Genomic DNA, 54,454 nt, shown 5'->3' with positions numbered 1-54,454 from the left:
TAGAACCTCTGCCAGCGCGTCCGAGGTTATGGGCTCGGCGCGGCTGCGTGCGTCGCCAGGAATGCTCGCGTCTTCCCGGGCAACAGCCTGATGGATTTTCACGAATTCGTTGTCTGCCAATTCAAGGAGGCCAGAAGCCAGCGTAAACGCGCGGTCGATTGCGGGCGGTATGGCACCAACAGCCTTGTAGCGGATATCGTGCTCGAATTCTGCCCAAGCGTGCTGCAGAACAGTCTTCACCTGGACCTCGAAGCGCTGGCCTATGCAGCCGGCACATCCAGTGGGCGTGCTGTCCGCCCCTACTTCAAGAACCAGATGGTGGGCCGCGTACCCAAGAACGCCCTTGTTGACCTGCTGTGCCTTTTTGTCTGTATTCTCCAAGACCCGGAACTGGCCTGTCAGGGCGGAAACAACATTGGCTACGTCGGGCTCAATGTAAGTGATCACGCGAACGGCCAAAATATCGTCCAGGTCGTCCAACCCGTTGGGGTATTTCAGTGTGCCTTCGGACCCGATCTTACTGAGCTTTCCTTTGACCGATTCGGAGCTCTTCACACGACCTTTAACGAGGTGATAGTTGAGGCCGTCGTCCCGTAAGCGGGCTTCGATAGCCGCTTGAATTGCCGTGAGCGAAGCGGATAAGTGAGCATGCTGTTCCGTCAGCCTCGCAACTTGGGCGTCGATGGCGACACCAATTCGGGAAATACGTTCCTCGTCACTCATGCCCGCCCCCATGTTCCCCCAAACCCGTTAGGCGACAGCCTATCCAACGGGCTTCGCGCGCACTATCGGGTATACGGAAAAATTCCCGAATAGGCCTTTCGTTGCCACTGGCCCATGCAAAAGCTCAGCATCGGTGCCAAGCTGGTTGCATCCGCCTGAATCGGCAGTTGATAAGGAGCGCTGGTGTCATGCCCAAGACCGGCAAAAACGATCACGCGCGCAAGGACGAGCTTCCGTCGACCCTGCAGCGGTCTGAGCAGAAAGCCCAGGACACCTTCGCCAAGACCTACGTTTCAGCCCTTGAGTCCTACGACAACGACGAGAGCCGGGCCGCCCGGACAGCCTTCGCATCCCTCAAGCACAGCTATGAGAAGGTAGGCGACCACTGGGAACCCAAGGAGAAGCGCGGCCCGTCTGACCAGCACGCGGAGGAGGGACTGGATTCAGCGGTCCCCACCGCCGGAGGCGTGGACGCAAACGCTTCCAAGAATCACCTTTACAAGCGAGCCCGGGAGCTGAACATCGGGGGACGTTCGAAGATGGGCAAGGACGAACTTGTCGAGGCGATCCAGAAAGCCAACGATGCCGCCACCCGGAAGGCCCGCGGGGACTGAACCTACCCTTCCCTGGGGCGGCAGTAGGAGGATCCCGACGGCGTGCGCTCCAGCACGCCGTAATCGATCATGTAGCGGCGCAGCAGCACCACATCGTCGGTGTAGCCCAGGAGCCGTTCATTGACTTTTCGTTCGGAGAGTTCCTCGCCCGGTTCGAAGGTCTCGCCGGCGATCCAGGCCAGGAGCTCCCGCCGTTCCTCCTGATTGGCCGGATACCTGTCGATGCGGCCAAGACGCATGAAGCGCGCCACTCCCGTCTGCGCCTGGCGTTTAGGCTGCTGTGTGAGGAGGGCGTGAAAGATGGACTCGGAGGCCTCCAGCTCATCGCCGGCGCTCCGTTCGACCAGTCCAGCGTCGAGCAAGGCGGCGATGGCCCGGTCCCGCCGTTGTCCAGCAGGGCCGGAAGACACATCATTGCGAGTGGCCCCAAGGACAATTTGGGCGTAAACGGTCCGCGCGTCGCGGTTGCCGAGGGCTGCCATGACCCGCCGCCAGTGTGGCCCGCTCTGCCTGGTCTCTCTGTTCACGGAACTTCCCCCCTTTGCTCTGGTGCTTGCAGATTTTGCTGTGGCGCTGCCGGAACGGCGCCCGTCAGCGCTGGCGGTTTAACAGCAAAAATCGTAGTCCCGGGCCGGGCAGGCCGAAAGGGCCACACCTGGTCATGCTGGCTGCTCTGGCGCCGGGCCGTCGTCGTGATGTGAAATGGTGCTGGGAGAGCACCGTGAGGATAAATCTCTGTGAGCGGGCCTGAAACGGCAGAGAACAACCTGGGCTATTGCGCTGGCCGTGTTGGGCGCATGGCTTTATTGAAAGTCATACCAATGGTCCAGGTGGCCCACTCACCCTGAGGGGGTGCTCCGCCGCCCGGTGCGAGGCATACTTGGGAGGGCCTGCCACGCCAACGGAAGATTCTGATGACGACACACTTAGCCATACCGAACGTCACCCTGAAGAACGGGGTCCAGGTCCCGCAGCTCGGCTTCGGCGTCTTCCAGGTTCCGCCTGAACAGACCCAGCGCATTGTCGAGGACGCACTCGAAGCCGGCTACCGCCACATCGACACGGCCGCGGCGTACCGGAACGAGGCCGCCGTCGGCGCCGCCATCGCTGCCTCGGGGATTCCGCGTGCGGACATTTTCCTCACCACCAAGCTGCGCAACGGCGAGCAGGGCGTGGCCCAGGAAGCCTTCCAGAACAGCCGCCAGGCCTTGGGCGTCGACTACGTCGACCTGTACCTGATCCACTGGCCGGTGCCGTCCCGGAACCTCTTTAGCGAGGCATGGAAGGCGATGGAGAAGCTGCATGCCAGCGGCCAGATCCGCGCGATCGGCGTGTCCAACTTCCTGGCGGACCACCTGGAAGCACTCCTTCGAAGCGCGGACGTGATTCCGGCGGTCAACCAGATTGAGCTGCACCCGACGTTCCAGCAGTCCGAACTGGCCGCGAAGAGCCGCTCCCTGGGCATAGCCGTGGAGGCGTACAGCCCGCTGGGCCAGGGGGCTGATCTGGACGCGGGGGCTGTGACATCCGTTGCCGGCAAGTACGGCGTCACCCCCGCCCAGGTGGTGCTGGCGTGGCACCTCGCCCAGGGCACCATCGTCATTCCCAAGTCAGCCAACAGCGGCCGCATGCGGGACAACCTTGCCGCCGTCGGCGTGGCACTGACACCTGAAGAGATGGCCCACATCACCGCCCTCGAAGCCGGTGCACGCATCGGTTCTGATCCCGCCGTCGCCGCCCACAGCCAGATGTAAGGGGACACTATGAAATCCAATGAACTGCTGCTGGACGCCTTTGGCCGTGTTCGGGAAATCGTGGACGCCACACTCGACGGGCTCGACGACGAAACCCTGGCCCGCCGGCCCGCCGGCAACGGCAACTCCATCGCGTGGCTGATCTGGCACCTCAGCCGGGTAGAGGATACGCAGGTTGCTTCCGCGGCCCGTCTGCCGCAGGTTTGGACCTCGCAGGGCTTTGCCGGCCGTTTTGGCCTGCCGCTTCCTGAACATGACACCGGCTACGGCCATTCGTCAGACAACGTGGACGCCGTTCGGGCCCCGGCGGAGCTGCTCGCCGATTACTACGAGGCGGTCCACCGGCAGACCGTCGAGGTACTTAACAGCCTGGGCGACGACGACCTTGACCGGGTCGTCGACACCCGCTGGGACCCGCCGGTCACCTTCGGCGTCCGGCTGGTCAGCACCGTGGCCGACTGCCTGCAGCACGTGGGGCAGGCCGCGTACGCCAGGGGCCTCAAAGGCGACGCACGGGCCTAGCAGTCCGGGCGTCCACGCGGTCCCCTTGCCTGGCCATGGGGTATGGGGGAGGATAAGCGGCAAAAACTCCAGGAGGCCGTGATGACCCAGCTTGGCAAGTTTGAGAAGTACCTGATCGAGGAATTCTTCGACGACTACCGTGCCGGGGCCATGAGCCAGCACACCTTCACCCGCCGGGTGGCGTTCATCACCGGCAGCATGGCTGCCGCTTCCGCCGCGATGCTCCTGGTCGGCTGCACACCGCAGGAAGTTCCGCGCAGCACCGACCCCATGCCCACTCCCAACCCGTCCGGCTCCGCCACAGGCGCTGCCTCCGGAGGCGCCGTTCCCGGGGCGAAGAGCCCGCTGTCCGTTCCCGAGGGAACAGCCGGAATTACGACGTCGACAGTCAAGTTCCCGTCGGGCGGCACCGAGATCAGTGGTTACCTCGCCCGGCCCGAATCCGGAAAACCCGGCCCCGCCGTCCTGGTCTGCCACGAGAACCGCGGGCTGACCCCCCACATCCAGGACGTGGCCCGGCGCTTTGCCAAGGAGGGGTATGCGGCCCTGGCGATTGACCTGCTGAGCAGGGAAGGCGGCACGGTGAGCCTGGACCGGGATGCCGTCCCGGGAGCATTGACGCAGGCCGGCGCGCAGCGGCACGTGGCGGACTTTTCGGCGGGATTCGACTACCTGCAGAAGCAGCCCTTCGTGGAGCAGGGCCGGATCGCCATGACCGGCTACTGCTTCGGCGGGGGCATCACCTGGCAGTCCGCGGTCGAGATTACGGGACTCAAGGCGACGTCGGCCTTCTACGGTCCGGCGCCCGACCTGGACAAGGTGCCGTCCATCAAGCCCGCGGTGTTCGGCGTCTACGCTGAGCAGGACGACCGGATCACCGGACCCATGCCGCAACTTCGGGATGCCCTGGCGGCCACGACCGTGCGCAACCAGCTCAAGGTCTATCCCGGCGTCGACCACGCTTTCCACAACGACACAGGCGACCGCTACAACGAGCAGCAGGCGACGGCCGCCTGGAACGACACGCTGGCGTGGTTCAAGAAATACGTCTAACTGGTCATCAGCTGGTGGCGCCCGGGATCTCTGCGGCAATCTCTCCGGCATCGGGGCCGGACGCGTCGTGGGCCAGGGCCTTCTGGCGGCGGTAGACCTGGATCGCGATGGCCGTCGGAATGACGGCGAGGGCGACGGCCCGCATCCAGGGGCGGTCCAGGACGTGGCCGGTGACGGAGTCGAGGGAGATGCTGCCAGGCCCGCCAATCGTGAAGGATGCTGCCGCAAGTCCCAGGACCGCCGGGTATTCCAGGCCGCCCTCGGTGGCGAAGAAGCCGTTGGGGGCGTGCACGCTGGCGGCAACGCCCATGGTAGTGGCAGCAGCCGCCCCGGCGGCCGGAGTGCCGAAGCCCAGCGCGAGTGCCAGGCCGGCACCCGCTTCGCCGAGGCCTGCCAGCACCGCGCTTAGCTTCGCCGGCCGGAACCCCATGGCGTGCATCCCCTTGCTGGTGCCCTCGATCCCTCCGCCGCCGAACCAGCCGAAGAGCTTCTGGGTGCCGTGGGCAACAAGGACGCCGCCCAGGCCCACGCGGAAAATGGTCTGTGCGGCAGTGGCGGCGGCGGGGGCGACTGGACTGATGCTCGTGCGGCTCATGTGAATCCTCCTGTAAACGGTTCAGCCATTCGGCTGCTTTTCAGGCGATCTTGTCCGACGATTCTACGTCCGGGGAAGGTGCCCCTGGCGTGCGGCTTCACGCACCAGCAGCCGGATGTTTGCGTACAGCACTGCCCTCACCGCGTCGGGCTCCAGCCGCTGCCCGCGCCGGATGCGTGACTCGAGTTCCTTGCAGCAGCGTTCCAGCCGCAGGGCTCCCGCCATGGCGGACGTCGCCCTCAGGCTGACGACGGCGTCAGCCGCCAACCGCGCGTCGCCGCTGGCCAGGGCGCGGAGGATCTTCGAGGCCCGGTCCGGCAACATCTGCAGGTAGTCATCAATAAAGGCCTCGGCGAATGCCGGACCCACCTCGGCGGCAAGGACCTGCAGCGGACCGGCGTCCAGGACGGGGACGTCTTCTGTGCCGGTCACTTCGCACCGCCTGCTGTCCGTCGCATGTTGTGCCCATCGGTTCATGCCGCGACCTTGCTGCGCGGCTTACCGGATACTTTTCCGCGGTGACCTCAAGACAGGAGAAACTTTTGCCGATGTTCGGATCAAGAATATGGGCCGGTTAGGCACGCTCGAGCAGCACCATCACTTCGTAGTGCGTGGTTTGCGGAAACATGTCGAGCACCCTGGCCCGTCGTGCGGTGAACGAGGGGAGCGCCGCCAGGTCGCGGGCCAGTGACTGGGCATTGCAGCTGGAGTAGACCACGTGCTGCACGGAGGACGATTCCAGCCAGCCGCACAGTTCCTTGCCGATGCCGCGCCGTGGCGGATTGACAATAACCAGGTCGGGCGCCTGGGCAGCGGCGACGGCAAAGGCCGTGGCATCGCCCGCCTGGAAGTTCATGCGCTCCAGCCCTGCCTCGTCGCTGCTGAGATTGGCCGAAACTATGGCTTCGCGGCTGGTTTCAATGCCGGTCACCTCGCGGGAGGGATCAGCGCAGTGCAGGGCAAAGCCGCCCACGCCGCAGTACAGGTCCCAGACCGACGACGGTGCCAGTTCGTTGACCCATTCGCGGCCCTGCCGGTACAGGGCTGCCGCCATGTCGCTGTTTGTTTGAAAGAAGCTCTGCGGCCGGAGGTGGAGGTCGAGGTCATTGACGCGCATCCGCAGTGTGGACTGCTGGGTGAGCAGGATCTCGCGGTCGCCTTCCAGGACCGCCTTGTGCTCCGGGTGCAGGTTGACGGAGACAACCTTTACCTGCGGCAGGGAGGTCAGGAGGGTGGGGAGGTGCTCCCGGATGCGCGGCACCAGCTTTTCCGAACGCAGGACCAGGCGCAGCATGATCTCGCCGTCGGGGGACTCGGTGATGATCAGGTGCTTGAGCTCGCCGCTGCGCCGGGGGACATCGTAGGGCGTCAGGTGGGCCCGGCTGATAAAGGCCGCCAGGACCGGAAAGCAGGCCAGCAGTCCGGGCGAGCAGACGCCGCACTCGCGCAGGTCCACACCGCGGCCCTCGGCGTCAAGGATACCAATGGTGGGGTTCTTGGCCGTTCCGGCCACCACCATCTTGGCCTTGTTGCGGAAGCCGGACTCGCGGCTCCCGACAGGCGGCAACCACTCCACGGACGTGTGGTCGGAGAGAAGTGTCTGGCAGTGCAGCTGCTTGCCGGCCAGCTGCTCGTCATAGGGCCGGCCCATGTGGGTGCAGGAAAGGCATCGGGCGGCATCGAAGTAGGAACATTGCATGTCTCGTTAATTCTACTTTTTCTGCAGGCTACTTCTGGCCGCCAGTGAGGATGGCGGCCGCTGCCGCTTGGGAAGGCTGATCCGGTCCAGATCATTCGCAGGGACGACGGCGGTCCTCCCGGACCGTGCCCGGGCCTGCTCGGCCAGGACACCCACGTCGCCGTACCGGGAGGAAAAGTGCGTGAGAACGAGAGTTCCGGCGCCGCCGTTGGCGGCCAAATCCCCGGCCTGCCCGGCTGTAAGGTGCGCGTACTGCGCCGCCAACGCGGCGTCGTCGTCGCTGAACGTTGATTCCGCGACAAGGAGGTCGACGCCGTCGGCCAAGCCCTCGGCTCCCTCGCACGGGGCAGTGTCCATAATGAAGGCAAATCCCTGGCCGGCGCGCGGAATGCTGACATCCTCAAGGCGCACACCCCGGAGGACTCCTTCCCGCTGCAGACGGCCCGCGTCCGGGCCTGTAATGCCTGCCGCCGCCAGCCGCTCCGGCAGCAAGGTCCTGCCATCCGGCTCGGTCAGCCGGTAGCCATAGGTTTCAATGCGGTGACGCAAGGGCCGCACTTCGAGCCCGGGGGCGATTTCCCCGGCATCGGAGTGGGGTCGCAGGCGGAGGTCGATGCCGGGCGAGGCCACGGAGACGAGTGCCCGGACAACGTCTTCTCCGGAAGCGGGATAGTGCAGATGCACCGGGTGCTTCACGCCGTCCAGGGCCATACGGGACAGCACGCCGGGAAGCCCGTAGCAATGGTCACCATGCACATGGGTCAGGCAGATGCGGGTGATCTGGTTGGCAGAAACACCGGCATGAATCATCTGCCGCTGCGTGCCCTCGCCGGGATCGAAGAGGAGGCCCTCGCCGTCCCACCGCAGCAGGTACCCGTTGTGGTTGCGCGTCCGCGTCGGGACCTGCGATGCGGTGCCAAGGACGACGAGTTCGCGCATGTCACCGAGTGTCTCACAAGCACAGAGAATGACAGACGATCAGCCTGTGAAGCGGTAGCGCTCGCAGGCCGCCGTGCCCGCAGGAGTAAGCCCTTGCCGGCGGCCGCGCTCGCGGAATTATTCCGGTCCCAGCACCTCCCGGGTCCCCATGGAGGTGCCCGGTAATGGGGGTGCCATCGAACTGTATGTGTGGCCCGTGGGTGTTGTCAGTTCGACGGTGTGCCTAGGGCCCGGCCTGGGTTGGGCCTTCCAGCCGGGGAGCTCCTTGGTGTGGTTGCAGGCTTCGCACAGTCCCGCGCCGTTGGCAAGGAATGTTGGACCGTCGTTGTGCCAAGGGATGATGTGGTCGTGGTGGTGGATCGGGGCGTCGCAGTAGGGTGTGCGGCAGGTGTCGTCGCGGATTTGGATGAAGCGGCGCAGCGGTGCCGGAAATAGACGCCGCCGCGAGTCCATGGCGACGAGGTCGCCGGTTCCGGGGACGGTGTAGAGCCGCCGGACCCAGATCTTCAGCTCCTCAACTCCCTTGGCCTGTTGGGGGCTCACCAGGTTCCGGGCCCAGTCTCCGGGAACGATGCCGTAGCCGGGTATCCGGGCGGGTTCGCTGTCGCCTTGGAGGAGGGTTCGGTCGGTGATGACGAGGTTGAGCTCGATGCCGGTGATCCCCCCGGGAGCGCCGGTGGTCCATTCGACCAGGGTGTCGGCCTTGATCTGGTCGCGGGAGCGCGGGTCTCCGGCGGCGTGGAGGGAGTCGGCGTTCCGGGTCAATGCCGCGTACACGGCGACGCCCTGTTGAACGGGCAGCAATGCCGTGAAATACGTCATGCAGTCCGTTGCCGGGCGCAGGCTCACCCTTCGCTCCGAGGCGGCATGGCTTGCGCGCTGGGCCACGGAGCGGGGGTCCCGCCGGGTCGCGGCGGCGCGTACCGCGGCGATGACGGTCCTGGTCCCGGCGCCGTTGAAGGTTCCGGTGTCGGCGGCGAGTTCCTCGTCGACGGCAGTCCGGTCTTCGACACTCAAACATGCGGTTTCATTCGCGACGTGCATGACGCGCTCTTCGTTGAGCTGTCCGGTGTCCAGGGCTGCCAGGGTATGGGGCATCTGCACCAGCGCCTTGGCCATCGCGAGCAGCCGGTGCCCGCGGTGTGGGGACTCGCCCCGGGCCAGCGCGATCTGTTCGGCTGCGTCCAGGCCGTGTTCCTTGGTGCGGTCTTTGCCCAGGTCCTCGGCGGTCAGTGGCGCCGGGTCGGTGGATTCCTGGCGGAGCCGCGCCTCCAGGGTCACAGCAAGCCTCGCCTGTTGCCCGGCCAACATGCCCTTCGCGTCCTCGGAGGCGCGGAGCTGGTCGATCAGCCCGGCATTGTCGGCCGTAAGGTCAGCCCGCAACAGGACACTTGCCGCCGCGATCCTGTCCTCCCAACTGGGCCGCGGCGTCCCAGCGCCGGAGGCACCGGCCTCGGCGAAAAGTACGTCGGCAAAGAGGGCCTCGGGAAACGGGTCCTCCGGAAAGGAGCTGTCGGCGATAAAGCCCGCGGCGAAAGGGTCCTCCGGAGAGACATCGTCCGAGTCTACGAAGTTGCGGTCATCGTCATAGGGTGACCGGTGGTCCGCGACGGCATTGAAGGGGAATCCGGCATCGTATGGTTCGGCATCTTGGAACGCGGCAACGTGCAGGGCGTCGCCGTGCGGCGCCGCTGCCAGTGCTGAATTCCCGATGGCTTCCATGAACACAGTCTGCCAAGGGGGTCTGACAATTAAAGGCCGTTCCGGCACCCGAATGACGGAATGCAAAAGATTCTTTCGATCCACCGAGATCGGAAAGTAGGCAGCAGCACAGGGCTCGATTTTAGAAGTCGGCTGCACAGAACGTCAGAGCTGGTCCGCACAAATGACGACTGGCCCGAACGAAAGCCGTACGGTGCCCGTAGTCACCCTTGGGGGAGCTGCGGATTGAATGGCAGCATTCGTGTCTAAACTGCCGGAAGCAGACGTCGGGAATGACTGGGTCATGCCATGCGAACAGTCGTATGGTGGTCGCATGTCCGTCCTCATCGAAGTCATCGCGGCCGTAGTTCAGGGCGTTCTCGAAGCCGTAGGCGAGCTTCTCTTTCACCGAAACTCGGACCGTCCCCAGGACGAAGACTGATTTGAACCAGCCCTGCGGTCAGCCCGTGTAGGCCAATCGTGCCGCGCCTCTGCCCACGACGACGTGGAACTGCAAAAGATAGGATCTTCAGGTAGGTTCAGGTCACAACGTGCTAGACCTCGTTCTCTTGGCAGGCGGTCAATTTGGCAACAGGCACAGAGTCTTCCAAAAGCGGCCTCCTTGGATCAACATTCCGCATTTTTTGTGGCTGCTCAACTTTGGCGCTCAGCCTCATCTGCGTTGTTTCGAGCTTCAGGCACGCGAGCACAATGACCGGCCAGGACGCAGTGACAATATGGGGCTTTTTCCTGTGGGGCTTGGGGCTTGCATGGGGTGGCATCTGGCTAATCAGGGGACGCTCCAAAGGCAAGAGAATTGTCTTCGCCAGGGACTGGAAAAGACTTTTAGTCGCAGCTCTCCTCGCCCTGCTGGTCGTTGGAATGCTGCTCTTTCTCTTGAGCCTGCCGTCCGTCAAGGACGATGCAGTGTGGTGGCCCCTCATACTGCAGACGATGTTCGCGAACCTGTTCGGGTCACTGCCTCTCATGCTTTTTGATCGGGAGGACTACAAAGAGCAGGGTGAGCCAGACCGCTTGGATGCTCCGAGGAGGAGGAAGGTAAGACAACGGATTATCTTGGTGGCCGTAGTTGGCGGATTGATGTTGGCCGCAGGGCTTACCGTGGGTAAGCAGATAGATCAGTGGTGGCAAGACCTTCTCATCCGCTTGGGCGTGGGTTTGTTGGCAGGCGCAGCAGTGCTCGGGTACCGACTGGGGAAGGCCCCTCGGCCCGTTTCGGGGACCGACTCCGAGTGAAGCAGACACGCAGGAACATTCAGTTAGGTTCGTGGAGGAACTGGGCGATTATCAGAGGCGGTAAGGCTGGCACCGTAGGCGGCGCCGACCTTACCTTCGTCCCTCGGCAAAAAGGCATTCCCATGCGAGCTGGTTGGCGTGGATGTTCAGAACGATGAGGCCGGCGCCATTTGGCGTCGGCCTCATCTGGTTGTTCCTCAGCAATGGAACGTCTTCAGGCTACTCGGCCGGCACCAGTCGGTAGCACCGAATTACTAGTGCTCGACGGCTTCCGTTCGAGGCGCTAATGGCTTCGACGGGAGGCCCGCACTACGCAGCGATGTAGAACCTGGTTGTCAAACGTCGGGGACTCAGCGCCTGGTCTGGTACCTGGTGAGGACCACTCCGTCGGGAAACGTCTGGGTCTCCACCAGGCTCAGCTTCACCCAGTTGTCCAGGGCCGTGAAGAAGGGCGTGCCGCCGCCCACCAGCACCGGATGGGTGACAAGCGCGTACTCGTCGATCAGCCCGGCCCGCATGGCCGCCGCGGCGAGTGTGGCACCGCCGATGTCCATGGGGCCCCCGTCGTCGGCCTTGAGCCGGGTGATCTCGGCGACGGCGTCGCCGGTGACGAGGCGGGTGTTCCAGTCGACCGTGCTGGTCGTCGAGGAGAACACCACCTTCGGCATGTCCCGCCAACGGCGGGCGAACTCGACCTGCGCCGGGGTGACGCCAGGCTGCTGGTCGGCGGTCGGCCAGTGGGAGCTCATGGTCGCCCACAGTTTGCGCCCGTACAGCGCCAGCCCCGTCGCCCCTACCCGGTCGGACCACCATTGGAACAGCTCGTCGCTCGGCACGCTCCAGCCCAGGTCGTCGCCGGGCGCGGCAATGTAGCCGTCCAGGCTCACGTTCATGGCGAAGGCCAGTTTGCGCATGGCGTCAGTCTCCCGTGAGTCAGTATCCGTTGTACAGACCAGCACGGCGCGGAAATATCCCCTGAGTCGGATTAGGAGAATCCGCCGGCCCCGGCCGTGAGCGTCCGCGGGCACCACGTTATGCAGAGATCGATGACGGCCGGAGCAAAGGGGGGCGGAGTTGGACTGCCCGCCACCCGGCGGAAAGAATAAGCGGATGAGTGCTGCCGGCGAGTTCGTGGATGACACCCTGCAGCGCGAGGCTTCGTGGTACCGGGCCGAAGACATGCGCCACCGGTTCGGCGGCGGGATGCAGTACTACGGCGCGTCGGTGGGCGCGGTGCGCGGAACGGTCCGTGATGCCCTTCGCCGCTATGCAGGACTGACCCACGACGAGATCACCGCCCTCAGTTCAGAACTGTGGGCGGTTCCGGTTTACGAGCGGCGCCTGGCCGCCGTCGTGATCCTCCAGTCCAAGCTGGAGTTGCTGACCAACTCCGACCTGACGCGCATGGAGGGCTTTGTGCGGAACGCGCACATGCCAACGCTCGTGGACCCGCTCGCCGTCGACGTCGTTGGTCCGCTGGTGGAAAGGCTCGGGGGCCAGGCGCGTGTGCGTGCTGACGCGGTGCTGGACCGATGGGCGGGGGACCCGGATGTCTGGCTCCGCCGCGCGTCGCTGATGGCGCCCCTGCGGGCACTTCGCTCGGGTGGGGGCGACTGGGACGGATTCGTCCGTCGCGCCAGGATTGCCGCTGATGTACTACCGGGGCCGACGGCGGACAGCAGCACCGACCGGGAAGCCGTTGCCGCCGTGCTGGACGCGGTGGCGGAGCGAAGGCCGGAGCTCCGGCTCTCCTTCCGCCGCTAGGACAGCGGTCCTGCGACAGCCAAAGTAATAGCCGGACTACTACACGGAAGCCGCTGCGGGCTGCAGGTCCTCTGCCGGCTCCGAGGAGGAGGCGTCGTCCGCGGCCGGGATACCCGGCTTGCCTGCCGGGCGAACGGCCGGAGCCGCGGGGATGTGCTGGCGGAGCGGGTGGAACTGGCTGTGCCCCATGCTGCCGAACTCGTAGGCGCTCTCGGCATGCTCGGACCGGTCGACGCCGGCAACCTCGGCCTCATGGCTGACGCGGAAGCCGATGGTCTTGTGGATCGCGATACCGATGATCGCGGTCATCAGGCCGGAGAGCGCGAGCGTGATGAGTACGGCAACGGTCTGGGCGATGAGCTGCTGGACGCCGCCACCGTAGAAGAGCCCGCCGCCTTCGCCGTTGACGGGGAGGGCGATGAAACCGAGGGCGAGGGTGCCGACCAGGCCGGAGCCCAGGTGCACGCCGACGACGTCCAGCGAGTCGTCGAAGCCGTACTTGAACTTCAGTTCGACGAAGAGAGCGGACGCCACGCCCGACACGAGGCCCAGGCCGATGGCGGCCACTGGGCTGATGTTGGCGCACGACGGCGTGATGGCGACGAGGCCGGCGACGGCACCGGACGCTGCGCCCAGGGAGGTGGGGTGGCCGTGACGGACCTTCTCCGTGAGGAGCCAGCTCAGCATGGCGGCGCACGGTGCAACCAGGGTGTTGACCCAAATCAGTCCGGCCTGTTCTGCCGTGGTGGCGGCGCCGGCATTGAAGCCGAACCAGCCGAACCAGAGGAGCCCCGCGCCGAGCATGATGAACGGAACGTTGTGCGGGCGGTGCCCCGGGTCCTTTCCGAAACCGTGGCGCTTCCCGACGATCAGGGCCAGTACGAGGGCGGCCACGCCGGAACTGATCTCGACGACGGCGCCGCCGGCAAAGTCGATGACCTGGCCAAAGATGGCGGTCACTGCTCCGCCCTGGCTCATGAGGCCGCCACCCCAGATCATGAAGGCGAGCGGGCAGTAGACGGCCGTGATCCAGAGCGGCACGAAGAGGACCCAGGCGGTGAACTTGGCGCGGTCGGCAATCGCGCCACTGATAAGGGCCACGGTAAGGATCGCGAAGGTTCCTGCGAAGCCGGCCTTGATGAGGTCGGGAGTGCCCATGAGGCCGCTCAGGCCGAAGCTGGCGAACGGGTTGCCGAACAGGCCCAGGACGCCTTCGCCGGTGCTCATGGAGTAACCCCACAGCACCCAGACGACGCCCACGATGCCGGCGGACACAAAGCTCATCATGATCATGTTCAGGGAGGCCTTGGCGCGGGTCATGCCGCCATAGAAGAGGCCCAGTGCCGGGGTCATGAGCAGCACCAGTGCCGCCGCCACCATCATCCAAACGTTCGCCGCAGTGATCTCCACGCGTTTTCCCTTCCCAGGAAACTCATCCTTTCCGCGGACCGCTGATGCCGGCGCCACGCCCCTCATTGATATTCGTGGACTTATGTTTCGGGTCGGGGCGCGGGAAGTTACACGGGGGTTTCAAAAATCTCGTCTACGTAAAGCCCGCGTGACTGCCGTGTTTCGAATTTGTTAACGGCGCCTGATGGCCGGAGTGCTTTTTGCTGGCCCTGCGCCCGTTTGCCCGGAAACGCGGGGTGCTACCCTGTGCGCCGCGGTGAGGGTTGCCGCCGGAATGCCGCGTTACGAGCACATGAATGAAACATATCCACGGCCGGGCCCCTTGCAGGGCGCTGGATGGTTTCCCTGCCGGACCGGTTGACGCTGCCGGACCTGTTGACCGGGTCTGACCTGTTGACCCGGTCGGAGCGGTGCCGCCACCATGGGATATGACTGAATCTGCAGCTACCGGCGATAACTACTTCACTGAGAATCCGCACGCGGATGTTACGACGGAAGCGGGTGATGCCGCGGCAGGGGCGGACGGCTCCGCAACTGTCGAACACATCGCCGACGAGGTGCGGGACGAGATCCGGCTGGGCCATGTGGAGGACGAGGTGAGCCACGTGCTTGAGGAACGGCTGGACGAAGCCGGCATCAGCATGCGGCCCGAGGACGTGGACGACCTCGCCGAAGATATTGAGCGGGATGTTTCCAGCTAGGACCCCATGAACGACCCCCATAACCTGGAACGGTTTCTCGTAGCGCAGGATGACCGTGCCACCTACGCGCAGGCTTTGGAGGAGCTCCGCGCAGGCAGCAAACGCAGCCACTGGATGTGGTTCGTCTTTCCGCAGATAGCCGGTCTGGGGCAAAGCGCCACCTCCAGGCGGTACGCCATCGCATCCCTTGAGGAAGCCCGGGCCTACCTGCAGCATCCCGTGCTCGGACCGCGGCTGATCGAGTGCGCCACCGCCGTCGATAACGTGGGCAACCGGGGCGCGGCAGAGATTTTCGGCGGCATGGATGCCCGGAAGCTGCAGTCCTCCATGACGCTGTTCCTGCGTGCGGCACCGGACCAACGGGTGTTTCGGCGCGTTTTGGACCACTTCTTCGGCGGGGAAGCCGATGCCGCCACCGACAGGCTGCTGGCAACTCTGCCTATGTAAGTGGTAGCGGCCCTTCACCGGGCTAGTCAGCAGACCTAGACTGGGGGGACGAGCCAGCCTGCAGCCAGCGGGCTGGGCAGACGGAAGGACAGTGGCATGGGTCTGGACGACAAAATCGACAACGCAGCAGAGAAGCTGGGCGGTAAGGCCAAGGAAGGCGCGGGCAAGGCCAACGACGATCCGGGCCTGGAGGCTGAGGGTAAGACTGACCAGGCCAAGGCCGATCTGAAACAGGCCGGTGAAAAGGTCAAGGACGCCTTCAAGAAGGACTGACCAACAGGATCACTACGCCTGGCTCTCCGCCTCCAGCGGAGATTCGAAGGGAGTCCCGCGCGGGAAACCGCGGCAGGGCTCCCTTTCCTGTGCAGCCGGTCAGGGGTTGGTGCCCACCTCCACCAGCTGAACGTCACTCAAACTGCCGTTCACGACGACGGCGGTCATGTACGTGCACACCGGTTGCCGGCGGCGGTCCGTGGGGGAGCCGGGGTTGAGCAGGCGCAGGCCGCCGGGCGCCACCGTGTCCCAGGGAATGTGCGAGTGGCCGAAAACCAGCACGTCGGCATCCGGAAAGAGGGCCTCGCAGCGCTGCTCCCGGCCCTTCGCCTGACCGGTCTCATGGATCATGCTGAACCGGACGCCGTCGAGCGTCACACTAACCGTCTCAGGCAAACGCCGCCGAAGCCCGTCGCCGTCGTTGTTGCCGTAAACGCCGACCAGGCGCCTGCTGCGCTGTTCGAACTCATCGAGCATGCCCTCGCTGACCCAGTCGCCCGCGTGGAACACCACGTCAGCAGCCTCGACGGCGGCCCAGACCTGTTCAGGCAGTGCCCGGGCGCGCTTCGGGACGTGGGTGTCGGCAACAAGGACCAGGCGCAGGCTCATCGAAGCATCTTCCCATGGGGCAGACTGGGACGATGGAGAAAATCGTTCCGCCCTCACCCGGTGATCCCCGCCGTCCCCTTGGCCCCCGCGACCCGGGTGATGCCTGGGTGGAGGGCGACCGCGGACGGTTCTGGGGGCGCTTCGGATCGGCCGGCCTCCTGGTCCACGATGCGCAGAAGGGCGTCCTGCTGCAGCACCGTGCCACCTGGAGCGACCACGGCGGAACCTGGGGGCTCCCAGGAGGCGCGCTGCACCAGGGCGAGGACGCCGTGACCGGCGCACTGCGTGAGGCCCACGAGGAGGCGGCAGTACCCGAACAGAGCGTCAAAGTGCTCTTCACGTCCGTGTTCGACGTCGGCTACTGGTCCTACACCACCGTGGCAGTGCGGGTGCTGGAGCCCTTCGAGCCGGCCATCAACGACCCCGAAAGCATCGAACTGCTGTGGATTCCCGTTGAAGAGGTGGCCGGCATCAACCTGCATCCTGCCTTCGCCGCTTCATGGCCGGATTTGCGCGGCAGGCTGCTGGACGGCTCCAGTAATGGACACTGACAAGTTGGACACTGACAAGTTGGACACTGACAAGTTCCGGCGGCTGCTGGAAGAGGAACGCGCAAGGAAGCTCGCCCTCCTGCCGGCGCTCAGCGCAGACATCGCCTCCGCGAATGAAGCCCGGCAGAACTCCAATGTGGACGACGAGCATGACCCCGAAGGCGCAACCATCGCCTTCGAACTATCGCAGGCGTCGGCACTCCTGGACCAAAGCCGGTCCGGACTGGCGGAAGTGGATGCTGCCCTTGAGCGGATCGAAGCGGGCACTTACGGAATATGCACGGTGTGCGGAGGGCAGATCTCCGAAGGGCGGCTGGAGGCCCGCCCCTGGACGCCTTTCTGCATCCGCCACACGGGCGGCCGGGCCTGATCCCGGCCCGGCAAAGGAGGATGCCCGGGGGCTGTTCCACCGGAGGGAAGAGCATCGTACTCTAGGGCTGGGAGGTGATTGCCATGCAGGCAACCCAGGGAGACCGCATCATCATCCGGGGCAGGACAGTGGAGTCCTCGGACCGGCACGGTGAGATTCTGGAGGTCCGGGGCGCCAACGGAGCGCCGCCGTACCACGTCCGTTTTGACGATGGCCACGAAACCATCCTCTACCCCGGCGGCGACTTCACCGTCGAGCACCACACCACTTAGCTGCCCGGATGACCGTACCGCCACGGCCCGACCGGACCCTGATTACAGTTCTCGCCATCATTGCCGGTCTCGTCGCTGTGGCGCTCGCTGTCGTCCTTTTCCGCGGCCGGCCGGAGCCGCTGGCTGAGAATACCCCGGCGGGTGTGGTCCAGCGGTATGCGGCCGCCGTCCTCGACGGCGACGCGGCCAAAGCCGCACGCTACATGACTGATGGACGCTCCGGGTCCGGACAGCCGGAACGGCCGTGCGTGCCGGCGGACCGCCCTGTGGCGGGCACGCTCCGGATTACGCTGTCCTCCACGGTGGAGCATGCCGACACCGCGGACGTTCACGTCGTTCTGGCCACGTCCAACGGCAGCGGCCCGTTCGGGAACCCCGAATACGAGAGCGAGGCCGTGTTTGGCCTGGAACGGGTCAACGGCAACTGGCTGGTTGCCGCCGCCCCGTGGCAGCTCACCGTCTGTCCCGTTCCGGCGGCGAAGCCGTGAGTACCGTCCGGCCCGGCACACGCGAATCATCATCGCCGGCGGTGCCCACGGTGCGGCGGCTGGTGGTCTTTGTACTCCTCTTTGTCCTCGTCCTGATCGGCGCTTCCGGCCTGGGCGGCCTGTTTGAGCGGCTGCTCACCTCCGGCGCAGCGCTGGCCGGGCACGACGTCGGCAGCCTCGCACGGTCCCTTGCGTTCGGACTGGTCGGCGGTTCCATGGCCGCGGTCCTGTGGTGGCTTGTGTGGCGCAGGCAAGGGGAAGAAGCGGAGCGCTCCTCGGTTGCCTGGGGGCTGTACGTCTCCGGCGTATACATCGTTGCTCTTATCACCGCGGTCACGGCTGTGCTCGGCGCTGTATCGCAGTTGCTTGGGCTGCTGGCCCGTGCCGCATCCGGTGCAGCGGGCGCGGTGGGTGAGGGCGTGGAATGGCGTTCGTCCCTGGCCACGGGCGTGGTGTGGGCGGCCGTCTGGGCATGGCACCGGTGGATGTGGCAGCACCGTCGCAAGGGCCCGCGCCGGCTGCATACCGTCCCGGCGCTCGCGGGCTCGGTGTTCGGCCTGCTGCTAGGTGCCGGCGGGGCCGTGACTGCGCTGGGCAGCCTTCTCGATGCGGCGCTGCGCGGGCTGGCAGGTTCACATGACGTGGGAGCGCCCTGGTGGGTTTCGGTGCTGCAGCCACTCATCTGGGCCGGCGGCGGATTCCTGGTTTGGTGGTGGCATTGGATCCGCGGCGAAGCGCGGCACCTGTCCTCACCACTGGCCAACGTAGCCGCGGCGGTCTTCGCTGTGCTTGGCGGCTGCATGACGGCAATGGCTGGGGCCATCACTGCAGTGTTCGTCCTGCTGCGGCTGGTACTGGACCGCTCCGAGGACATGATCCGGCTCCTGGATCCACTTGGCCCCGCGCTCGCCGCGGCAGCTGTCGGGTGCCTCGTCTGGCGCTACCACTCGGTGCTGACTGCAGCGCGGTCGGAGAAGATGCGGGAGACGGGGCTGCTGCTGGCGTCCGGAGTGTCGGTGGTCGCCGCGGCCGCAGGCGTGGGAGTTGTTGTCAACGCGGCCTTGGGCTTTGCCGAGACGACGCTGGCGGGAACGGGCCCGCGCACTCTGCTGCTGGGCGGTATCAGTGCCCTGGTTGTGGGCGGTGCGGTCTGGTGGAGGGCGTGGCAACCGGCGGACCGCCGCGGTTCGGCGAGCGCCGGTAATGCAGACGGAACAGATGGTGCAGACGGAACTGATAGTGCAGACGGCCTGCGTTCCCGCACCGCGGCGGGGCGGCGCATCTACCTCGTGGCTATCTTCGCGATCAGCGCCGTCGTGGCACTGATCGCCCTGCTGGTGGTCGGCTACCAGGGCTTTGAGTATCTGCTGGACCCGGTGCACTCTGGGAACCTGGTGGGACGGATCCGGGCGCCGCTCGGACTGCTGACCGCCACAGCGCTCGCGGCCGCTTATCACTACAGCGTCTGGCGCAGGGAGCGTATGGTGCTGCCGGTGAACGCTGGCCGCACCATCGGGGAGGTCGTCCTGGTGACAGGCTCCGATCCCGTTCCGCTCCTACACGCCATCAGAACTGCGACCGGGGCCGACGTGACCGTATGGCTGCGCTCTGATCAGCCGGCGGGTTCCTTGCCGGTGTCTGACGGCGGCCTAGGGTCCGACGGCGGTGCTGTCGCCGCCTCCGGAGGCAGGCTGCCGTATACCGGACACCCGGATCCCGGCACGCTAATAGCCGCGCTGGAAGGTGTGAACGCTGAGCGGGTGCTGGTCGTCGTCGGACCCGGCGACCGGATCGATGTCATCCCGGTACGTCAACTGGGTAGCAGCTCAGGGCGTTCCCAGCCTTGAGAACGCCCTGAGGTGCTACCTAGTTGGGTTTAGGAAACGGGCTGCCCTTTGATCGGTGACCGGTCGGCGCCGTATTCGGCCGTCACCAGGATGGGCAGGTGGTCGGACTTCCCCCGGGGGAGGGTTTCCACGCTTTCGATGTCCAGGCCCAGCGAGGTGGCAAAGTCGAAGTGGCCCTTGAAGACCTTGTACCGGGTGTAGGTCCTGCGGTTGCTCAGGGACAGGGCGTAGCCGGAGTTCTTCATGTGCGTGTCAAGGCTCTTGGTGAAGAACGGGTAGTTGAAGTCGCCCACCATCAGCGTCATGAGGCCGGTGCCCATGCTCAGCAGCTCGGCGTGCGCGGCGTGGATCTGCTTGCGCCGCAGGGAGTTTGACGCGGTGAGCGGGGCGGCGTGGAACGAACCCACTACCAGCTCATGGTCGGTTTCACGGTCCACCATCCGGGTGCCGATCAGCCGCTCGTGGGCGGGTGCCATTACGCGGTCGTGCATCGACTTCTTCAGGGCGAAGGTCTGGGTATCCAGGGCAGTGAACCGGTCAGTCCGGTAGTAGATGGCCAGGCCCAGCCTGTTGCCCTTGGTGTAGTCGGCCAGATGGAGCGGGCCGAGCGTGTCCGGCAGATCGGATGAGTCACATTCCTGAAGGCAGAGGACGTCTATCCCAAAGTTGCGGGCCAGACTCATCAATTCACCGCTCGCCTTGTGCTTGCGGAGGTTGTAGCTAATAACTCGCATCGAACACCTCTTCTGAGGGCTGCTAGAAGGACCAGTCTCCGAGTCTACCCAGATCATCATATGGAGATCCGCACATTAAGCGCGCGTCCGGCGGGGCAAAATATGCCGCGCCGGACGCATGCCGCATCCCACCGGGTGCTGTGGCGTCTGGCCTGGATTACCTTCCGCCGGGGCCGTGTCCCTGCGTGTATTCCCCGGCCGTGACCGCGCCGAGCTCCGTCCCGCCGTCGAGGGAGCCCTCGCCCAGACCCGACTGCACCTTCGCCGCGCCCCCGGTGTACACCGTGTACTGCTTTCCTGCTTCGATGGCCGCCGAAGAAAAGACCAGCGAGCCGGTGGCTTTGGTGGGCACAAACGTGGCCACGAGCATGCCCTCGGTGTCGGCCAGCTGCACAGTGGTGCCCGCCGGCACGGTCGAGGCGAAAGTTACCTGCACACCTGACTGTGTGGAGGTTGTCCCCGGGGTGACCACCATGCCCGCGCTTCCCGCCGCGGCAACGGTTCCGCCGCTGACTGCCAGCTCGCCATTGACATCCAGCGCACCGTTGCCGTTGGTTTCGGGCCCGTTGACCACCACAGAGCCGCCGGAGACGGAGGCGTTGCCGTTGGAGTCCAGGCCGTCGCCCTCGGAATTGATGGTGAGGGAGCCGCCGGAGATGTCCACGCTGTAGTCGCCCACCGACTCCCCGCCGCCGGGGCCGCCACCCATGCCGCCACCCGACTGGGCCGCGGTTGAGGCCCCGCCCGAGGCGTTCACACCATCATCCGTGGCGGTCACCGAGACCGTCCCGCCGCTGACCGCGATGTCCTGGGCTTCGAGGCCTTCAGAGGAGTCCGTTACCGTCACCGTGCCGTTCGTGATGGCGAGCTGGTTCTGCGCCTTGACGCCGTCGTCCCCGGCGCTGACAGTGAGCTTGCCGCCGTTGACCAGGAGCCAGCCGCGGCCGTCGTCCGTGTCGTTGTCCGATTTGAAGCCGTCACCACCGGCCGTGATCTGGTAGGTGCCGTCCAGTAGCACTGCGTAGTCCTTGCCGCGGATGCCGTCGTCGGCGGCTTTCACAGTGACGTTGCCGCCGGCCAGGACCAGGCCGTCCTTGGACACGATGCCGTCGTTGGACTGGCCGGTGACCTCGAGTGAGCCTGTCCCGGCCAGGGTGAGGTCGGCCATGGAGTAGATCGCCGCGTTCGGGGCGTCGGTTCCCTGGTCAGCGTATGTTGCAGCGTCCTTGATGGAGTTGGTGGTGCCTTCGTCAAGGAACAGGATGGCCTCGTTGGCGCTTTGCACGACGAATGCCGAGCCTGTTGAGCTGGCGAGGGCCACGCCATCGAGGATCACGCGGACCACGTCCTCCTCGCCGGCAGCGACCACCACCTTGCCGTCACTGAGATCACCTGACAGCCGGTAGGTCCCGGCGGCTGTGATGGTGACGGTGTCGCCGTCGACCTTTACCCCGGCGGCGGAGCCCGCCGCAGCGGAGGAACCGTCCTTGAGCGTGACGGCCACCTCCTTGGCCGCATCCCAGGTGAGGTCGTCGGCGTCGTAATGGGTGTCCTCGGAGATCGAGGCTGCTGTCACCATCTGGGTGCTGGACGCTGTGGTGGTGCCGGACTGGCTGCCGCCGGCCGTTCCGTTGGAGGCGGTGCTTCCCGAGGCGGAGCAGCCGGCGAGGCTGAGGGCCAGGGCGAAGGCGGCCACGGAGAAGGTCTTGCTGAATTTACGCATGGTGGTTCCTTTGGAGGTCGGGGAGGTCTTGGGGGTCTCGGAGGGCGAAAGCAGGGGGCGGGTCAGGCTGCGGGGGCAAGCCGCAGGCTGTGCCGGAGCGTCCGGTTCCAGCGGTTGGCGGGCAGGTGCGGGTGCAGTGCGGCCATCCCGGTGGCGAACTTGGAGATCCTGGACGGCCGCACACCGTGCTGCCAGAGGTGCCTGTCCAGCGGTCCGGCGGCCGACCCTGATTTGGTCTCGAGCACTACGCTGCCCGCCAGTACCCACGGCTGGCCGTCCCCGGTCTGCCACGTGACGCCCGAATCGATCGTTGCGCGGCTGCCGGACTCCGGGAGGTAGAGGGTGGTCCGGCGGTAGCGGGTCTCCAGCACCGGACCCAGGGCGCCGTCCGGAACGTCGCCAACGGCCGTGGCCAGAGTTTCGTTGACGTACTCCAGGCCCTCTGCGGTGAGCCGGGAACGGTCCGCGATGTCATAGGGGATGCGTTCCTTGACGGTGGCCGCCCGTAACCCCTCGGTCTTGACTTCGAGGAAGCTGGTGCCGGTGTCGGCGTAGGTCCGGGTGCGGATCTTGTAGCGGCGGCGCCGGCCGCCCGCCGCCAGCATGTAGCTGTGCAGTTGCGGGGTGTCGAAGTAGACGGAGTCGTAGGCGAAGGACCGGAGCCCGTCCATTTCGAGGACCCGGGCCCGGCCCGCGAAGGTTGCCAGCACCTGCCGGGCGGTCGCGGCGGGGACCACGTACTTCCGGTCTACCCGGGTCTGCAGGGCGGCTTCGGCGTTTAGCTCCTCGAGCCCGATTGGCGGCAGTGCGGCCAGGTTCGTGAGTATCGCCGCGTCGGTAGCGGGTGTTGAGCTCATGCCGCACCTGCCGGGGCTGGAGCTGCCTGCGGTGCGGGGGTCTGCGGCTGGAGCTCTTCGTGGGCCGGCAGCGCCTCGTGCCATGCCGTCGGGGTTCCGGCGGGGCTGTCCAACCCGGCGCGGTCCAACCCAGTGCTGTCTGGACCGGCCACTCGGGTTCCGCGGGCGGGAAGGCAGGCATAGCGGACGTCCACGACGGTCTTGTCGTTCACCAGGTCCAGTTCCTGCACGGTGACGGTGTGGACCTTCGCGGCGAGCAGTTCCTCAAGCCGGGCCGTGAGTTCGTCCTCGCGGGAAATGGCGCGGTCCAGGACAACGGTCTGGTGCCGGTAGGCGGGAAGGACCCGCTCGTGGTCGCCGACGAACATCACGGCAAGCACCAGTCCCATGAGGCAGAGCGTCAGCCAGACCGGTTCGACGCCGACGCCCGAGATCAGGCCCAGGGCCAGCGCGGAGAAATAGTAGGCCACCTCGTGCTGGGCCAGTTCGGTGGAACGGAGACGGATGATCGAGAGAACCCCGAAGAGGCCCAGCCCAAGTCCCAGGCCGGCGGCGGAACCGGCGAGCGCTGTGGCCACGGCCAGGACGCCGATGTTCATCCCAAGGTAGGACACGGCCAGGTCCCTGCGCCGGTGGCGGCGGACGTAAAGTGCGAAGGTGAGCACGCAGATGGCGATGACGTCTGCGGCGATAAGGATCAGGTGGTTCATGGATTCTCCGGGTCTCGTGGCGGGCTACTTGTTACGATTCACGGCCAAGCTGTGCCGGGGCTGTGCCGGAACAAGGTCTGGTTTGTGACCTTCGGCGAAAAGGAACCGCTGCTGGATGGCGTAGCTCACGGCGCACAGGGCCACTTCGGTAAACAGCTTGGCCGGCAGGTCCGCGACGCCGGCGCCTGCGAGCGCCGTGAGGAGTGCGTAGTTGGCCGCCAGCAGGGACAGCGCGAGGGCGAAGTATCTGGCCGCCGTGGCGCGGGCCGGCTTCTCGCGGCCGTGTTTGAACACCAGCCGGCGGTTGATCAGGAAGTTGGCCGTTGCGCTCAGGCACCGGGCACCGACGACGGCCGCCAGTACAGAGTCGGTGGCTGCGTTGAGGACAAGGAAGGCGACGGTGTCGATCAGGAAGCCGGCGAAGGACGACAGCAGGAACTTCAGCAGCGGGGCATAGATGCGCACTGAGTCCGCGAGCGGCCGGAAGTGCGATCCGGAGTTGTGATCAAGGTAGATCGTGGCGATGCCCACGCAGGCAATGCCATATCCGGCCGCCTTGGCCTCAAGCAGGAGGTTCAGTTCGTATTCGTACCGCTCGCCGCCCACCGTCAGGAGCCAGGGCAGCATGGCTGCCGGGTAGCCGCGCAGCCCCGTCTGCGTGTCGGAGATGCGCTCGCCGGTAGCCAGCCGGAACAGCAGCCGGGTGGCGGCGTTGCCGAAGCGGCTGCGTACGGGGACGTCGCCAGCGAAAGTGCGGGCACCGAGCACCATGGAGGTGGCGTCCGTCCCGGCCAGGCCGGCCACGCGCAGGATGTCCACGACGCTGTGCTGGCCGTCGCTGTCCGCGCACACCACGTCCTGGCCGGGGAAACGGTCCAGAATGAAGCCAAGCCCGGTTTTCAGCGCGGACCCTTGCCCCGGTTTGCCGGATGGCTGATGACATGCGCGCCGGCCCGGCGGGCACCGTCGAAAATTTGAGCGTAGGCCGGGCCGCTGCCGTCATCGACGACGACGAGACTGAGTGCGGGGTCCGACGCGCGGATCGCGCCAATCACTTTAAGGAGCTGGGTGTCGGGCTCGTAGGCGGGGATCAGGATGATCACGGCGGGACTCACTTGCCGATGTACAGGATGTCCGAGGTTCCGCGCTCGCGGTTTGCACCCAGCGGATTGTTGACCAGTTCGCCGTTGAAATACATGGTGGAGGAGCCGCCGCCGTCGAGGTTGTACGCCGTTTCTGCGCCGAGATCCTTCATGATCTGCGCCATTCCCGTCATGGTCACGCCGGCGCTGTAACCCGGACTGCGGCCGTCAGCCACCACAAAGACCAGATGGTTGGTGCCGATGAGCCCCACCGCGGTGCGCGGCTGCTCGCCCTGGATGGAATGGTTGCCGAAGTTGGTGTCCACCTCGACGTCCTCGATGCCGTCCACGATCCGGCTGTCCTGGACGATTGCCGGCCCGAAGGACAGGGTGTTCCACACGCCGTCGGAGACCAGCTGCTCAGCGTTGGTGGCGGTTTCGTCGTAGACCTTCACGGTCCCGTCCCGGTAGAACGCCAGCCCCTGGCGGGCGCCCTCATCGCGGTAGACAACTCCGTTGCGGATCACGATGCCGGTGTCCCGGAAGCCGTAGTAGTCGCCGTTGATGGCGAAGACCGCGTTGTGGGCAGCCGCGATTTCCGAGGTGGTCTGGGTGATGTTCTCGCCGAAACTGTCGTCGGCGAACGCGGACTTGAGCGTCGTCGCATCGTCAAGGACGACGTCGGCAACGTAGTAGGTGACCGTGCTGTCACCGCTGCCGGTGACCACCGTGGAGATGCTGATGTTGGCGCCGTCGGCCGAGTAGGAGGTGTCCGTGACGGAGGCGGACGATCCCACTGCCGTGGTCCCGGAGGACGCGCCCTGGGCTGCCTCATAGGCGGACACATCGGAGATTTCCACGTGCTGCACCACGAACCTGTCCAGCGCCCAGGCGGAGGCGCCACCGGCGGACAGCGTCAATGCAAGTGCCGCGGCGAGGACGGCACGGCGCCTCGGCCTTGCCTGGCTGCGCTCGCGGGCTGGGCCCTGCGGGGCGGCTTCGCCGGAGGAAATTTCTTCGGTGGGGGTGTTCTGCTGTGAGGTCATGCATCATTTGTAGGGACCGGACTTATGCCGGCCGTGAGCCGGGCATTTGAGGAAGCTGTGAAACCCGCTGCCGGCCGGCCGCGCTCCATATGCCGGAAGCGATAGAGTGAACCGGGATTAACCGATCACGCTTCGAAGGAGTCACCGTTGACTGCTGAACTCCCGGAACTCGCCGGCGGCGACTTCTACTACCAGGACCTGGGCGGCGGCCGTTTCCGCTCCACCATCCACGCCCAGGGGGCCTGGAACGCCCACGAACAGCACATGGCCCCGGCGTCCGGGCTCCTGGCGGACCGGCTGGACCGGCACGAACCCCGGGACGACATGCGGATGGCCAGGCTCAGCTACGAAATCCTGGGACTGATCCCCGGCGGTGAATTTGAAATCGTCACCGCGACGCTGCGCCCCGGACGCACCATCGAGCTGCTGCAGGCTGAACTGGTGGCGGCCGGCCGTGTGGCCATCAGGGCGACGGCCTGGCGCATGGTTACCAGCGATACGACCGCCGTGGCCGCCGTCGAGGACGGGACCATTCCCTCGCCGGAAGAATGCAAGCCCTATGACGGTGCGAGCGTGTGGCCGGGAGGCTACATCCGCTCCCTGGAAATGAGGGTGGCGGAAGGCCACCGGCCCGGCGCCGGGAAAGTGTGGCTGCGCACGGACCATCCGCTGACGGACAGAAATGACAGCACGGACGTGGCAAGGCTCATGGGGCTCGTGGACACCGCCAACGGCATCGCCGCGCGGGTGCCTCCGGGCAAGGACAGCTACGCCTTCCCGAACCTGGACCTCCAGATCCACATGTACCGGCGGCCGGAGGGCGAGTGGCTCGGGCTGGACAATGCCGTGTCTTTCGGTGCTGACGGCATCGGCCTCACCTCGACAGTGCTTCATGACCGGTCCGGCCCGTTCGGCCGGGCGGAACAGATCCTCACGCTGCGGAGGAGCTGACCGCGGGCCGCCTAGTGGAAGACCAGCCAGCCCGCCAGCGTGGCGAGGCCGGTCAGCAGCGCGCCCCATGCCATGTCCACGACGATGAGCTGCAGCGGCCAGGTCTTCAGTGTCGCGGCGTTGGTGAGGTCGTACGTTGCGTAGGCGAAAGCGCCCAGCGCCGCCCCATGGCCGACGGCGGTCAGCCACGTGCCGCCGTCGAGCGCCGGCCGCAGGGCGAAGAAAACGATGCCCGAAATGTAAATCAAGTAGAACGCCACGGCGTACCCTAGATGGGGCCGGCTGGCCAGCAATTCACCGATGTGGCTGCGGTAGAACGGGTTCATGAGCTTGAGCCACACGGCGTCGATCACGGCGAAAGCAGCGGCGACGACCAGAAATTGCAACACGACCATAAGGGAGCTTAGCAACATGCAGCAGGCCGGGGCTGATTCACGGACTCTGACGCTCGTTCGGCAAGAGCAGTCCCTCGGCGCCGTGCGTGACCTCGATTTCGGGATCGAACTGCTCGGCAAGGCCAGGGCCGGGGACATCGGATCCACGCTTCGGCTGTACCGGCCCGCACCGACGGTTGCCTTCGGCCAGCGCGACACCCGCCTGCCCGGCTTCGGCGCCGCCGCCCAGGCCTGCCGGGAACTGGGGTTCGAACCGCTGATCCGCAAGGCCGGGGGCCGCGCTGCCGCCTACCACGAAGGCACCCTCATCATCGACCATGTGGAGCCGCACAGCGACGCCATCGCCGGAGCCAAGGGGCGCTTCGCGTTTTTCGGCGAGATGCTGGCGGGGGCACTGCAGAGCGTGGGCGTGCATGCCGCCGTCGGGGAGATCCCGGGGGAGTACTGCCCGGGTGAGTACAGCGTGCACGGCTTCGCGCCCGCGGCCCCCGCCCACAAAATCAAGCTGGTGGGCACCGCCCAGCGTGTGGTGTCCGGCGCCTGGCTGTTCAGCTCCGTCGTGGTGGTGGAGAACTCCGCGCCCATCCGCGAGGTGCTGACGGCCAGCTATGACGCCCTGGGCCTGGACTGGGATCCCGCGACTGCCGGGGCCGCCAACGACCTTGTGCCCGGCCTTGACGTGCAGGCCATCGAGGACGCGGTGGTCCGCACCTACGCGGAGTACGCCACGATGGGGCAGGCGGACTTCAGCAGTCTTATCGCCTAGCGCGGCACCCTGGCGCCGGTTGGTTCGGCGCGTTTTCGTTCATCACAGTTTTGGTTCGGCGCGGTCAATGTGGGGCCCGTGTCATTCGGTGGCCGGGGGGATCTGGCAGATCATGAGGACGTTTCCGTCCGGGTCCCGGAAATTGAACCATTGGTCATCGTTGACCTCGGTAAGTTCCACGCCCCGGGTTTTCATGAAGGCATGCGCCGCATGGATGTCGGCGGTGTTGAAGTGGAACGCAGGAACCTGGAAGACGGCGCCGGGGGAGTAGATCTTGCTGTCCAGGACAAGGCCCGCCCCCTCCATGGGCAGTATGTACAGATGGCCCATCAGGACCTTGCCATCGGCGGGCACGCCCAGCATGCCGCAATACCAGTCGCGGGCTTCCTCGATATCGCTGACGGGGACAAAGACGGTGCCGATCTGCGGGGAAACTGGACTCACGGCAATCCTTTGGAACGCGGGAAGGAACTCGAACTGTAACGCGCTGGACTGGCCGTCACCAGGAGCGGGCCCGCCGGGATTTTCGTACCCGGACCTGTCGATTTCAAACGCGCAGGAGAGGACGATTAAGGAACAGCCGCTGAAAAAGGAGGTCGGTGATGTGCTATTCATCGCGGGCGGATTTCGGCTGGGACACCCGGAAGGATGCCCTCCGGAAACCCGAGGTGCACCGGGAACCGGCGCCGCCCGAAGCTGCGCCCGGGAAGCCCGTGGACCGTCCGGAACCCCGGACCCACGCGGACGACACCAGGCTGTGGGCCTTCCTGGCCCGCCGCCGGGAGCCCCGCCGCACGGAGGCCCATCCTCGCACGCCGGTGCGGGACCGGATCGACGAAAAAGTCTGAACAAACAGTAAAGGCACCGGACTCCGGTGCCTTTACTGGTGAATCTGAACTGCGGCGTCAGCCCTACGCGGCGAGCCTGCTCTTGACCTCGGCTGCGGACGGGTTCGTGGCAGCGGTGCCGTCCGGAAAGAGAACGGTGGGTACGGTGCGGTTGCCGCCGTTGATCTGCTCCACGAGTTCGGCCGTGCCGTCAACCTCTTCGATGTTGATCTCGGTGTAGCCGATGCCCTGGGCGTCCAGCTGCTTCTTCAGCCGGTTGCAGTAGCCGCACCAGGTGGTCGAGAACATGGTGATGGTGCCGTCTTCGGGGGTAAAGTCCACGGGCTCTCCTCGGATTGATATGGTCCTGTCGGTTTCCTTCCCCACAACCGTAACCCGGGCACCGGTATTCCCCAGCCTCTGTTGCAATGGCATGCTGGTGCCATGTGTGGACGTTACGTCATGGCCCGGGCAGTAGGGGATCTGCTGGCCGAATTCGACGCCGAGCTTGAGAACGAAACCGAAATCCCGCCGTCGTGGAACGTTGCGCCGACGGACGGTGCGCCCATCGTCCTGGAACGGCTTATCGACGGCGACACGGTCCGCCAGCTGCACGTCGCCCGCTGGGGCCTGGTGCCGTCGTGGGCGAAGAGTCCGGGCATCGGCGCGAAGATGATCAACGCCAGGAGCGAGTCGGTCCTCGAGAAGCCGGCCTTCCGCAAGGCGGTGCAGTCAAGGCGCTGCGCCGTCCCGGCGGACGGCTACTACGAGTGGAAGCAGGGGGAGGGCCGCAGCAAGCAGCCCTACTACGTCCACCCCCGCGACGAATCCGCCATGGCCTTCGCCGGACTGTACGAGTGGTGGAAGGACCCGTCCGTACCGCCGGGTGAGCCCGCCCAGTGGATGCTCTCGATGTCCATCATGACGGCGGACTCGCCGCCGGCGGGAACTGAAGGAACGGTGTTCGCCGAACTGACAGCGCTCCACGACCGCGTCCCGCTGCCCATGAGCCGCGACACCATGGCGGCCTGGCTTGACCCGCAGGTTGACGACGCTGCCGGCCTGGTGGACCTAGTCCGGTCCGGCGTGAAGGACGTTGCCGCAGGCTGGCGGGTGGACTCCGTGGGCAAGGCTGTGGGCAACGTCCGCAACAACTCCCCGGAGCTCATCGAGCCCGTGGAGGCACTCTTCTGAGGCTGGCTTCTGAGGTTCACGGGCTGGCGGACCTGGCCGGAATCAGGGCCGGGCCTGCAATCAGACGGTGACCTGGCCGCCGTCGTCCACTGTCCACGAGGGGTTAAAGGCAATTTCCCAGCGGAAGCCGTCCGGATCGGCGAAGTATGCGGTGTAACCGCCCCATGGCTGGGTCTTGGGAGGGGCCACGACGGACGCGCCGGCCGCCTCTGCCTGGGCCATTACCTGGTTTACCTGCTCGGCGCTGCCGACGTTGTGGCTGAGCGTAATGCAGGGGACTTCGGCCGGAGCATCAACGGCGGCCTCGGCCCGCATCTGCCCGGCATCCCACAGGGAAAGAATCAGGCCGTGGTTGGCCTGGATAAAGACCACCTCATCTGGAACCTCACGGTGGACAGGCCAACCCAGGCCGTCCACATAGAAGCGCCGGGAAGCGGCCACGCTGCGCACTCCCAATGAAATAAAATCGACTCTGGGCTGCATGGTTCGATACTGTCATGATCATGCCCACAAATCACGGAGACGAGAAAAACGCCCAGGCTGACCGGGAACAGCTCGCCGCCGTGCGGGTCGCGGTGGATGAGGTGGACGAGCAGATCGTCACGCTGATCGCCCGGCGCGAGCGCCTGATCCGCATCGCGGGAGGCCTGAAAGGTGACGACGCCGAAGTACGGGCGCCGGGACGCGTGGAGCGGGTCATCGAGCATGTGCGCGCGGCCGCCGAGAAGAAAGAAATAGACCCGGACATCGTGGAAACCACGTATCGGGCCATGATCTCGAAGTTCATCGAGCTGGAGATGAAAATCCACAACGACAACAGCTGAGCTGTTGCCTCAGGCTGCGGACAGGTTCCGTCAGCTGAAAGGCGCGCCGGGGCGCGGGGCCGGCTGATCCGGGCTGCTGCCCGGTGCCGCTCGCGGGGGCCGCTGACCCTCTAGAGCTTCTCCTCGACAGGCACGCCGGACTGGAATTCCCGCCCGTCGGCCTCGCTGAACGCGGACATCAGGTGGCTCTTGTCCAGCCCCAGCACCGTGCTCATGGGGAAGTTGCCCGTGATGGTATTGCCCGAGTGCTCAACGCTGCTGAGGTCGAAGTTCTCCTCCGTGCCGTCATGGCTGAAGGAGTAGATCGAGACCGCCTCGCCGTTCATGAACTCGATTCCCAGCCTCCGTTGATGAGAATAATCCGGAGTGGCAGCCACGAGCCCCACAACAAAGGCGCCCGATGCTGGAATGTTGCCGTCGATATCGAACCTGGCCACCAATGTGCTTTCTTTGGCGGCGATGCTTACCTGCTTCAGGAGCGCGTCATTGGAACTCATGGCACCATCCTGCCCTGTGAGCCGCCGTCAGTCCACACCCATCTAGGTTTTGTCCCCGGCCCGGCGTAGACTGGAACTATTCGAATACATGTTCGAATGCTTGCTTATGTGACTGCGTATTTTCTGCAGGATGAGATTGGTATCCGGAGGCACCCATGGGAACGTTCAGCGAGTCTGTTGACGTCGACTGCGCACCTACCGGAGAGCCGGCAGAGCTTCGCTGGGGCGGCAGGGAATACCGGGTCTGCGCCGAACCCTTGCGCTGGTACGAACGCCGCCAGTGGTGGGCCGAGGAACGGCGCGCCCCGCTGGGTAGCGGCCCCGGGCTTGTTGACCATGAGATCTGGCGGGTTCAGGTCCTGCCTGCCGGCAGAAGAAGCCCGCAGGAAACTCCGGCTGCAGAACCCCCTGAACCACTAACCCTTGACCTGGTGCGGCATACCGGCAGCGGACGTTGGCGGCTGCTCCGTATCCACGACGCCCTCCGGCCCAAAGACGCACTCCAGCACAAATCAGCATGAGCTTCACCCACCTACACGTTTCCACCGCCTTCAGCGCCCACTACGGTGTCTCCTGGCCAGACGAACTTGCCCAGGCGGCAGCGGCCCAGGGAACAACCGCCCTTGGGTGCACTGACCGGGACGGCCTCTATGGCACCGTAAAACACCTCAAGGCATGCATGGCCGCCGGGATTGACCCGGTGGTCGGCGTGGATCTGTCAGTGTTCGACGACGAGGGGGACCATGAGGACGGGTTGCCTGATGCACAGATGGCTGGCGCCCGGTTTTCCAAAAAACGGTTTTCCGCGGACCGCGTCACCGGACGGGTAATCGTCCTCGCCCACGGCCACAACAACGGTGCGGGGTACAAGGCACTGTGCCGGCTGATCTCCGACGCACACGCCCGCACCACGGGCAAGGCCGGGGGAGCGGTGCCCGTTGCTGTCACCAGGGCTGAACTCGCCTCACGCGTCCTGGACCCGGAAACCCTGAAACCGGTACTCACCGTGCTGCTGGGCCCGGATTCCGACGTCGGCCTCGCACTGGGCGGGCGGCGGTACCTCCGGCCCCGCACCCTTTTCAAGGGCTGGCTGGACGCCATGCCCGCCGGAAGCGTCGCGGCAGAGATCGTCACCCACCTCAGCGCACCGGGCGAACCCTTAAGCACTGCCCACGCCGTCCGCATGCTCAAGCTGGCGCAGGAGTACGGCGTGCCGGCGGTTCTCACCAACGCCGTCCGGTACTGCGAGGAGGACGGGGCAGCCACCGCCGACGTCCTGGATTCGGCCCGCACGCTCAAGTCGCTTCCTGAACTCTCCGCCGAGCCGCTGCTCCAGCCCAACGGGCAGGGCTGGCTGAAAACCCCGGACCAAATGGTGGAGCTGGGCAAGGAAATCATCCATGCCGCCGGCTACGGTGCCGCCGATCTCCAGGTGCTGCTCGCGCAGACTGAGGCGCTCGCGGACCGTTGCCGCATGGATCCTGTGTCCGACATGGGCTGGAAGCAGCCGGTGGTGCCCGAGGCCGCCGTCATCGGCATTGAAGGGGACCCGCTGGCCGAACTTGCCCAGCGCTGCGAGGCCGGAATTGCCCGGCGGTTCCCCGGCATCTCCGGGAAGGCGGAAGCAGACATGCGCGCCAGGCTGCAGCATGAGCTGAAGATCATCGCCCGCCTCGGCTTTGCCTCCTACTTCCTCACCGTGGCCGAAGTTTCCCGGATGATCCTGGACATGAATGTGAGGGCGGCAGCCCGGGGATCGGGTGCTTCCAGCCTGGTCAACTATCTGATCGACATCAGCCAGGTGAACCCCCTCCAGCATGACCTGATCTTCGAACGGTTCCTCTCCGGGGACCGGTCCACCCTGCCGGATATCGACATCGATGTGGAAAGCGCGGAACGGCACAACGTCTACCGGAAAATCTTTAACCGGTTCGGCTCCCAGCGCGTCACGCTGATGAGCATGCAAAACGGCTACCGCGCTCGCGGTGCGGTGCGGGACGCCGGCATGGCTTTGGGGATGGACGACGCCGATGTCGGCGAAATTGCCAAACAGCTGTGGCGCTTTTCGGCACGGAAGTTCCGGGAGGCCCTGGAAGAAAAACCGGAACTTCGCGAGTTCGCCGGACGGGTGGAACAGCGGAACTTTTCCGAGAACCAGCAGCTGGACCTGCTGGTTGACCTCACCGAGCGGCTGGACCGCCTTCCGCGCCACATCTCCATGCACCCCTGCGGGGTGATCCTCGGTGATGCCACCCTGCTGGACCGGACCCCGGTCCAGCCCAGCGGCCTTGGCCTGCCCATGAGCCAGTTCGACAAACACGACATGGACCCGATGGGCATGCTGAAGCTGGATGTCCTGGGAGTCAGGATGCAAAGTGCCATGGCCTTTGCCGTGCGGGAGATCATCCGGATCCACCCCTCCAAGGCTGAAGTGGTGGCGGCCGGAGCCCATCCCGCCGGGCCTGGGGGCAACGGGCCGGACTACATCACCGAAGACGGCCTGATCGACCTCAATGCCGTGCCCCTGGATGATGAGCCGACGTATGAGCTGATCAGAAGCACCCATACCCTGGGATGCTTCCAGATCGAATCACCCGGCCAGCGGGAGCTAGTGGGCAAACTGGCCCCGCGCGAATTCAACGACCTCATCATCGACATCTCACTGTTCCGCCCCGGCCCCATGAAATCGGACATGGTCCGGCCCTTCCTCGAACACCGGCACGGGTTCGCGCCGGAGACCTATCCCCACCCAGACCTGAAGCCGGTGCTGCAGGAAACCCATGGGGTGACGGTCTTCCACGAGCAGATCCTGCGGACCTTTGATGTGATGACCGGCTGCGGGCTGGCCAAAGCCGACGAGTTCCGCCGGGCGCTGAGCAACGAGGTCAAGGAGGGCCAGGTCGAGGAGTTTTTCCGCCGCGAGGCAAAGACCAGGAAGTATTCCCCGGAGGTGGTGGACAAGGTCTGGGGCACCCTGAAATCGTTCGCCAGCTTCGGGTTCTGCAAAGCCCACGGCGCCGCTTTTGCCGTGCCCACCTACCAGTCCGCCTGGCTGAAGGCCCACCATCCGGAGGCCTTCCTCGCGGGCCTGTGGGAGCACGATCCCGGGATGTACCCCAAGCGTCTCCTCGTGGCCGAGGCACGGCGGATGGGCATCCCCATCCTTCCGCTGGACATCAACCGCAGCGGTTCCGAATACCGGGTTGAGCGGGTCGCGGAGGGACCGGACCGGGGAAAGCTGGGCATCCGGCTGAGCCTCAACGGAATCTTCGGGTTGTCCGGTTCTGAACTGAAACGGATCGTTGCAGGCCAGCCCTATGACTCACTGGCGGACCTGCGGGCACGCTCCAGGCTGAGCAAACCCAGCATCAAGCGGCTCGCCCAACTCGGCGCCTTTGACACGCTGCACCGGGAATCCGGCGGGACAGCCAACCGGGCAGACCTTGTCCACCACCTGCAAAGCCTGCAGAGCAAGCCGGCAAAGAAAGGCACCGAGGTCATCGAGGGACAACTCGCGCTGCCCCTGGGGGATGTCGAGTTGCGGAACGTCAAGCCCGGGCTGCCTGAACCCACCACAGTGGAAAACGTCCGTGCGGAACTCGACCTGATGGCGGTTGACGTCAGCGAACACCTGATGTCCAGCCACCGGCCGCTCCTGGACAAGCTTGGCGTCACCACCGCGGACAAGCTGCTGGGACTGCGCAACGGCACTGAGGTGCTGGTGGCCGGTGTCCGGATCGCCACCCAGACCCCGCCCATGCGCGGCGGCAGGCGTGTGGTCTTCATCAGCATCGACGACGGCACCGGGTGCGTGGATTCCGTGTTCTTCCATGAGGCCCAGGAACACGCCGGCCCGCTGCTGTTCGGGACCCGGCTGCTGCTGATCCGGGGAACCACCCGGCGGACCGGTCCGCGCGGCATCAGCCTCAGCGCCAGCATGGCCTGGGACCTCAGCCAGGTGGACACCTTGCCGTTCCCCACACGGGAAAACGGTGAACGTGGGAGCGCTGACCGTGAACCGGAGGACGCCGGGTCAGGTCACCCTGAACAGGACCTCTGGCAGCCGGGCCCCCTTGAAGGCATCAGCAGAAACCTGGCCATCACCGGCCTGGGAAGCTGACCGACCCCCCGTCCATTTCCGCATTTCCGCCGCCCCGTTCCACTTGGTCGCCGCCGTGGCGCTTTGGCTCGCCACTTCCGCAACAGATAGCATTGACGAGGCTGGCTGTGGTCCCCGTACGCCACAAGCTACGAAGCCTGAACTTTGAATAGGAGACACCCGTGTCAGATGCCCAGCAGATCACCCTCATCGTCGATGGCGAAGAAATGAAGGTGACTACCGGGACCACCGGCGCGGAACTCTTCTTTGAGCGCCGCGACATCGTAGTGGCCCGGGTCGACGGCGAACTCAAGGACCTGGACCAGCCCCTTCCCGAGGGTGCCCAGGTTGAAGGCGTCACCATCGATTCCCCCGACGGGCTCAACGTGCTGCGCCACTCCACCGCCCACGTGATGGCCCAGGCGGTGCAGCAGCTGCGCCCGGACGCCAAGCTGGGCATCGGTCCCTACATCACTGACGGGTTCTACTTCGACTTCGACGTCGAGGAGCCCTTCACTCCGGAGGACCTGCGCCAGCTGGAAAAGATGATGCTCAAGATCGTCAACCAGAACCAGAAGTTCGTCCGCCGCGTCGTCTCCGAGGACGAGGCCCGCGAAGCCATGAAGAACGAGCCCTACAAGCTCGAACTGCTGGGCAAGAAGAACGACGCCGCCGACGCCGGCGAAGGCGTCAACGTCGAAGTGGGCGCCGGCGACATCACCATCTACGACAACGTCGACCGCAAGAGCGGGGACAGCGTCTGGTGCGACCTGTGCCGCGGCCCCCACCTGCCCAACACCAAGCTCATCTCCAACGCCTTCGCCCTGACCCGTTCCTCGGCGGCATACTGGCTGGGAAACCAGAACAACCAGCAGCTGCAGCGCATCTACGGCACCGCGTGGCCCACCAAGGACGCCCTCAAGGCGTACCAGGAGCGCATCGCCGAGGCCGAGCGCCGCGACCACCGGAAGCTTGGCGCCGAGCTGGACCTGTTCTCCTTCCCCGACGAGCTGGGCTCGGGCCTGCCGGTCTTCCACCCCAAGGGTGGCATCATCCGCAAGGCGATGGAGGACTACTCCCGGCAGCGCCATGTGGACGCCGGCTACGAGTTCGTCTACACCCCGCACATCACCAAGGGTCACCTGTACGAGGTATCCGGCCACCTGGACTGGTACCGGGACGGCATGTTCCCCGCGATGCACATCGACGCTGAGCACAACGAGGACGGCACCGTCCGCAAGCCCGGCCAGGACTACTACCTGAAGCCGATGAACTGCCCCATGCACAACCTCATCTTCCGCTCACGCGGCCGGTCCTACCGCGAACTGCCGCTGCGGCTCTTCGAATTCGGTTCCGTCTACCGCTACGAGAAGTCCGGTGTGGTCCACGGACTGACCCGCGTGCGGGGCATGACACAGGACGACGCCCACATCTACTGCACCCGCGAGCAGATGAAGGACGAGCTCACCACCACGCTGAACTTCGTCCTCGGCCTGCTCAAGGACTACGGCCTGGACGACTTCTACCTCGAGCTGTCTACCAAGAACGAGGACAAGTTCGTCGGCGACGACGCCGCCTGGGAGGAAGCCACCCGCACCCTGGCCGAAGTGGCCGAGGCCTCCGGGCTGGAGCTCGTTCCGGACCCGGGCGGAGCCGCGTTCTACGGACCCAAGATTTCTGTCCAGGCGAAGGATGCCCTGGGCCGCACCTGGCAGATGTCCACGATCCAGCTCGACTTCAACCTGCCCGAGCGCTTCGAACTCGAGTTCCAGGCCGCCGACGGCACCCGCCAGCGTCCGGTCATGATCCACCGGGCCCTGTTCGGTTCGGTGGAGCGGTTCATGGGCGTCCTCACCGAGCACTATGCCGGAGCCTTCCCGGCATGGCTCGCTCCGGTGCAGGTGGTGGGCATCCCGGTGGCGGAGGCCTTCAACGACTACATGTTCGACGTCGTCGACAAGCTCAAGGCTGCCGGCATCCGCGCCGAGGTGGACATCTCCTCGGACCGTTTCCCGAAGAAGATCCGCACGGCCAGCAAGGACAAGATCCCGTTCGTGCTGATCGCCGGCGGTGAGGACGCCGAGGCGGGCGCCGTGTCCTTCCGGTTCCGGGATGGCAGCCAGGACAACGGCGTGCCCGTGGCCGAGGCTGTCCAGCGGATTGTGGACGCCGTCCGCGACCGGACCAGCTAGCCGCGGCGGAGGGGGCACACGTGCAGGACAACACAGGGTCGGGCTATCCGGGCGACGCGGAGGTGACGGACGATTTTGGCCTCGCCGGCGTTCCGGATGCCTTCCAGCGGCTGTGGACTCCGCACCGCATGGCCTATATCAAGGGCGGGCAGCACCAGTTCAAGAACCAGGACGACTGCCCGTTCTGCATCGCGCCAGCGCGCACCGATGAGGAGTCGCTCATCGTGTACCGCGGACGCACGAGCTACGTGGTGCTGAACCTGTTCCCCTACAACCCCGGCCACCTGCTGGTGTGCCCCTACCGCCACGTCCCCGATTACACAGACCTGACGGTGGAGGAGACAGCCGAGTTCGCCGAGCTGACGCAAACCGCCATGCGGGTTCTGCGGAAGGTGGCGAATCCCGGCGGCTTCAACCTGGGCATGAACCAGGGGGTTGTGGGCGGGGCCGGTATCGCAGGGCATTTGCACCAGCACATCGTTCCGCGCTGGGGCGGGGACGGAAACTTTTTTCCGATCATCGCCCAGACCAAGGCGATCACCCAGACCCTCGACGAGGTCCGCCAGCAGGTCGCCGACGCCTGGCCCGGGGAGACGCATGCTGAATAGGCATGCCCGCGGGTTCTTCACCGCGCTGTTTACCCCGCTTGCACGCTGGCTTCTGAAAATTGGCGTCTCGCCGGACGCGATCACCATTGTGGGAACGGCCGGCGTGGTGGTCGGGGCCCTGGTGTTCTATCCGCTGGGCCAGCTCTGGTGGGGAACGATTTTTATCACCCTGTTCATCTTCTCCGACGTCATCGACGGCATCATGGCCCGGATGCAGAACCTCGGCGGGCGCTGGGGCAACTTCCTGGACTCCAGCCTGGACCGGCTGGCTGACGGCGCCCTTTTTGCCGGCCTGGCCATCTGGTTTTTCACCGGCGGTGCGGATGTCCCCATAGCCATTGCCGCCGTCGTCTGCCTTGTCCTTGGCATGGTGGTCTCCTATGTCCGGGCGAAGGCCGAATCCCTCGGTTTCCAGGCGAACGTGGGCATTGCCGAACGTGCCGAACGGCTGGTCTCCGTCCTGGTGATCACCGGCCTTACCGGCGTTGGGTTGCCGCCCGTTGTACTGCTGGCGACTCTGGTACTGCTGGCGGCGGCGAGCCTCGTCACGGTGGTCCAGCGCGTCCTGGCCGTGCGCCTCCAAGCGCTGGAAGACTCTGAACAGACCTGATTAAGCCGGTCTGCCGCGGTGGGACTAGTATATTAGGACTGCCGGTCAATGAATCCGGTATTCCGGTGTGTGCTAAAGGGCATGTCCTTGCCGCCTGCACTGCCGGCGAAAGGTCATCTAGCTACCCATAGGGGTTTTTGTGTCTACACCTGATGTAAGCAACGAAGCCGGCTCGTCCGCCAACAGCGTGACGGGCAGCAACCGCGTCAAGCGCGGCATGGCAGAGATGCTCAAGGGCGGCGTCATCATGGACGTCGTCAACGTCGAACAGGCCCGCATCGCCGAAGACGCCGGTGCCGTTGCCGTCATGGCGCTCGAGCGCGTCCCGGCCGACATCCGCGCCCAGGGCGGCGTGTCCCGCATGTCCGATCCGGACATGATCGACCAGATCATCGATGCCGTCTCCATCCCGGTCATGGCCAAGGCCCGGATCGGTCACTTCGTCGAGGCCCAGGTCCTGCAGTCCCTCGGCGTCGACTACATCGACGAGTCCGAGGTCCTCACCCCGGCCGACTACGTCAACCACATCGACAAGTGGAACTTCAAGGTTCCCTTCGTCTGCGGTTCCACCAACCTCGGCGAGGCGCTGCGCCGCATCAACGAGGGCGCGGCCATGATCCGCTCCAAGGGCGAGGCCGGCACCGGCGACGTCTCCAACGCCACCGGGCACATGCGCCAGATCCGCGCCGAGATCGCCAAGCTCGCGGCCCTGCCCGAGGACGAGCTGTACGTTGCGGCCAAGGAACTGCAGGCCCCGTACGAACTGGTCAAGGAAGTTGCCGCCACCGGCAAGCTCCCCGTCGTCCTGTTCACCGCCGGCGGCATCGCCACCCCGGCCGACGCCGCGATGATGATGCAGCTCGGCGCCGACGGCGTGTTCGTTGGCTCGGGCATCTTCAAGTCCGGCAACCCGGCCCAGCGTGCCGCGGCCGTCGTGAAGGCCACCACCTTCTTCGACGACCCGGACGTCATCGCCAAGGCCTCCCGCGGCCTGGGTGAGGCCATGGTCGGCATCAACGTGGACGAGATCCCGCAGCCGCACCGCCTCGCCGAGCGCGGCTGGTAAGCTCGCGCCTTGGGGGCGCCGAACGGCGACATCCTCTGCGTGCTAATCCCCATGCCCAGCTAAGGCCGCTTCGCGGCGAGCTGGGGCGCGGGGCCCCTTTTACGCACGCTGCCGGATAACGCCGCCCGGCGCTTGCGCTCCTGATAGAACGACGCCGGCCCGCCACCTCTCCTGGTGGCGGGCCGGCGTCGTACTTTATTCCAGGCCGCGGCGCTTGAGGAGGGGCTCTAGCCGTGCGTCGCGTCCTCGCAGGGTGCGGAACGACTCGAGCGGGTCCCGGCTGTTGCCGCGCGAGAGCAGCTCGGCGCGGAACCGGTCGCCGTTGGCCCTGTTGAGACCGCCGTTCTCCGTGAACCAGTCCACGGTCTCAGCGTCCAGCACCTCGCTCCAGATGTAGGAGTAGTAGCCCGCAGAGTAGCCGTCGCCCGCGAAGATGTGCTGGAAATAGCCCGTGCGGTAGCGCGGCGGAATCAGCGGATGGGCAACACCTGCCGCGGCCAGTGCCTTCGCCTCGAACTCCAGGGCGTCCTGCGGAACGCCGTCCGTGTCCAGGACGTGCCAGGCCAGATCCAGCAGCGCCGCACCGAGGTACTCAGTGGTGGCGAAGCCCTCGCCCCACAGCCGGGACGCGTTTAGCCGGTCGACGACGTCCTGGGCCAGCGGCTCCCGGGTGGCGTGGTGGCGGGCGTAGTTGGACAGCACCTCCGGCCACATGATCCACATTTCGTTGACCTGGGACGGGTACTCCACAAAGTCCCGCGGCACGGACGTGCCGGAGAAACGGGGGTACGTGACGTCGGAGAACAGCCCGTGCAGGGCATGGCCGAACTCGTGGAACGCCGTACGCACCTCATCAAGCGTGAGCAGCGTGGGCTCACCCGCGGGCGGCTTGGAGATGTTCAGGTTGTTGATGACCACCGGCTTGGTGCCCAGAAGTGCCGACTGGTCCACCAGCGAATTCATCCACGCCCCGCCCCGCTTTGTTTCGCGGGTGTAGTAGTCGCCGAGGAACAGCCCCAGTTCTGTTCCGTCCGCGTCCCGGACCTCCCAGATCCTGACGTCCTCGTGGTAGCCGGCAAGGTCCCTGCGCTCATGGAAGGTGATGCCGAAGAGTGAGGTCGCGGCGAAGAACACGCCGTCCGTCAGTACCCGGTCCAGCTCGAAGTACGGCCTCAGGGCCTGCTCGTCCACCGTGTACCGTTCCCGACGCACCTGGGCGGAGTAGTAGGCCCAGTCCCAGGCCTCCAGCGGGTGGCCTGCGCTCTCGGCCAGGGCCGCGGCCTCGGCGTCGGCGTTCCGGACGGCAGCCGGCGCCAGCCGGTTCAGCATGGACCGGACAGCTCCGAAGTCCGGAGCCGTCTGCCGGTCCACCACCAGTTCGGCATAGTTGGCGAAGCCCAGCAGGGCGGCCTTTTCGGCGCGGAGCCGGACCAGGGAGTTGACGAGGTCGAGCACATCGAGGTCACCGCCGGTGCTGCCGCGGGCCACCGACGCTTCGAAGAGCCGCCGGCGCACGTCCCGGTTGTCCAATGCTGCCAGGGCCGGCTGGTTGCTTGGCTGGATCAGCGTCAGGAGGAACTTGCCGTCATGGCCGGCAACCCGGGCTGCTTCCGCGGCGCTGGCGATCTCATCCGCGGGAAGGCCGGCCAGATCATCGGCACTCTCCAGCAGCAGGGCGGCGGACTTCATCGCCTCCTTGACGCGCTGGCCGAATTCCGTGCCCAGCCGGGACAGCTCGGCGTTCAGCGAACGGAGCCGGTCCTGGCCGGCGTCGTCCAACTGGATCCCGGACTGGCGGAACTCCTTGAGGTACTCCTCGACAAGCCTTGCGGCTTCGGCGTCCAGGCCCGAGGTATCCACAGCGGCGAACCGCTCGTAGAGTTCCCGGTTCAGGTATACCGCATCCTGATGGGCGGCGAAGCGAGGCGACAGGTCGGTCTCCAGCTTCCTGATGGCCTCGGAGGCATCGGCCGAAACCAGGGTGAAGAAGGAAGCCGCGGCGCGGTCCAGCAGCCGGCCGGACTTCTCCATGGCCAGCGCCGTGTTGTCGAACGTGGGGGTCTCGGGGTTGTCCACGATGGCCTGAATCTCGGCCAGGTGGTCGATGAGCCCGGCGTCAACCGCCTCGGCGTAGTGGTCGTCGCTGATGGCGGCAAACGGCGGCAGACCGAAGGGCAGGGCACTGGGGGAGAGGAGGGGATTGGTCATGAAGCAACCCTTTCATGCAGCTCTGCGGTGCACAATGTTTTGGCGTGCTTCTCCGGGCGGGTTGCCGGCCGTCTGCGTGCCGCGGACTTACGCTGGGGTCATGGGGAACAATGACGTATCCGGCCGTGCGTTTCAGGCGGCCACTGCTGCACTGCTGATGGCGGGGCTGGCGTCGTGCGGCGTGGCCGCCGAGCAGGCCGGGCAGCAGTCAGGCAACGAATCCGGCAGTGCGTCCGCCAGCCAGCCTGCCGGTGCGTCCGGCAACCAGCCCTCGCGCCCGGCACAGCAGTCCAGCACCGGAGCTGCCCCTGCAACGCCGACGGCGGACCCCACGCCGAGCGCCGAAACGACCCCAACCCCGGGTGCCGGTCCAGCCTGCGCATCGGTCCGCTGCACGTCCGTCCTGGTGACCGGTGACATGCTGGTGCACACCCAGTTGTGGCAGCAGGCCCACGAAGATGCCGTCGCCGGCGGGGTCAAGGGACTGGACTTCGGCCCGCTGCTGGAAGGACAGCGGCGCTACATCGAACAGAGCGACCTCGCCATTTGCCACCAGGAAACGCCGGTGGCGCTGCCCGGGGGACCCTTTTCCGCGTATCCGTCCTTCAACGTCCCACCGCAAATCGCCGCTGCCGCCAAGTCGGTCGGTTACCGCGCCTGCACCACCGCCAGCAACCACACCATCGACCAGGGCACCGAGGGCCTCGCCAGAACCCTCGATGTGCTGGATGCAGCAGGGCTGGAACACACCGGTTCGTACCGTACGCAGGCCGAGTCCAAGGGCATCCTCATACTGCAGACCGACGCCGCCCGGATTGCCGTCATTGAGGGCACCTATGGACTCAACGGGCAGGTCCCGGAACAGCCGTGGCAGGTGGACATGCTCGACGCCGCCACAATGATCGCCAAGGCCAAGGAGGCGAGAAAGCTGGGCGCGGACATCGTCCTGGGCGCCATGCACGCGGGGGACGAGTACGCGAGTACCCCGAACGCCCAGCAGCTGGACGTGGCGCATGCGTTGGCGGACAGCGGCCAGTTCACCATGATCTACGGGCACCACACGCATTCAGTGCTCCCCATCGAAAAGTACAAGGGAACCTGGATCGCCTATGGCTTAGGCAACGGCATAACAGAACTGTCCCCGACGTACGTCGTCAACAACGAGGGCCTGCTGCTCCGCGCACAGTTCAGCCAGGACGGTGCCGGTACATGGACCGCCTCCGACGTCGCTTGGGCGCCGTCGGTCATCGTCAGCGCCCCCTACCGCTGGTGCTCGGTGGCCGCGGACGCCCCGCAGGGCGTCTGCGCCAGTCCCGCGGCGGACGCCGACACCCGGCTGCGGACCAAACAGGTGGTTGAGTCCATGGGCGCGGCGCAGGCCGGAGCCCGCGAGCTGTTGGTCACCAAGGAACGCTGACAGCCGTGAGCTGAAACGGGACTGTGTCCCGTTCCCGCTAGTCCTAACGCGGCCGGCGGGCCGCGTGCTCGCGGGCCAGGACGGCGTAGCGGTCATCCGCTTCGCCCGGTGTGAAGCTTCCGTACTTGCGTTCGACGGCGGTCCGGATCAGAAAGTCGGCGATGGCCGGGTTCTTGGGCAGCAGGGAACCGTGCAGGTAGCTGGCCACAATGTTGCGGTACCGGGCTCCCTCCTGGCCGTCGCTGCTGTTGTTGCCGGTTCCCTTCGCCACCGTCCCCAGCGGTGCGACGCCGGGACCAAGGGTGGTCTGCCCGCTGTGGTTTTCGTAGCCCAGGACCTCGCCGAACTCCGCGGTGGTGACCTTGACGTTGCCGATCAGCCGCTCATCCGTGCCGTGGGTCTCCACGTCCAGGACTCCGATGCCGGGAATGACCGGGCCCGAGCGGGTCTTGAAGAAGCGGCCGAACAGCTGGTACAGCCCGCAGATGAGCAGCATGGGCGTGCCATCCTCGGCCATCCCCTTGAGGAGGCTGGCCCGTGACTGCAGGTCATCCTGGATGACAAGCTGGCCGCTGTCCTGCCCGCCGCCGCCGAGGATGATGTCCACGCCCTCCGGGAACTCATCGCCCACGTTGTACTCGAGCAGCTCCGGCGTGTATCCGTGCCACTTCAGGCGCTGCTGCAGCACCAGGGCATTGCCCCAGTCGCCGTAGATGTTCATCTCGCGCGGGTACAGCTGCAGGACCCGGATGGTTCCCTTTGACGCGGTAGTGCCGGCGGTCGAATCGGGGGTCAAGAGACCACCTCCACTGTGGTGATTTTGGACAGCTCACGGCGGATGGCGAGCATCGCGGTGTAGGTGCAGAAGACGCGCTTCGGCTTGCCTTTGCCCTTGCGGATGAAGTCGGCGAGGGCGGCCGGGATGTCGGTGTCCACCGCCCCGATCTGCACTTCGTCGTACTGCAGGCGCAGGGCCATGTCGTACGCCCGGGAGCCGGTGACCTGGTCCACACCATCCGCGCGCAGCGAGTCGAAATCAACGTCCCACAGCCAGGACATGTCGCGGCCGTCAGCGTAATTGTCATTGATCGCGATCATGGTGGCGTAGCCGCCCGAGGGGAACGACTTGAGGCCCAGCCGGAAGCCGCTCGGGTTCTTGACCAGGACCAGATCCAGGGGGAGCCCGTCCACCGTGAGGCTTTCGCCGCGCCCAAATGCCGGGGCCACCTCCGAGAGGGCCTTCAGCAGGGTGCCGTGGTCCGCCGTGGCCGCGCCGCTGCCGCAGATGCTGCGGGCCAGGGCCAGCGCAGCCGCGGCGTTAAAGATGTTGTAGACGCCGCGGAGTTTCATCCCGGTGGTGACCGTGACGCCGTCGTACTCAAAGTCTGCGTCATCGGCACCCACGCGGCGGAGAACGACGTCGGCCTGGGGCCTCTGCGGTACCGCAGGCACGGGGCTGCCCGGCCCGGCGCGGAGTTCATCGTCGCTGGGGAAGGTCCCCAGCAGGGAGTCGTCCAGGCCGAAGTAGAGGACCTCGGGACCCTGCAGCGTACCGGCGATCCGGGCCACGCGCGGGTCCTCGCGGTTCAGCACCACAGTCCCCGTCGTCTTGGAGGCGATGTGCTGGAGGAGCTGGGCTGTCTTGTCGATCTCTCCGAAGCGGTCCAGCTGGTCGCGGAGTACGTTCAGCAAAAGGCTGTAGCGCGGCGGGACGCGGTTGACGAAATGCACGGCGTGGGCCTCGTCCAGCTCCAGCACGGCGACATCGGCGTCGAGCCGTCCGCGCCAGTCGACGTCGCCGATCAGGGCGGCCGCGACGCCCCGGGTGAAGTTGCTTCCCGTGCGGTTGGTGAACACCTTCAGGCCCTGGCTTTCCAGCAGCTCCACCACCATCTTGGTGGTGGTGGTCTTGCCGTTGGTGCCGCTGACCACGGCCACGCCGTGGGGAAGGGTGGACAGGGTCCGCTGCATGAAGCCGGGATCAATTTTTTCGACCACCAGGCCGGGGAATGCAGAGCCTCCGCCCCTGAGCCGGGAGGCCCGGCGAACGAATTTGCCGAGCGGAACGCTGAGGGAAAACATGCTCTGTAATATATCCCAGCAGCGGCATGCAATGTGGCGGGCGGCCCCGTCGGGAACGGTGGTTTGTGCCGGGGACACTATGCTGTTTAGATGACCAATTCCCTTTCCAGCGCCCTTCCGCGCCCGGCTGGCGTGCCCGAAAAGCCCGGGTCCGGCCTGCGCATCGGCGTTCTGGCACTGCAGGGCGACTTCCGTGAGCACCTCCGGGCGGTCGAGACTGCAGGCGCCACAGGCGTCGGTGTCCGCCGCCCCGCCGAGCTCGAGGGACTCGACGGGCTCATCATTCCCGGCGGCGAGTCCACGGCCATCGACAAGCTGGCCCGCGCGTTCGACCTCGCCGAGCCGCTGCGGCAGCGGATCGCCGACGGGCTCCCGGTCTTCGGCTCGTGTGCGGGAATGATCCTGCTGGCACATGACATCGCCGACCCCGCAGCGGACCTGGCCGGGAACCCCCAGCAGACGTTCGGCGGCCTGGACATCACGGTGCGGCGCAACGCATTCGGCCGGCAGCGCGAGTCCTTCGAGACCGACCTCGAGTTCAAGGGGCTGGAGTTCAGCGCCACCGAGCAGGGCGTGGCCCCGGTTCACGCGGTGTTCATCCGCGGGCCGTGGGTGGAGCGCGTGGGGCCCGGCGTCGAGGTCCTGGCGCAGGTGGAGCCAGCCGACCAGGAGCATGCCTCCCACGCGGCCGATCTGCAGGGGACGGCTAGAATTGTTGCAGTGCGTTCAGGCCAGCTGCTGGCCACCTCCTTCCATCCGGAAGTGACAGGGGAGAAGCGCGTGCATGAACTTTTTATTCGCATGATCAGAGGAGAAGCGTAAAGCATGTCAGGCCACTCCAAATGGGCAACGACCAAGCACAAGAAGGCCATCATTGATAGCCGCCGGGCAAAGTCGTTCGCCAAGCTGATCAAGAACATCGAAGTCGCGGCCCGCATGGGCGGCCCGGACCTCGCGGGCAACCCCGGACTCGAACTGGCCGTCACCAAGGCCAAGAAGACTTCCGTTCCGAACGACAACATCGACCGCGCCATCAAGCGCGGCGCCGGGCTCACCGGCGAGGTCGTGGACTACACCGAGATCATGTACGAATGCCGCGGCCCGCAGGGCTCGGCGCTGCTGATCGAGTGCCTTACCGACAATAAAAACCGCGCGGCATCCGAGGTCCGTCTTGCCATCTCGCGCAACGGCGGCACCATCGCCGACCCCGGCTCGGTCAGCTACCTGTTCACCCGCAAGGGCGTGGTCACCCTGCCCAAGAACGACCTGACCGAGGACGACGTCCTCATGGCCGTGCTGGACGCCGGCGCCGAGGAAGTCAAGGACAACGGGGACAACTTCGAGATCCATTCGGACCCGAAGGACCTCCAGGCTGTCCGCGACGCGCTCAAGGAAGCCGGCATCGACTACGACACCGACGAGGCCGAATTCGTACCCTCCATGGAGGTGCCGCTGGACCTTGAGGCCGCGAAGAAGTTCATGAAGCTCGTTGACGCCCTCGAGGACCTCGACGACGTCCAGAACGTCTACAGCAACGCTGACCTCAGCGACGAAGTTCAGGCAGCCCTGGAAGCCGAGTGACTTTCCGCGCGGCGGACCGGGGCGGTTACACGTGACGCTGCGCGTACTGGGCATCGACCCCGGGCTGACCCGCTGCGGCATCGGCGTGGTGGACGTCGAAAAGAACCGCCGGGCCACCATGGTGGCCGTCGGTGTGGTGGGGACGTCCCCCGAGGAAACACTCGACCAGCGGTTGCTGGTGATCGCCTTGGCCATTGACGACTGGCTCGACCGTTACGAGCCACACGTGCTGGCGGTGGAGCGTGTTTTCTCGCAGCTCAACGTCAGCACGGTCATGGGCGTGGCCCAGGCCTCCGGTGTCGTCATCGCCGCCGCGGCCCGGCGCGGCATCCCCGTGGCTTTGCACACTCCGTCGGAGGTCAAGGCGGCGGTGACCGGGAGCGGATCCTCGAACAAGGAGGCCGTGACCAAGCTGGTCACCAAGATTCTCCGGCTCGATGCTCCGCCGCGTCCCGCGGACGCGGCCGACGCCCTGGCCCTCGCCATCACGCACGCATGGCGGGCGGGCAGCGGCGCCAGCGTAGCCACCACCGGCCCCGGCAGCCAGTCGTTGACGCCCGCCCAGCGTGCCTGGGCCGAGGCGGAGGCCAAGGCGCGCCGTGCACGCTGAATGCTGCCGGCGCTTGCTAGGGTATTCGTAGATATGTTCGGATAGTCGGTTCTTGCCGACGCAAGTTCAGGAGCCCCGGCCTTGATTAGTTTTCTCCGCGGAACCGTGGCGCACGTCGGACTGTCCACCGCCGTCATCGATCTCAACGGCGCCGGCATGAGCGTCTACGCGACGCCTCAGACGCTCAGCAAGCTGCGGACCGGCGAGGAAGGGAAGCTTTTCACGTCCCTGATCGTCCGGGAGGATTCCCTGACCCTGTTCGGCTTCGCGAGCGACGACGAACGGGAAGTTTTCGACGTTCTGCTCAGTGTCAGCGGGGTGGGTCCGCGGCTCGCCCTCGCGGTCCTCGCCGTGCACGATCCCGAGGCCATCCGCGTGGCCGCACACACCGGGGACAGCAAGACGTTCACCAAGGTCCCGGGCATCGGCCCGAAGGTTGGCGGGCGCATAGTTCTTGAACTCGCCGGGAAACTGGTTCCGCACGGCACGGCGACGCCTGCAGGAGCGCCGGCTGCGTCATCGGAGGGCGTCTGGAAGCCGCAGGTCGTCGCTGCCATGACCAGCCTGGGGTGGTCCGAAAAGGACGCCACGGGCAGCATCGACAAGGCCCTCGCAGATGCGCCGGAACTTGCCGGCGAAGGCAACGTTGCCGAGATCCTGCGCACCACGCTGCGCTGGCTCGGCCAGGACGGAGCCCGGGCGGGGAACAGGGTAGGCAGCCGTGGCTGAGCCGTCCCTGGTCGCCGGGGGAGAAGAGCCGGAGGAGCGGGCCATCGAGGCGGCGCTCCGGCCCAAGAACCTCGACGACTTCGTGGGCCAGCACAGGGTCCGCAAACAGCTTTCCCTCGTGTTGCAGGCATCCCGGATGCGCGGGCGCAGCGCGGACCATGTGCTCTTCTCCGGCCCTCCCGGCCTCGGCAAGACCACGCTCGCCATGATTGTCGCCTCCGAAATGAACGCCCCGCTGCGCATCAGCAGCGGCCCGGCCATCCAGCACGCGGGCGACCTCGCCGCCATCCTTTCCTCACTGTCGGAGGGCGAGGTCCTTTTCCTCGACGAAATCCACCGGATGTCCCGTCCGGCCGAGGAAATGCTCTACATGGCCATGGAAGACTTCCGGGTAGACATCGTGGTGGGCAAGGGAGCCGGTGCCACGGCCATTCCGCTGGAGTTGCCGCCCTTCACGCTGGTGGGTGCCACCACACGCGCCGGACTTCTTCCGGGTCCGCTCCGGGACCGGTTCGGGTTCACCGGCCACCTGGAGTTCTATTCGGTGGAGGAGCTGGAGCTGGTGCTGCGCAGGTCCGCCGGCCTCCTCGACCTGAAGGTGAACTCGGCCGGATTCACTGAGATCGCCGGACGGTCGCGCGGCACGCCCCGCATCGCCAACCGGCTGCTTCGGCGCGTCCGGGACTGGGCGCTGGTCCACGGGATCGAACAGATTGACGCCCGGTCCGCCTCTGCGGCACTGGACATGTATGAAGTGGATAAGCGCGGGCTGGACCGGCTGGACCGGTCAGTGCTGGAAGCACTGATCACCAAATTCGGCGGCGGCCCGGTGGGCCTGTCCACCCTGGCCATCGCCGTGGGGGAGGAGCCGGAGACCGTGGAGACGGTAGCCGAACCATACCTGGTCCGGGAAGGGCTGCTGGGCAGGACGCCGAGGGGCCGCATCGCCATGGCTCCGGCCTGGACGCACCTTGGGCTGGCAGTACCGGCAGGGGTCTTCGGGCAGGAAACCCTGGACCTTTTCGCGGCCGGCCCGGGCGATGAAGAATCGTCGTCTGAATGGGTTTCCAGCACGCAATAGCAGCGCCCTCCCAGCTTTTCCCTCTAGACTGGAAAGACGCTCGGCACGTCCGGGCTTTGTTTCCGTGTCCCGCTTCGGCGGGCCGCCCGCGCCGGTTTCCCGTGTCCGGGCGGGCAGCCCGGTGCAAAGCGGACGTCGCTGTCAACCAGCTACGCAAGAACAGAACGGAACTTCACTTGTTCGCACAAATTAGTGCCCAGGCCCAGCCGCAGGCCGGCGGCGGCATCGACATCATGACCATCCTGCTGTTCGTCATGCTCGGCGTATTCATCTTCATGATGTTCCGCCGCAACAAGAAGACACAGCAGCAGCAGGCCAAGCTGCAGTCGGCGTTCGCCCCCGGCATTGAGGTCATGACCAGCTTCGGACTGTTCGGCCGCATCGTGTCGATCGACGACGCCGAGAACAAAGTGGTCCTGGAACTGTCGCCCGGCCACCTGGCCACCGTCCACCGCCAGGCCGTGACCAAGATCGTGGAACCCGCCGCTGAAACGCATGCAGTTCCCGATGACGCATCCGCCCTGACGGCCGAGGACTCGCTGGCCCCCGAAGCCAAGGCCAGCACGGCCGATGAGACCCCGGACGAAACCCTCAAGCGCCTCAACGACGAGGGCAAGAAGGACATCTAGTCCGCCGCTTCCGCGCAGCACAGCTGTCTACGGCTGCGGAGCCGCCGGGTGCGACAAACCTCGCCCCGGCGGCCCTCCGCAATTAATAGAAAGATAGGCAATGGCACGAACTGGCCGCAATAAACCATCCCTTCGGGTGCTGGTCTGGCTTGGCGTAATCCTGGCTGCCATGACGGCCGTCCTTGCGGGCGGCACGATGTCCGGGGTTGCCAGCTGGAGCCCGAAGCTTGCCCTGGACCTGGAGGGCGGCACCCAGATGATCCTGGCACCCAAGGTTGAGGGTGGCTCGGACATCAACGAGGAGCAGCTCAACCAGGCGGTGGCCATCATCCGTCAGCGTGTGGACGGCTCCGGTGTTGCCGAGGCCGAGATCAGCACGCAGTCCGGCCGCAACGTGGTGGTGAGCCTGCCCGGCACTCCGTCCTCGCAGACCCGGGCCCTCATCCAGGCCTCAGCGGACATGAACTTCCGTCCCGTCCTCGTCACGGGCGCCGGGGCCGTGGTTCCGGCCGACCAGCGGACGCCAGCCGCGCAGCTGCCGAAGCCGACGGCCAAGCCGACGAACGCCAGCGATTCGAACTGGATCACCGCGGACATCCAGAAGCAGTTCGAAGCCCTCGACTGTGACAACCCGGCCCAGGACAAGCAGGAACGCTCAGACCCGGCCAAGCCGCTGGTCACCTGCGAGCCCGCCACGGACCAGACACCCGCGATCAAGTACATCCTGGGTCCGGTCGAGGTCAAGGGTGTGGACATCCAGGGCTCGACGTTCCAGCTCCAGCAGGGCGCCCAGGGCGCCGTCACCAACGAATGGGCTGTGAACATCCAATTCAACGCCGAGGGTACGGCCAAGTTCAAGACGGTCACCGAACGGCTCAACCAGTTCTACGTTGCAGCAGGCGGCGAAACCGGCAGCGATCCCAAGTCGCAGTTTGCCATCGTCCTGGATGACCAGGTCATTTCGGCCCCGCGGTCCCAGGCCGTCATCACCGACGGACGCCCCCAAATCACCGGCGGCTTCACCGAGCAGTCCGCCAAGGCGCTGTCCGACCAGCTCCGGTTCGGTGCCCTGCCCATCAGCTTCGACATCCAGAGCGAGCAGCAGATCTCCGCCACCCTCGGCGGTGAGCAGCTCCGGATGGGCCTCCTCGCCGGCCTGATCGGTCTGCTGCTGGTGGTCGTCTACTCGCTGTTCCAGTACCGGGCGCTGGGCTTCGTCACCATTGCGTCGCTGGTGGTGGCGGGTGCGCTCACGTACCTTGCCATTGCCATCCTCGGCTGGACCGAAAACTACCGGCTCTCCCTCGCCGGTGTGGCCGGCATCATCGTGTCAATCGGCCAGACGGCGGACTCATTCATCGTGTACTTCGAACGCATCCGTGATGAGCTCCGCGAAGGCCGCGGGCTGGTGTCGGCAGTGGAGAACGGCTGGAAGCGGGCCAAGCGGACCGTCCTGGCATCCAAGGCGGTGAACCTCCTGGCTGCACTGGTGCTGTACTTCGTGGCCGTCGGCAACGTGCGGGGCTTCGCCTTCACCCTCGGCCTGACCGCCATCGCCGACCTCATCGTCGTCTTCATGTTCACGCACCCGACGCTCCAGCAGCTGGCCAGGACCCGGTTCTTCGGCGAAGGCCACAAGTTCTCCGGCCTTGACCCCGAGCGCCTCGGTGCGGTGCCGCTCTACCGTGGCGCCGGCAGGCTCCGCAGCCCCGAGGACAAGCCGTCAGTGGTGCGCGCCAAGAACACTGGTGCCGCGGCCGAGGCTGAGCGCCGGATGACCATCGCTGAACGCCGCCGCGCGGAGCAGCAGGAGCAGCTCGCCGGTTCCTCCAAGGGCCCGGCCAAGGAGGGCAAGTAATGTCCAGTTTCGCGAAATTCGGCAACGAGCTCTACACGGGCAAGCGTTCCTATGACTTCGTCGGGTCCAAGAAGATCTGGTTCATCGTGGCCGCCGTTGCGGTTGCGCTGTCGATCCTCATCCCGGTGGTCAAGGGCGGCTTCAACCTGGGCATCGAGTTCCGTGGCGGGTCCGAGTTCACGGTGTCCAACGTCAAGACCACCGAGGCATCAGTAGGCGAGAAGGCCGTCCACGACGTCGTTCCCGGCAGTGTGCCGCGCGTCGCCAACGTCGCCGGGACCACCATGCGGATCCAGACGGACAAGCTCTCCGACGATGAGACCCTCAAGATCAAGGAGGGCCTCACCAAGGCGTACGGCGTGACGGACAACGAGGTGACCTCCACCTTCGTCGGCCCCACTTGGGGCGCCGACGTCACCAAACAGGCCCTGATTGGCCTGGTGGTCTTCGTTGCCCTCGCGACGGTCCTGATGGCGCTTTACTTCCGGACCTGGAAGATGTCCCTGTCGGCGATTGCGGGCATGGTTGTCACGATGTTCATCACGGCCGGTGTGTACGCCCTCAGCGACTTCGAGGTCACGCCGTCGGCGATCATCGGGTTCCTGACAGTGCTCAGCTATTCGCTGTACGACACCGTGGTGGTGTTCGACAAGATCCGCGAAAACACGGCCGACATAGACTCCTCCACGCGCCGGACCTTCGGCGAGGAAGTCAATCTGGCCGTCAACCAGACCCTGGTCCGCTCCATCAACACCATGATGGTTGCCATCCTTCCGGTCGGGGCGATCCTGTTCATCGGAGCCGGCCTGCTGGGCGCCGGAACCCTGCGCGACCTTTCACTCGCACTGTTCGTCGGGATCCTGATCGGCACCGCGGCGACGATCTTCATCGCCGCACCGATGTACGCCTGGCTGCGCCAGGGCGAGGCGCCGCTGGTCAAGCAGGCCCAGCGTGTCAAGCAGCGCCGTGCGGAAGCCGCTGCCAAGGCTGCAGCCGCCGAGCCAGCCAAAGCCTAGGCCCCGCACCTGCCCTTAGGCCGGATGCCGTCACCGTGACGGCATCCGGCCTTTGCTTTATGCGCCTGTGTGCCTCCTGCCAGGCCGTGCGCGTACCTGGCCGGGTACTGGACTGGGCGGTTGGTGACGGACGCGGTTATCGGTCGGGCCCGGAGCGGGAATACACTGGGATAATTAAACGGGTCGTGAGGGGTACTTCATTGGAAGAAGGTTCGACGTCGGCGCCAACGGCTGCCGGAGGCAACGGTCCGGGCCAGGGACAGCAGACTGGTCTGGTGGCTGCCGGGCGCCCGGCGCCGGGCGTGCCTGTGGACAACTCTGGCGTCCGGCCCACCTTCCCGGGCCGGCGTGAGCGCACGAGGTCCCGCTTGGCACGGCTGACGGGCCGCAGCACGGCAACGTACTCACCCATCCTGGAACCGCTGCTGCGGACCGTGAGGGCCAATAACCCCAAGGAGGACTTCGACCTCATTCAGCGGGCGTTCGTCGTGGCGGAGCAAAGCCACCGCGGGCAGAAGCGCAAGAGCGGTGACCCTTACATCACCCATCCCGTTGCCGTCGCGACGATCCTCGCCGAGCTGGGACTCAGCGGCACCACCCTGGCGGCTGCGCTGCTCCACGACACCGTGGAGGACACGCCCTACACCCTTGAGGACCTCCGGGCGGACTTCGGTCCCGAAGTCGCCATGCTGGTTGACGGCGTCACCAAGCTGGACAAAGTCAGCTTCGGCGAGGCAGCCCAGTCCGAGACCGTCCGCAAGATGGTTGTGGCTATGGCCAAGGACATCCGTGTCCTGATGATCAAGCTTGCGGACAGGCTGCACAACGCGCGCACCTGGCGGTTCGTCTCCGCCGAGTCCTCGGCCCGCAAAGCCCGGGAAACCCTGGAAATCTTCGCCCCGCTGGCGCACCGGCTCGGCATGAACACGATCAAGTGGGAGCTCGAGGACCTGTCCTTCGCGGCGCTCTATCCCAAGGTGTACGAGGAAATCGTCCGCATGGTGGGCGACCGCACGCCGGAGCGGGAAAAGAGCCTCAGCGTGATCCGGAACCAGATCGCCGACGATCTGCGCACCGCCAGGATCAAGGCCACGATCACCGGCCGGCCCAAGCACTATTACTCGATCTACCAAAAGATGATCGTCCGGGACAAGGATTTCGACGACATCAACGACCTCATGGGCGTCCGGGTCCTGGTGGACTCGGTCCGCGACTGTTACGCCGCCCTGGGCACCCTGCATTCGCGCTGGAACCCGCTGCCTGGCCGGTTCAAGGACTACATCGCGATGCCGAAGTTCAACATGTACCAGTCCCTCCACACCACGGTGATCGGCCCCGGCGGCAAGCCGGTTGAAATCCAGATCCGGACGCATGAGATGCACCGCCGTGCCGAGTACGGCGTGGCCGCGCACTGGAAGTACAAGGACCAGCCGAACCGGACCGCCACCGGACCCGGCAGCCCGCGAGACGGTG

At 65.9% G+C, this 54,454-nt stretch carries 60 protein-coding genes (2 of these 60 cut by a window edge); 35 read left to right on the top strand and 25 right to left on the bottom strand.

From position 1 onward, the window contains the following. Positions 1-723, bottom strand: partial view of a GTP pyrophosphokinase gene (locus tag ACTHQX_RS05005; RefSeq protein ID WP_236803592.1) — the 5' portion only. Its footprint begins 303 nt before the window's first position; the window shows 723 of its 1,026 coding nt (coding positions 1-723); it begins with the start codon at positions 721-723; its stop codon lies off the left edge, out of view. 188 nt (positions 724-911) lie between these two features. Between ACTHQX_RS05005 and ACTHQX_RS05000 the strand changes: the two genes are divergently transcribed. Further along, positions 912-1,337: a ChaB family protein gene (locus ACTHQX_RS05000; RefSeq protein ID WP_440156023.1), complete on the top strand. Its 426-nt coding sequence runs from the start codon at positions 912-914 to the stop codon at positions 1,335-1,337. 2 nt (positions 1,338-1,339) lie between these two features. On the opposite strand, the gene ACTHQX_RS04995 is transcribed toward ACTHQX_RS05000, so the two are convergent. Beyond that, positions 1,340-1,819 carry a DUF2087 domain-containing protein gene (locus tag ACTHQX_RS04995; protein WP_236803588.1) on the bottom strand — a complete coding sequence of 160 codons (480 nt, stop codon included), beginning with the start codon at positions 1,817-1,819 and terminating at the stop codon, positions 1,340-1,342. 432 nt (positions 1,820-2,251) lie between these two features. Between ACTHQX_RS04995 and ACTHQX_RS04990 the strand changes: the two genes are divergently transcribed. The 3 genes from ACTHQX_RS04990 (at position 2,252) to ACTHQX_RS04980 (ending at position 4,666) form a co-directional block, all read left to right on the top strand. Then, positions 2,252-3,091 carry an aldo/keto reductase gene (locus ACTHQX_RS04990; protein WP_440156025.1) on the top strand — a complete coding sequence of 280 codons (840 nt, stop codon included), beginning with the start codon at positions 2,252-2,254 and terminating at the stop codon, positions 3,089-3,091. Between the two features lie 9 nt (positions 3,092-3,100). Continuing rightward, positions 3,101-3,613: a mycothiol transferase gene (locus ACTHQX_RS04985; protein WP_440156026.1), complete on the top strand. Its 513-nt coding sequence runs from the start codon at positions 3,101-3,103 to the stop codon at positions 3,611-3,613. An 81-nt stretch (positions 3,614-3,694) separates the two neighbouring features. Further along, positions 3,695-4,666: a dienelactone hydrolase family protein gene (locus ACTHQX_RS04980; RefSeq protein WP_236803582.1), complete on the top strand. Its 972-nt coding sequence runs from the start codon at positions 3,695-3,697 to the stop codon at positions 4,664-4,666. A 7-nt stretch (positions 4,667-4,673) separates the two neighbouring features. Here ACTHQX_RS04980 and ACTHQX_RS04975 read toward each other — a convergent pair whose 3' ends face one another. The 5 genes from ACTHQX_RS04975 to ACTHQX_RS04955 form a co-directional block, all read right to left on the bottom strand. Beyond that, positions 4,674-5,261: a DoxX family protein gene (locus ACTHQX_RS04975; protein WP_440156028.1), complete on the bottom strand. Its 588-nt coding sequence runs from the start codon at positions 5,259-5,261 to the stop codon at positions 4,674-4,676. 63 nt (positions 5,262-5,324) lie between these two features. Continuing rightward, on the bottom strand, positions 5,325-5,693 hold the full coding sequence (locus tag ACTHQX_RS04970; RefSeq protein ID WP_440156030.1) for an Hpt domain-containing protein: 369 nt from the start codon (positions 5,691-5,693) through the stop codon (positions 5,325-5,327). A 142-nt stretch (positions 5,694-5,835) separates the two neighbouring features. Next, on the bottom strand, positions 5,836-6,960 hold the full coding sequence (rlmC, locus tag ACTHQX_RS04965) for a 23S rRNA (uracil(747)-C(5))-methyltransferase RlmC (protein WP_440156031.1): 1,125 nt from the start codon (positions 6,958-6,960) through the stop codon (positions 5,836-5,838). A gap of 12 nt (positions 6,961-6,972) precedes the next feature. Continuing rightward, the gene (locus ACTHQX_RS04960) at positions 6,973-7,899 is read right to left on the bottom strand and encodes a ribonuclease Z (protein WP_440156033.1); all 927 of its coding nucleotides are present in this window, start codon (positions 7,897-7,899) and stop codon (positions 6,973-6,975) included. A gap of 117 nt (positions 7,900-8,016) precedes the next feature. Next, positions 8,017-9,621, bottom strand: coding sequence for an HNH endonuclease (locus ACTHQX_RS04955; RefSeq protein WP_440156035.1), 1,605 nt, complete (start codon positions 9,619-9,621; stop codon positions 8,017-8,019). A gap of 690 nt (positions 9,622-10,311) precedes the next feature. Between ACTHQX_RS04955 and ACTHQX_RS04950 the strand changes: the two genes are divergently transcribed. Then, positions 10,312-10,857 (top strand): hypothetical protein, encoded by a 546-nt coding sequence (locus tag ACTHQX_RS04950; protein ID WP_440156037.1) that lies wholly within the window; start codon positions 10,312-10,314, stop codon positions 10,855-10,857. Positions 10,858-11,207: 350 nt separating this feature from the next. Here the strand turns inward: ACTHQX_RS04950 and ACTHQX_RS04945 are convergent, their stop codons facing one another. Beyond that, positions 11,208-11,771, bottom strand: a complete 564-nt coding sequence (locus ACTHQX_RS04945; RefSeq protein WP_236803569.1) for a dihydrofolate reductase family protein — start codon at positions 11,769-11,771, stop codon at positions 11,208-11,210. A gap of 196 nt (positions 11,772-11,967) precedes the next feature. On the opposite strand from ACTHQX_RS04945, the gene ACTHQX_RS04940 reads away from it, so the two are divergent. Beyond that, a complete protein-coding gene (locus tag ACTHQX_RS04940; RefSeq protein WP_440156039.1) occupies positions 11,968-12,621 on the top strand; it encodes a DNA alkylation repair protein in 654 nt (217 codons plus the stop codon). Between the two features lie 39 nt (positions 12,622-12,660). Here ACTHQX_RS04940 and ACTHQX_RS04935 read toward each other — a convergent pair whose 3' ends face one another. After that, complete coding sequence (locus ACTHQX_RS04935) at positions 12,661-14,031, bottom strand: ammonium transporter (protein ID WP_440156041.1); 1,371 nt, start codon at positions 14,029-14,031, stop codon at positions 12,661-12,663. 428 nt (positions 14,032-14,459) lie between these two features. On the opposite strand from ACTHQX_RS04935, the gene ACTHQX_RS04930 reads away from it, so the two are divergent. From ACTHQX_RS04930 to ACTHQX_RS04920, 3 genes are all read left to right on the top strand, one after another. After that, a complete protein-coding gene (locus tag ACTHQX_RS04930) occupies positions 14,460-14,732 on the top strand; it encodes a hypothetical protein (RefSeq protein ID WP_440156043.1) in 273 nt (90 codons plus the stop codon). A 6-nt stretch (positions 14,733-14,738) separates the two neighbouring features. Next, a complete protein-coding gene (locus ACTHQX_RS04925; RefSeq protein ID WP_440156044.1) occupies positions 14,739-15,179 on the top strand; it encodes a DUF1810 domain-containing protein in 441 nt (146 codons plus the stop codon). A gap of 96 nt (positions 15,180-15,275) precedes the next feature. Beyond that, positions 15,276-15,452 carry a CsbD family protein gene (locus ACTHQX_RS04920; protein ID WP_440156046.1) on the top strand — a complete coding sequence of 59 codons (177 nt, stop codon included), beginning with the start codon at positions 15,276-15,278 and terminating at the stop codon, positions 15,450-15,452. A 99-nt stretch (positions 15,453-15,551) separates the two neighbouring features. Here the strand turns inward: ACTHQX_RS04920 and ACTHQX_RS04915 are convergent, their stop codons facing one another. Continuing rightward, the gene (locus tag ACTHQX_RS04915) at positions 15,552-16,061 is read right to left on the bottom strand and encodes a metallophosphoesterase family protein (RefSeq protein WP_440156047.1); all 510 of its coding nucleotides are present in this window, start codon (positions 16,059-16,061) and stop codon (positions 15,552-15,554) included. Positions 16,062-16,093: 32 nt separating this feature from the next. Between ACTHQX_RS04915 and ACTHQX_RS04910 the strand changes: the two genes are divergently transcribed. The 5 genes from ACTHQX_RS04910 to ACTHQX_RS04890 all read left to right on the top strand — a co-directional run bounded on the left by ACTHQX_RS04910 (position 16,094) and on the right by ACTHQX_RS04890 (position 19,589). Then, positions 16,094-16,612: an NUDIX domain-containing protein gene (locus tag ACTHQX_RS04910; RefSeq protein WP_440156049.1), complete on the top strand. Its 519-nt coding sequence runs from the start codon at positions 16,094-16,096 to the stop codon at positions 16,610-16,612. A 19-nt stretch (positions 16,613-16,631) separates the two neighbouring features. Beyond that, a complete protein-coding gene (locus ACTHQX_RS04905) occupies positions 16,632-16,982 on the top strand; it encodes a TraR/DksA family transcriptional regulator (RefSeq protein WP_440174548.1) in 351 nt (116 codons plus the stop codon). 83 nt (positions 16,983-17,065) lie between these two features. After that, positions 17,066-17,254 (top strand): DUF1918 domain-containing protein, encoded by a 189-nt coding sequence (locus ACTHQX_RS04900; protein ID WP_214856379.1) that lies wholly within the window; start codon positions 17,066-17,068, stop codon positions 17,252-17,254. Between the two features lie 8 nt (positions 17,255-17,262). Next, positions 17,263-17,742, top strand: a complete 480-nt coding sequence (locus ACTHQX_RS04895; RefSeq protein WP_440156052.1) for a hypothetical protein — start codon at positions 17,263-17,265, stop codon at positions 17,740-17,742. After that, the gene (locus ACTHQX_RS04890) at positions 17,739-19,589 is read left to right on the top strand and encodes a DUF5671 domain-containing protein (RefSeq protein ID WP_440156054.1); all 1,851 of its coding nucleotides are present in this window, start codon (positions 17,739-17,741) and stop codon (positions 19,587-19,589) included. Before ACTHQX_RS04895 ends, ACTHQX_RS04890 begins: the two co-directional genes overlap by 4 nt. Before the next feature lie 29 nt (positions 19,590-19,618). Here the strand turns inward: ACTHQX_RS04890 and ACTHQX_RS04885 are convergent, their stop codons facing one another. From ACTHQX_RS04885 to ACTHQX_RS04855, 7 genes are all read right to left on the bottom strand, one after another. After that, positions 19,619-20,323 carry an endonuclease/exonuclease/phosphatase family protein gene (locus ACTHQX_RS04885; protein ID WP_440156056.1) on the bottom strand — a complete coding sequence of 235 codons (705 nt, stop codon included), beginning with the start codon at positions 20,321-20,323 and terminating at the stop codon, positions 19,619-19,621. A gap of 157 nt (positions 20,324-20,480) precedes the next feature. Continuing rightward, on the bottom strand, positions 20,481-22,046 hold the full coding sequence (locus ACTHQX_RS04880) for a carbohydrate-binding domain-containing protein (RefSeq protein ID WP_440156057.1): 1,566 nt from the start codon (positions 22,044-22,046) through the stop codon (positions 20,481-20,483). 62 nt (positions 22,047-22,108) lie between these two features. Then, positions 22,109-22,903, bottom strand: coding sequence for a polyphosphate polymerase domain-containing protein (locus ACTHQX_RS04875; RefSeq protein ID WP_440156058.1), 795 nt, complete (start codon positions 22,901-22,903; stop codon positions 22,109-22,111). Beyond that, a complete protein-coding gene (locus tag ACTHQX_RS04870; RefSeq protein ID WP_440156060.1) occupies positions 22,900-23,613 on the bottom strand; it encodes a DUF4956 domain-containing protein in 714 nt (237 codons plus the stop codon). Before ACTHQX_RS04870 ends, ACTHQX_RS04875 begins: the two co-directional genes overlap by 4 nt. Before the next feature lie 24 nt (positions 23,614-23,637). Beyond that, positions 23,638-24,465, bottom strand: a complete 828-nt coding sequence (locus ACTHQX_RS04865; RefSeq protein ID WP_440156061.1) for a GtrA family protein — start codon at positions 24,463-24,465, stop codon at positions 23,638-23,640. 47 nt (positions 24,466-24,512) lie between these two features. Then, complete coding sequence (locus ACTHQX_RS04860) at positions 24,513-24,716, bottom strand: glycosyltransferase (RefSeq protein ID WP_440156062.1); 204 nt, start codon at positions 24,714-24,716, stop codon at positions 24,513-24,515. Between the two features lie 8 nt (positions 24,717-24,724). Beyond that, the gene (locus ACTHQX_RS04855) at positions 24,725-25,741 is read right to left on the bottom strand and encodes a phosphodiester glycosidase family protein (RefSeq protein WP_440156063.1); all 1,017 of its coding nucleotides are present in this window, start codon (positions 25,739-25,741) and stop codon (positions 24,725-24,727) included. A gap of 147 nt (positions 25,742-25,888) precedes the next feature. On the opposite strand from ACTHQX_RS04855, the gene ACTHQX_RS04850 reads away from it, so the two are divergent. After that, a complete protein-coding gene (locus ACTHQX_RS04850; protein ID WP_440156065.1) occupies positions 25,889-26,692 on the top strand; it encodes a thioesterase family protein in 804 nt (267 codons plus the stop codon). Positions 26,693-26,703: 11 nt separating this feature from the next. Here ACTHQX_RS04850 and ACTHQX_RS04845 read toward each other — a convergent pair whose 3' ends face one another. Continuing rightward, complete coding sequence (locus ACTHQX_RS04845) at positions 26,704-27,087, bottom strand: DUF2177 family protein (RefSeq protein ID WP_440156066.1); 384 nt, start codon at positions 27,085-27,087, stop codon at positions 26,704-26,706. Positions 27,088-27,103: 16 nt separating this feature from the next. Between ACTHQX_RS04845 and ACTHQX_RS04840 the strand changes: the two genes are divergently transcribed. Continuing rightward, positions 27,104-27,853, top strand: a complete 750-nt coding sequence (locus tag ACTHQX_RS04840) for a lipoate--protein ligase family protein (protein WP_440156068.1) — start codon at positions 27,104-27,106, stop codon at positions 27,851-27,853. An 81-nt stretch (positions 27,854-27,934) separates the two neighbouring features. Here ACTHQX_RS04840 and ACTHQX_RS04835 read toward each other — a convergent pair whose 3' ends face one another. Next, positions 27,935-28,297, bottom strand: coding sequence for a VOC family protein (locus tag ACTHQX_RS04835; protein WP_440156070.1), 363 nt, complete (start codon positions 28,295-28,297; stop codon positions 27,935-27,937). A 158-nt stretch (positions 28,298-28,455) separates the two neighbouring features. On the opposite strand from ACTHQX_RS04835, the gene ACTHQX_RS04830 reads away from it, so the two are divergent. After that, on the top strand, positions 28,456-28,701 hold the full coding sequence (locus tag ACTHQX_RS04830; protein ID WP_440156071.1) for a hypothetical protein: 246 nt from the start codon (positions 28,456-28,458) through the stop codon (positions 28,699-28,701). Positions 28,702-28,764: 63 nt separating this feature from the next. Here the strand turns inward: ACTHQX_RS04830 and ACTHQX_RS04825 are convergent, their stop codons facing one another. Further along, positions 28,765-29,022 carry a mycoredoxin gene (locus ACTHQX_RS04825; RefSeq protein WP_078028863.1) on the bottom strand — a complete coding sequence of 86 codons (258 nt, stop codon included), beginning with the start codon at positions 29,020-29,022 and terminating at the stop codon, positions 28,765-28,767. A gap of 102 nt (positions 29,023-29,124) precedes the next feature. Here ACTHQX_RS04825 and ACTHQX_RS04820 point away from each other — a divergent pair, with 102 nt between their 5' ends. Then, positions 29,125-29,874, top strand: coding sequence for an SOS response-associated peptidase (locus ACTHQX_RS04820; RefSeq protein WP_440156073.1), 750 nt, complete (start codon positions 29,125-29,127; stop codon positions 29,872-29,874). A 60-nt stretch (positions 29,875-29,934) separates the two neighbouring features. Here ACTHQX_RS04820 and ACTHQX_RS04815 read toward each other — a convergent pair whose 3' ends face one another. After that, a complete protein-coding gene (locus ACTHQX_RS04815; protein ID WP_440156075.1) occupies positions 29,935-30,357 on the bottom strand; it encodes a VOC family protein in 423 nt (140 codons plus the stop codon). 14 nt (positions 30,358-30,371) lie between these two features. On the opposite strand from ACTHQX_RS04815, the gene ACTHQX_RS04810 reads away from it, so the two are divergent. Next, the gene (locus tag ACTHQX_RS04810; protein ID WP_440156077.1) at positions 30,372-30,698 is read left to right on the top strand and encodes a chorismate mutase; all 327 of its coding nucleotides are present in this window, start codon (positions 30,372-30,374) and stop codon (positions 30,696-30,698) included. A gap of 110 nt (positions 30,699-30,808) precedes the next feature. On the opposite strand, the gene ACTHQX_RS04805 is transcribed toward ACTHQX_RS04810, so the two are convergent. Beyond that, entirely contained in the window at positions 30,809-31,195 is a 387-nt protein-coding gene (locus ACTHQX_RS04805) for a hypothetical protein (protein WP_102972335.1), read from the bottom strand. A 155-nt stretch (positions 31,196-31,350) separates the two neighbouring features. Here ACTHQX_RS04805 and ACTHQX_RS04800 point away from each other — a divergent pair, with 155 nt between their 5' ends. The 6 genes from ACTHQX_RS04800 to pdxS all read left to right on the top strand — a co-directional run bounded on the left by ACTHQX_RS04800 (position 31,351) and on the right by pdxS (position 39,770). Next, positions 31,351-31,716 (top strand): hypothetical protein, encoded by a 366-nt coding sequence (locus ACTHQX_RS04800; RefSeq protein ID WP_440156079.1) that lies wholly within the window; start codon positions 31,351-31,353, stop codon positions 31,714-31,716. Continuing rightward, positions 31,713-35,315 carry a DNA polymerase III subunit alpha gene (locus ACTHQX_RS04795; protein ID WP_440156081.1) on the top strand — a complete coding sequence of 1,201 codons (3,603 nt, stop codon included), beginning with the start codon at positions 31,713-31,715 and terminating at the stop codon, positions 35,313-35,315. Before ACTHQX_RS04800 ends, ACTHQX_RS04795 begins: the two co-directional genes overlap by 4 nt. 206 nt (positions 35,316-35,521) lie before the next feature. Beyond that, positions 35,522-37,486 (top strand): threonine--tRNA ligase, encoded by a 1,965-nt coding sequence (gene thrS, locus ACTHQX_RS04790; protein WP_440156194.1) that lies wholly within the window; start codon positions 35,522-35,524, stop codon positions 37,484-37,486. A 20-nt stretch (positions 37,487-37,506) separates the two neighbouring features. Beyond that, complete coding sequence (locus ACTHQX_RS04785) at positions 37,507-38,094, top strand: HIT family protein (protein ID WP_387101218.1); 588 nt, start codon at positions 37,507-37,509, stop codon at positions 38,092-38,094. Then, the gene (gene pgsA / locus ACTHQX_RS04780; RefSeq protein WP_440156083.1) at positions 38,084-38,704 is read left to right on the top strand and encodes a phosphatidylinositol phosphate synthase; all 621 of its coding nucleotides are present in this window, start codon (positions 38,084-38,086) and stop codon (positions 38,702-38,704) included. The genes ACTHQX_RS04785 and pgsA overlap by 11 nt, the downstream gene beginning before the upstream one ends. Before the next feature lie 139 nt (positions 38,705-38,843). Next, complete coding sequence (pdxS, locus tag ACTHQX_RS04775; RefSeq protein WP_102972340.1) at positions 38,844-39,770, top strand: pyridoxal 5'-phosphate synthase lyase subunit PdxS; 927 nt, start codon at positions 38,844-38,846, stop codon at positions 39,768-39,770. Between the two features lie 195 nt (positions 39,771-39,965). Here pdxS and ACTHQX_RS04770 read toward each other — a convergent pair whose 3' ends face one another. Beyond that, a complete protein-coding gene (locus ACTHQX_RS04770) occupies positions 39,966-41,978 on the bottom strand; it encodes a M3 family metallopeptidase (protein WP_440156086.1) in 2,013 nt (670 codons plus the stop codon). 100 nt (positions 41,979-42,078) lie between these two features. Here ACTHQX_RS04770 and ACTHQX_RS04765 point away from each other — a divergent pair, with 100 nt between their 5' ends. Beyond that, positions 42,079-43,395 carry a CapA family protein gene (locus tag ACTHQX_RS04765; RefSeq protein ID WP_440156087.1) on the top strand — a complete coding sequence of 439 codons (1,317 nt, stop codon included), beginning with the start codon at positions 42,079-42,081 and terminating at the stop codon, positions 43,393-43,395. Between the two features lie 43 nt (positions 43,396-43,438). Here ACTHQX_RS04765 and ACTHQX_RS04760 read toward each other — a convergent pair whose 3' ends face one another. Both ACTHQX_RS04760 and ACTHQX_RS04755 read right to left on the bottom strand, forming a co-directional pair. Beyond that, on the bottom strand, positions 43,439-44,191 hold the full coding sequence (locus ACTHQX_RS04760) for a type 1 glutamine amidotransferase (RefSeq protein ID WP_440156089.1): 753 nt from the start codon (positions 44,189-44,191) through the stop codon (positions 43,439-43,441). Continuing rightward, positions 44,188-45,477, bottom strand: a complete 1,290-nt coding sequence (locus tag ACTHQX_RS04755; protein WP_440156090.1) for a MurT ligase domain-containing protein — start codon at positions 45,475-45,477, stop codon at positions 44,188-44,190. Before ACTHQX_RS04755 ends, ACTHQX_RS04760 begins: the two co-directional genes overlap by 4 nt. Before the next feature lie 90 nt (positions 45,478-45,567). Here ACTHQX_RS04755 and pdxT point away from each other — a divergent pair, with 90 nt between their 5' ends. The 9 genes from pdxT to ACTHQX_RS04710 form a co-directional block, all read left to right on the top strand. Beyond that, entirely contained in the window at positions 45,568-46,299 is a 732-nt protein-coding gene (gene pdxT, locus ACTHQX_RS04750) for a pyridoxal 5'-phosphate synthase glutaminase subunit PdxT (protein WP_440156092.1), read from the top strand. A 3-nt stretch (positions 46,300-46,302) separates the two neighbouring features. Further along, positions 46,303-47,058, top strand: coding sequence for a YebC/PmpR family DNA-binding transcriptional regulator (locus ACTHQX_RS04745; RefSeq protein ID WP_440156093.1), 756 nt, complete (start codon positions 46,303-46,305; stop codon positions 47,056-47,058). A 31-nt stretch (positions 47,059-47,089) separates the two neighbouring features. Further along, complete coding sequence (ruvC, locus tag ACTHQX_RS04740; protein ID WP_003800677.1) at positions 47,090-47,668, top strand: crossover junction endodeoxyribonuclease RuvC; 579 nt, start codon at positions 47,090-47,092, stop codon at positions 47,666-47,668. An 81-nt stretch (positions 47,669-47,749) separates the two neighbouring features. Next, positions 47,750-48,397 (top strand): Holliday junction branch migration protein RuvA, encoded by a 648-nt coding sequence (gene ruvA / locus ACTHQX_RS04735; protein WP_190602650.1) that lies wholly within the window; start codon positions 47,750-47,752, stop codon positions 48,395-48,397. Beyond that, positions 48,390-49,478, top strand: a complete 1,089-nt coding sequence (gene ruvB / locus ACTHQX_RS04730) for a Holliday junction branch migration DNA helicase RuvB (RefSeq protein ID WP_190602651.1) — start codon at positions 48,390-48,392, stop codon at positions 49,476-49,478. Before ruvA ends, ruvB begins: the two co-directional genes overlap by 8 nt. A gap of 233 nt (positions 49,479-49,711) precedes the next feature. Beyond that, complete coding sequence (gene yajC / locus ACTHQX_RS04725) at positions 49,712-50,107, top strand: preprotein translocase subunit YajC (protein WP_440156195.1); 396 nt, start codon at positions 49,712-49,714, stop codon at positions 50,105-50,107. 100 nt (positions 50,108-50,207) lie between these two features. Beyond that, positions 50,208-51,965, top strand: coding sequence for a protein translocase subunit SecD (gene secD, locus ACTHQX_RS04720; RefSeq protein WP_440156095.1), 1,758 nt, complete (start codon positions 50,208-50,210; stop codon positions 51,963-51,965). Further along, positions 51,965-52,981 (top strand): protein translocase subunit SecF, encoded by a 1,017-nt coding sequence (gene secF, locus ACTHQX_RS04715; protein ID WP_440156097.1) that lies wholly within the window; start codon positions 51,965-51,967, stop codon positions 52,979-52,981. Before secD ends, secF begins: the two co-directional genes overlap by 1 nt. A 200-nt stretch (positions 52,982-53,181) precedes the next feature. Next, positions 53,182-54,454, top strand: the 5' portion of a protein-coding gene (locus ACTHQX_RS04710) for a RelA/SpoT family protein (protein ID WP_440156099.1). It continues 1,121 nt past the right edge of the window; the window shows 1,273 of its 2,394 coding nt (coding positions 1-1,273); it begins with the start codon at positions 53,182-53,184; its stop codon lies beyond the right edge, outside the window.

Origin of the sequence: Arthrobacter sp. SAFR-023, from assembly GCF_051965295.1 — a bacterium.
In the GTDB taxonomy this organism is placed as follows: domain Bacteria; phylum Actinomycetota; class Actinomycetes; order Actinomycetales; family Micrococcaceae; genus Arthrobacter.
This window is presented reverse-complemented; position numbering and strand designations above follow the sequence as displayed.

Coding starts and splice junctions, on each gene's coding strand:
- ACTHQX_RS05000 (WP_440156023.1), top strand. CDS start 912: ATGCCCAAGACCGGCAAAAACGATCACGCGCGCAAGGACGAGCTTCCG.
- ACTHQX_RS04995 (WP_236803588.1), bottom strand. CDS start 1,819: ATGGCAGCCCTCGGCAACCGCGACGCGCGGACCGTTTACGCCCAAATT.
- ACTHQX_RS04990 (WP_440156025.1), top strand. CDS start 2,252: ATGACGACACACTTAGCCATACCGAACGTCACCCTGAAGAACGGGGTC.
- ACTHQX_RS04985 (WP_440156026.1), top strand. CDS start 3,101: ATGAAATCCAATGAACTGCTGCTGGACGCCTTTGGCCGTGTTCGGGAA.
- ACTHQX_RS04980 (WP_236803582.1), top strand. CDS start 3,695: ATGACCCAGCTTGGCAAGTTTGAGAAGTACCTGATCGAGGAATTCTTC.
- ACTHQX_RS04975 (WP_440156028.1), bottom strand. CDS start 5,261: ATGAGCCGCACGAGCATCAGTCCAGTCGCCCCCGCCGCCGCCACTGCC.
- rlmC (WP_440156031.1), bottom strand. CDS start 6,960: ATGCAATGTTCCTACTTCGATGCCGCCCGATGCCTTTCCTGCACCCAC.
- ACTHQX_RS04960 (WP_440156033.1), bottom strand. CDS start 7,899: ATGCGCGAACTCGTCGTCCTTGGCACCGCATCGCAGGTCCCGACGCGG.
- ACTHQX_RS04955 (WP_440156035.1), bottom strand. CDS start 9,621: ATGGAAGCCATCGGGAATTCAGCACTGGCAGCGGCGCCGCACGGCGAC.
- ACTHQX_RS04950 (WP_440156037.1), top strand. CDS start 10,312: ATGACCGGCCAGGACGCAGTGACAATATGGGGCTTTTTCCTGTGGGGC.
- ACTHQX_RS04945 (WP_236803569.1), bottom strand. CDS start 11,771: ATGCGCAAACTGGCCTTCGCCATGAACGTGAGCCTGGACGGCTACATT.
- ACTHQX_RS04940 (WP_440156039.1), top strand. CDS start 11,968: ATGAGTGCTGCCGGCGAGTTCGTGGATGACACCCTGCAGCGCGAGGCT.
- ACTHQX_RS04930 (WP_440156043.1), top strand. CDS start 14,460: ATGACTGAATCTGCAGCTACCGGCGATAACTACTTCACTGAGAATCCG.
- ACTHQX_RS04925 (WP_440156044.1), top strand. CDS start 14,739: ATGAACGACCCCCATAACCTGGAACGGTTTCTCGTAGCGCAGGATGAC.
- ACTHQX_RS04920 (WP_440156046.1), top strand. CDS start 15,276: ATGGGTCTGGACGACAAAATCGACAACGCAGCAGAGAAGCTGGGCGGT.
- ACTHQX_RS04915 (WP_440156047.1), bottom strand. CDS start 16,061: ATGAGCCTGCGCCTGGTCCTTGTTGCCGACACCCACGTCCCGAAGCGC.
- ACTHQX_RS04910 (WP_440156049.1), top strand. CDS start 16,094: ATGGAGAAAATCGTTCCGCCCTCACCCGGTGATCCCCGCCGTCCCCTT.
- ACTHQX_RS04900 (WP_214856379.1), top strand. CDS start 17,066: ATGCAGGCAACCCAGGGAGACCGCATCATCATCCGGGGCAGGACAGTG.
- ACTHQX_RS04895 (WP_440156052.1), top strand. CDS start 17,263: ATGACCGTACCGCCACGGCCCGACCGGACCCTGATTACAGTTCTCGCC.
- ACTHQX_RS04885 (WP_440156056.1), bottom strand. CDS start 20,323: ATGCGAGTTATTAGCTACAACCTCCGCAAGCACAAGGCGAGCGGTGAA.
- ACTHQX_RS04880 (WP_440156057.1), bottom strand. CDS start 22,046: ATGCGTAAATTCAGCAAGACCTTCTCCGTGGCCGCCTTCGCCCTGGCC.
- ACTHQX_RS04875 (WP_440156058.1), bottom strand. CDS start 22,903: ATGAGCTCAACACCCGCTACCGACGCGGCGATACTCACGAACCTGGCC.
- ACTHQX_RS04870 (WP_440156060.1), bottom strand. CDS start 23,613: ATGAACCACCTGATCCTTATCGCCGCAGACGTCATCGCCATCTGCGTG.
- ACTHQX_RS04855 (WP_440156063.1), bottom strand. CDS start 25,741: ATGACCTCACAGCAGAACACCCCCACCGAAGAAATTTCCTCCGGCGAA.
- ACTHQX_RS04845 (WP_440156066.1), bottom strand. CDS start 27,087: ATGGTCGTGTTGCAATTTCTGGTCGTCGCCGCTGCTTTCGCCGTGATC.
- ACTHQX_RS04840 (WP_440156068.1), top strand. CDS start 27,104: ATGCAGCAGGCCGGGGCTGATTCACGGACTCTGACGCTCGTTCGGCAA.
- ACTHQX_RS04830 (WP_440156071.1), top strand. CDS start 28,456: ATGTGCTATTCATCGCGGGCGGATTTCGGCTGGGACACCCGGAAGGAT.
- ACTHQX_RS04820 (WP_440156073.1), top strand. CDS start 29,125: ATGTGTGGACGTTACGTCATGGCCCGGGCAGTAGGGGATCTGCTGGCC.
- ACTHQX_RS04815 (WP_440156075.1), bottom strand. CDS start 30,357: ATGCAGCCCAGAGTCGATTTTATTTCATTGGGAGTGCGCAGCGTGGCC.
- ACTHQX_RS04810 (WP_440156077.1), top strand. CDS start 30,372: ATGATCATGCCCACAAATCACGGAGACGAGAAAAACGCCCAGGCTGAC.
- ACTHQX_RS04805 (WP_102972335.1), bottom strand. CDS start 31,195: ATGAGTTCCAATGACGCGCTCCTGAAGCAGGTAAGCATCGCCGCCAAA.
- ACTHQX_RS04800 (WP_440156079.1), top strand. CDS start 31,351: ATGGGAACGTTCAGCGAGTCTGTTGACGTCGACTGCGCACCTACCGGA.
- ACTHQX_RS04795 (WP_440156081.1), top strand. CDS start 31,713: ATGAGCTTCACCCACCTACACGTTTCCACCGCCTTCAGCGCCCACTAC.
- thrS (WP_440156194.1), top strand. CDS start 35,522: ATGAAGGTGACTACCGGGACCACCGGCGCGGAACTCTTCTTTGAGCGC.
- pgsA (WP_440156083.1), top strand. CDS start 38,084: ATGCTGAATAGGCATGCCCGCGGGTTCTTCACCGCGCTGTTTACCCCG.
- ACTHQX_RS04770 (WP_440156086.1), bottom strand. CDS start 41,978: ATGACCAATCCCCTCCTCTCCCCCAGTGCCCTGCCCTTCGGTCTGCCG.
- ACTHQX_RS04765 (WP_440156087.1), top strand. CDS start 42,079: ATGGGGAACAATGACGTATCCGGCCGTGCGTTTCAGGCGGCCACTGCT.
- ACTHQX_RS04755 (WP_440156090.1), bottom strand. CDS start 45,477: ATGTTTTCCCTCAGCGTTCCGCTCGGCAAATTCGTTCGCCGGGCCTCC.
- pdxT (WP_440156092.1), top strand. CDS start 45,568: ATGACCAATTCCCTTTCCAGCGCCCTTCCGCGCCCGGCTGGCGTGCCC.
- ACTHQX_RS04745 (WP_440156093.1), top strand. CDS start 46,303: ATGTCAGGCCACTCCAAATGGGCAACGACCAAGCACAAGAAGGCCATC.
- yajC (WP_440156195.1), top strand. CDS start 49,712: ATGACCATCCTGCTGTTCGTCATGCTCGGCGTATTCATCTTCATGATG.
- secD (WP_440156095.1), top strand. CDS start 50,208: ATGGCACGAACTGGCCGCAATAAACCATCCCTTCGGGTGCTGGTCTGG.
- secF (WP_440156097.1), top strand. CDS start 51,965: ATGTCCAGTTTCGCGAAATTCGGCAACGAGCTCTACACGGGCAAGCGT.